Origin of the sequence: Actinosynnema sp. NPDC050801 (assembly GCF_040673975.1) — a bacterium.
Classification (GTDB): Bacteria; Actinomycetota; Actinomycetes; order Mycobacteriales; family Pseudonocardiaceae; genus Actinosynnema.
Window position 1 is genome coordinate 57672 of sequence record NZ_JBFAQZ010000005.1, and the last position, 57671, is coordinate 115342.

The 57671-nt window shown below is 72.3% G+C and carries 52 protein-coding genes (1 of these 52 only partly in view); 25 read left to right on the plus strand and 27 right to left on the minus strand.

Annotated elements, in window-relative coordinates:
* The 3 genes from AB0K14_RS13055 to AB0K14_RS13065 form a co-directional block, all read right to left on the minus strand.
* Nucleotides 1–1212, minus strand: partial view of a discoidin domain-containing protein gene (locus tag AB0K14_RS13055; RefSeq protein ID WP_360450038.1) — the 5' portion only. The gene continues 450 nt to the left of window position 1, outside the view; 1212 of the gene's 1662 nt are visible here — the first part of the coding sequence; it begins with the start codon at nt 1210–1212; the stop codon falls past the left edge of the window.
* A gap of 100 nt (nt 1213–1312) precedes the next feature.
* A complete protein-coding gene (locus AB0K14_RS13060; RefSeq protein ID WP_360450040.1) occupies nt 1313–2152 on the minus strand; it encodes an alpha/beta hydrolase in 840 nt (279 codons plus the stop codon).
* Nucleotides 2149–3033: a DMT family transporter gene (locus AB0K14_RS13065; RefSeq protein WP_360450043.1), complete on the minus strand. Its 885-nt coding sequence runs from the start codon at nt 3031–3033 to the stop codon at nt 2149–2151. Before AB0K14_RS13065 ends, AB0K14_RS13060 begins: the two co-directional genes overlap by 4 nt.
* A gap of 70 nt (nt 3034–3103) precedes the next feature.
* Between AB0K14_RS13065 and AB0K14_RS13070 the strand changes: the two genes are divergently transcribed.
* From AB0K14_RS13070 to AB0K14_RS13080, 3 genes are all read left to right on the plus strand, one after another.
* Nucleotides 3104–3967 (plus strand): LysR family transcriptional regulator, encoded by an 864-nt coding sequence (locus AB0K14_RS13070; RefSeq protein WP_360450044.1) that lies wholly within the window; start codon nt 3104–3106, stop codon nt 3965–3967.
* Nucleotides 3968–4049: 82 nt separating this feature from the next.
* A complete protein-coding gene (locus tag AB0K14_RS13075) occupies nt 4050–4472 on the plus strand; it encodes a DUF2243 domain-containing protein (RefSeq protein WP_360450047.1) in 423 nt (140 codons plus the stop codon).
* Nucleotides 4469–6067: a RecQ family ATP-dependent DNA helicase gene (locus tag AB0K14_RS13080; protein WP_360450050.1), complete on the plus strand. Its 1599-nt coding sequence runs from the start codon at nt 4469–4471 to the stop codon at nt 6065–6067. The genes AB0K14_RS13075 and AB0K14_RS13080 overlap by 4 nt, the downstream gene beginning before the upstream one ends.
* Before the next feature lie 112 nt (nt 6068–6179).
* On the opposite strand, the gene AB0K14_RS13085 is transcribed toward AB0K14_RS13080, so the two are convergent.
* The 4 genes from AB0K14_RS13085 to AB0K14_RS13100 all read right to left on the minus strand — a co-directional run bounded on the left by AB0K14_RS13085 (nt 6180) and on the right by AB0K14_RS13100 (nt 13131).
* Complete coding sequence (locus AB0K14_RS13085; protein WP_360450053.1) at nt 6180–7187, minus strand: TerC/Alx family metal homeostasis membrane protein; 1008 nt, start codon at nt 7185–7187, stop codon at nt 6180–6182.
* A gap of 56 nt (nt 7188–7243) precedes the next feature.
* Nucleotides 7244–8695 carry a glycoside hydrolase family 43 protein gene (locus tag AB0K14_RS13090; protein ID WP_360450056.1) on the minus strand — a complete coding sequence of 484 codons (1452 nt, stop codon included), beginning with the start codon at nt 8693–8695 and terminating at the stop codon, nt 7244–7246.
* Nucleotides 8696–8711: 16 nt separating this feature from the next.
* Nucleotides 8712–10109, minus strand: a complete 1398-nt coding sequence (locus tag AB0K14_RS13095) for a family 43 glycosylhydrolase (protein WP_360450058.1) — start codon at nt 10107–10109, stop codon at nt 8712–8714.
* Between the two features lie 205 nt (nt 10110–10314).
* Nucleotides 10315–13131, minus strand: coding sequence for a hypothetical protein (locus tag AB0K14_RS13100; protein ID WP_360450061.1), 2817 nt, complete (start codon nt 13129–13131; stop codon nt 10315–10317).
* A gap of 146 nt (nt 13132–13277) precedes the next feature.
* Here AB0K14_RS13100 and AB0K14_RS13105 point away from each other — a divergent pair, with 146 nt between their 5' ends.
* Complete coding sequence (locus tag AB0K14_RS13105) at nt 13278–14081, plus strand: methyltransferase domain-containing protein (protein WP_360450063.1); 804 nt, start codon at nt 13278–13280, stop codon at nt 14079–14081.
* A 164-nt stretch (nt 14082–14245) separates the two neighbouring features.
* On the opposite strand, the gene AB0K14_RS13110 is transcribed toward AB0K14_RS13105, so the two are convergent.
* The gene (locus tag AB0K14_RS13110) at nt 14246–14848 is read right to left on the minus strand and encodes a TetR/AcrR family transcriptional regulator (RefSeq protein WP_360450065.1); all 603 of its coding nucleotides are present in this window, start codon (nt 14846–14848) and stop codon (nt 14246–14248) included.
* 114 nt (nt 14849–14962) lie between these two features.
* On the opposite strand from AB0K14_RS13110, the gene AB0K14_RS13115 reads away from it, so the two are divergent.
* Entirely contained in the window at nt 14963–15793 is an 831-nt protein-coding gene (locus AB0K14_RS13115) for an SDR family NAD(P)-dependent oxidoreductase (RefSeq protein WP_360450067.1), read from the plus strand.
* A gap of 22 nt (nt 15794–15815) precedes the next feature.
* Here AB0K14_RS13115 and AB0K14_RS13120 read toward each other — a convergent pair whose 3' ends face one another.
* From AB0K14_RS13120 to AB0K14_RS13140, 5 genes are read right to left on the minus strand one after another with little or no spacing between them, the layout of a single operon-like run.
* Nucleotides 15816–16286 (minus strand): SAM-dependent methyltransferase, encoded by a 471-nt coding sequence (locus tag AB0K14_RS13120; protein WP_360450070.1) that lies wholly within the window; start codon nt 16284–16286, stop codon nt 15816–15818.
* Between the two features lie 28 nt (nt 16287–16314).
* Nucleotides 16315–16686, minus strand: coding sequence for a DoxX family protein (locus tag AB0K14_RS13125; protein WP_360450073.1), 372 nt, complete (start codon nt 16684–16686; stop codon nt 16315–16317).
* A 28-nt stretch (nt 16687–16714) separates the two neighbouring features.
* Nucleotides 16715–17512 carry a hypothetical protein gene (locus AB0K14_RS13130; RefSeq protein WP_360450076.1) on the minus strand — a complete coding sequence of 266 codons (798 nt, stop codon included), beginning with the start codon at nt 17510–17512 and terminating at the stop codon, nt 16715–16717.
* The gene (locus AB0K14_RS13135) at nt 17509–18279 is read right to left on the minus strand and encodes an ABC transporter permease (protein ID WP_360450078.1); all 771 of its coding nucleotides are present in this window, start codon (nt 18277–18279) and stop codon (nt 17509–17511) included. Before AB0K14_RS13135 ends, AB0K14_RS13130 begins: the two co-directional genes overlap by 4 nt.
* The gene (locus AB0K14_RS13140; RefSeq protein ID WP_360450081.1) at nt 18269–19186 is read right to left on the minus strand and encodes an ABC transporter ATP-binding protein; all 918 of its coding nucleotides are present in this window, start codon (nt 19184–19186) and stop codon (nt 18269–18271) included. Before AB0K14_RS13140 ends, AB0K14_RS13135 begins: the two co-directional genes overlap by 11 nt.
* Nucleotides 19187–19290: 104 nt before the next feature.
* Between AB0K14_RS13140 and AB0K14_RS13145 the strand changes: the two genes are divergently transcribed.
* The 4 genes from AB0K14_RS13145 to AB0K14_RS13160 all read left to right on the plus strand — a co-directional run bounded on the left by AB0K14_RS13145 (nt 19291) and on the right by AB0K14_RS13160 (nt 26308).
* Nucleotides 19291–19941, plus strand: coding sequence for a helix-turn-helix domain-containing protein (locus AB0K14_RS13145; RefSeq protein WP_360450084.1), 651 nt, complete (start codon nt 19291–19293; stop codon nt 19939–19941).
* Nucleotides 19942–20028: 87 nt separating this feature from the next.
* Nucleotides 20029–20436, plus strand: a complete 408-nt coding sequence (locus AB0K14_RS13150) for a CU044_2847 family protein (RefSeq protein ID WP_360450087.1) — start codon at nt 20029–20031, stop codon at nt 20434–20436.
* Nucleotides 20433–25046: a trypsin-like peptidase domain-containing protein gene (locus tag AB0K14_RS13155; protein ID WP_360450089.1), complete on the plus strand. Its 4614-nt coding sequence runs from the start codon at nt 20433–20435 to the stop codon at nt 25044–25046. Before AB0K14_RS13150 ends, AB0K14_RS13155 begins: the two co-directional genes overlap by 4 nt.
* Nucleotides 25047–25198: 152 nt before the next feature.
* Nucleotides 25199–26308 carry a glycosyl hydrolase 53 family protein gene (locus AB0K14_RS13160; RefSeq protein WP_360450092.1) on the plus strand — a complete coding sequence of 370 codons (1110 nt, stop codon included), beginning with the start codon at nt 25199–25201 and terminating at the stop codon, nt 26306–26308.
* 60 nt (nt 26309–26368) lie between these two features.
* On the opposite strand, the gene AB0K14_RS13165 is transcribed toward AB0K14_RS13160, so the two are convergent.
* Both AB0K14_RS13165 and AB0K14_RS13170 read right to left on the minus strand, forming a co-directional pair.
* Nucleotides 26369–27055 carry a DNA alkylation repair protein gene (locus AB0K14_RS13165; RefSeq protein ID WP_360450095.1) on the minus strand — a complete coding sequence of 229 codons (687 nt, stop codon included), beginning with the start codon at nt 27053–27055 and terminating at the stop codon, nt 26369–26371.
* Nucleotides 27056–27266: 211 nt separating this feature from the next.
* Entirely contained in the window at nt 27267–27917 is a 651-nt protein-coding gene (locus tag AB0K14_RS13170) for a TetR/AcrR family transcriptional regulator (protein WP_360450098.1), read from the minus strand.
* 25 nt (nt 27918–27942) lie between these two features.
* Between AB0K14_RS13170 and AB0K14_RS13175 the strand changes: the two genes are divergently transcribed.
* Entirely contained in the window at nt 27943–29457 is a 1515-nt protein-coding gene (locus AB0K14_RS13175) for an amidohydrolase family protein (protein WP_360450100.1), read from the plus strand.
* Nucleotides 29458–29476: 19 nt separating this feature from the next.
* Nucleotides 29477–29977 (plus strand): DUF1772 domain-containing protein, encoded by a 501-nt coding sequence (locus AB0K14_RS13180; protein ID WP_360450102.1) that lies wholly within the window; start codon nt 29477–29479, stop codon nt 29975–29977.
* 51 nt (nt 29978–30028) lie between these two features.
* On the opposite strand, the gene AB0K14_RS13185 is transcribed toward AB0K14_RS13180, so the two are convergent.
* Nucleotides 30029–30493: a LysR substrate-binding domain-containing protein gene (locus tag AB0K14_RS13185; protein WP_360450105.1), complete on the minus strand. Its 465-nt coding sequence runs from the start codon at nt 30491–30493 to the stop codon at nt 30029–30031.
* 50 nt (nt 30494–30543) lie between these two features.
* Between AB0K14_RS13185 and AB0K14_RS13190 the strand changes: the two genes are divergently transcribed.
* Nucleotides 30544–30723 carry a hypothetical protein gene (locus AB0K14_RS13190; RefSeq protein WP_360450107.1) on the plus strand — a complete coding sequence of 60 codons (180 nt, stop codon included), beginning with the start codon at nt 30544–30546 and terminating at the stop codon, nt 30721–30723.
* A 2-nt stretch (nt 30724–30725) separates the two neighbouring features.
* Nucleotides 30726–31658, plus strand: coding sequence for a fumarylacetoacetate hydrolase family protein (locus tag AB0K14_RS13195; protein ID WP_360450109.1), 933 nt, complete (start codon nt 30726–30728; stop codon nt 31656–31658).
* Nucleotides 31659–31751: 93 nt separating this feature from the next.
* Here the strand turns inward: AB0K14_RS13195 and AB0K14_RS13200 are convergent, their stop codons facing one another.
* From AB0K14_RS13200 to AB0K14_RS13220, 5 genes are all read right to left on the minus strand, one after another.
* A complete protein-coding gene (locus AB0K14_RS13200) occupies nt 31752–32381 on the minus strand; it encodes an MBL fold metallo-hydrolase (RefSeq protein WP_360450111.1) in 630 nt (209 codons plus the stop codon).
* Nucleotides 32381–33466 carry an S-(hydroxymethyl)mycothiol dehydrogenase gene (locus AB0K14_RS13205; RefSeq protein WP_360450114.1) on the minus strand — a complete coding sequence of 362 codons (1086 nt, stop codon included), beginning with the start codon at nt 33464–33466 and terminating at the stop codon, nt 32381–32383. The genes AB0K14_RS13200 and AB0K14_RS13205 overlap by 1 nt, the downstream gene beginning before the upstream one ends.
* Before the next feature lie 183 nt (nt 33467–33649).
* Nucleotides 33650–34285 carry a hypothetical protein gene (locus AB0K14_RS13210; protein ID WP_360450117.1) on the minus strand — a complete coding sequence of 212 codons (636 nt, stop codon included), beginning with the start codon at nt 34283–34285 and terminating at the stop codon, nt 33650–33652.
* Between the two features lie 82 nt (nt 34286–34367).
* Nucleotides 34368–35837, minus strand: coding sequence for a phytoene desaturase family protein (crtI, locus tag AB0K14_RS13215; RefSeq protein ID WP_360450119.1), 1470 nt, complete (start codon nt 35835–35837; stop codon nt 34368–34370).
* Nucleotides 35838–35848: 11 nt separating this feature from the next.
* On the minus strand, nt 35849–36949 hold the full coding sequence (locus AB0K14_RS13220) for a polyprenyl synthetase family protein (RefSeq protein WP_360450122.1): 1101 nt from the start codon (nt 36947–36949) through the stop codon (nt 35849–35851).
* A gap of 148 nt (nt 36950–37097) precedes the next feature.
* On the opposite strand from AB0K14_RS13220, the gene AB0K14_RS13225 reads away from it, so the two are divergent.
* The 6 genes from AB0K14_RS13225 (at nt 37098) to AB0K14_RS13250 (ending at nt 42069) form a co-directional block, all read left to right on the plus strand.
* On the plus strand, nt 37098–38024 hold the full coding sequence (locus AB0K14_RS13225) for a phytoene/squalene synthase family protein (RefSeq protein WP_360450125.1): 927 nt from the start codon (nt 37098–37100) through the stop codon (nt 38022–38024).
* Nucleotides 38025–38039: 15 nt separating this feature from the next.
* A complete protein-coding gene (locus AB0K14_RS13230; protein WP_360450127.1) occupies nt 38040–39002 on the plus strand; it encodes a DUF5914 domain-containing protein in 963 nt (320 codons plus the stop codon).
* Nucleotides 39003–39084: 82 nt separating this feature from the next.
* Complete coding sequence (locus AB0K14_RS13235) at nt 39085–39369, plus strand: WhiB family transcriptional regulator (protein WP_360450670.1); 285 nt, start codon at nt 39085–39087, stop codon at nt 39367–39369.
* An 11-nt stretch (nt 39370–39380) separates the two neighbouring features.
* Nucleotides 39381–40247 carry a MerR family transcriptional regulator gene (locus AB0K14_RS13240; protein WP_360450130.1) on the plus strand — a complete coding sequence of 289 codons (867 nt, stop codon included), beginning with the start codon at nt 39381–39383 and terminating at the stop codon, nt 40245–40247.
* A gap of 147 nt (nt 40248–40394) precedes the next feature.
* Nucleotides 40395–41339 carry an aminoglycoside phosphotransferase family protein gene (locus AB0K14_RS13245; protein ID WP_360450133.1) on the plus strand — a complete coding sequence of 315 codons (945 nt, stop codon included), beginning with the start codon at nt 40395–40397 and terminating at the stop codon, nt 41337–41339.
* A 169-nt stretch (nt 41340–41508) separates the two neighbouring features.
* Complete coding sequence (locus tag AB0K14_RS13250) at nt 41509–42069, plus strand: EF-hand domain-containing protein (RefSeq protein WP_360450135.1); 561 nt, start codon at nt 41509–41511, stop codon at nt 42067–42069.
* Nucleotides 42070–42096: 27 nt separating this feature from the next.
* Here the strand turns inward: AB0K14_RS13250 and AB0K14_RS13255 are convergent, their stop codons facing one another.
* The gene (locus tag AB0K14_RS13255; RefSeq protein WP_360450138.1) at nt 42097–43077 is read right to left on the minus strand and encodes a hypothetical protein; all 981 of its coding nucleotides are present in this window, start codon (nt 43075–43077) and stop codon (nt 42097–42099) included.
* 70 nt (nt 43078–43147) lie between these two features.
* Here AB0K14_RS13255 and AB0K14_RS13260 point away from each other — a divergent pair, with 70 nt between their 5' ends.
* From AB0K14_RS13260 to AB0K14_RS13270, 3 genes are all read left to right on the plus strand, one after another.
* Nucleotides 43148–43618: a MarR family winged helix-turn-helix transcriptional regulator gene (locus AB0K14_RS13260; RefSeq protein WP_360450141.1), complete on the plus strand. Its 471-nt coding sequence runs from the start codon at nt 43148–43150 to the stop codon at nt 43616–43618.
* A 153-nt stretch (nt 43619–43771) separates the two neighbouring features.
* The gene (locus AB0K14_RS13265; protein ID WP_360450143.1) at nt 43772–44074 is read left to right on the plus strand and encodes a DUF1905 domain-containing protein; all 303 of its coding nucleotides are present in this window, start codon (nt 43772–43774) and stop codon (nt 44072–44074) included.
* Between the two features lie 214 nt (nt 44075–44288).
* Nucleotides 44289–47756 carry a S8 family serine peptidase gene (locus AB0K14_RS13270; RefSeq protein ID WP_360450146.1) on the plus strand — a complete coding sequence of 1156 codons (3468 nt, stop codon included), beginning with the start codon at nt 44289–44291 and terminating at the stop codon, nt 47754–47756.
* Nucleotides 47757–47965: 209 nt separating this feature from the next.
* On the opposite strand, the gene AB0K14_RS13275 is transcribed toward AB0K14_RS13270, so the two are convergent.
* The 4 genes from AB0K14_RS13275 to AB0K14_RS13290 all read right to left on the minus strand — a co-directional run bounded on the left by AB0K14_RS13275 (nt 47966) and on the right by AB0K14_RS13290 (nt 52408).
* Nucleotides 47966–48676 carry a hypothetical protein gene (locus AB0K14_RS13275; protein WP_360450149.1) on the minus strand — a complete coding sequence of 237 codons (711 nt, stop codon included), beginning with the start codon at nt 48674–48676 and terminating at the stop codon, nt 47966–47968.
* Nucleotides 48677–48718: 42 nt separating this feature from the next.
* Nucleotides 48719–50743, minus strand: a complete 2025-nt coding sequence (locus tag AB0K14_RS13280) for a molybdopterin cofactor-binding domain-containing protein (RefSeq protein ID WP_360450152.1) — start codon at nt 50741–50743, stop codon at nt 48719–48721.
* Nucleotides 50740–51210 (minus strand): (2Fe-2S)-binding protein, encoded by a 471-nt coding sequence (locus AB0K14_RS13285; RefSeq protein WP_360450155.1) that lies wholly within the window; start codon nt 51208–51210, stop codon nt 50740–50742. Before AB0K14_RS13285 ends, AB0K14_RS13280 begins: the two co-directional genes overlap by 4 nt.
* Before the next feature lie 115 nt (nt 51211–51325).
* Nucleotides 51326–52408: a substrate-binding domain-containing protein gene (locus tag AB0K14_RS13290; RefSeq protein ID WP_360450158.1), complete on the minus strand. Its 1083-nt coding sequence runs from the start codon at nt 52406–52408 to the stop codon at nt 51326–51328.
* Nucleotides 52409–52618: 210 nt separating this feature from the next.
* Between AB0K14_RS13290 and AB0K14_RS13295 the strand changes: the two genes are divergently transcribed.
* The 3 genes from AB0K14_RS13295 (at nt 52619) to AB0K14_RS13305 (ending at nt 56768) form a co-directional block, all read left to right on the plus strand.
* Nucleotides 52619–54097 (plus strand): glycoside hydrolase, encoded by a 1479-nt coding sequence (locus AB0K14_RS13295; RefSeq protein WP_360450161.1) that lies wholly within the window; start codon nt 52619–52621, stop codon nt 54095–54097.
* Complete coding sequence (locus AB0K14_RS13300; RefSeq protein WP_360450164.1) at nt 54094–55485, plus strand: BNR repeat-containing protein; 1392 nt, start codon at nt 54094–54096, stop codon at nt 55483–55485. Before AB0K14_RS13295 ends, AB0K14_RS13300 begins: the two co-directional genes overlap by 4 nt.
* 86 nt (nt 55486–55571) lie before the next feature.
* Nucleotides 55572–56768, plus strand: coding sequence for an FAD-dependent oxidoreductase (locus AB0K14_RS13305; RefSeq protein ID WP_360450167.1), 1197 nt, complete (start codon nt 55572–55574; stop codon nt 56766–56768).
* Here AB0K14_RS13305 and AB0K14_RS13310 read toward each other — a convergent pair.
* Nucleotides 56737–57546, minus strand: coding sequence for a transglycosylase SLT domain-containing protein (locus AB0K14_RS13310; RefSeq protein ID WP_360450169.1), 810 nt, complete (start codon nt 57544–57546; stop codon nt 56737–56739). The two genes, AB0K14_RS13305 and AB0K14_RS13310, sit on opposite strands and share 32 nt — an antisense overlap.
* Nucleotides 57547–57671 lie beyond the last annotated feature (125 nt).

Sequence of the window (57671 nt, forward strand, 5' to 3'; positions counted from 1 at the left end):
GGTCGGGCGCACCGCCGTCAACGCGAGCGTGCCCTTCAACATCCGGCCGCCGTCGCCGGTGAGCCGCAGGTAGTAGTCCGAGGAGCAGCGCGTGCCGTCCTCGTCCAGCGCCAGGAAGCCGGAGCCGACCGGGATGCCCGCCTGCGTCTCGGGCGTCTTGGCGATCTGGTTGGCCTCGTTGTACTCGTCGAACATCGAGATGTAGATGCCCTGCGCGCCCAGGCGGACCACGTTATAGAACTGCCGCCACATGAAGTCGCCGTGCGCCCGGTGCCGCCGCGACAGGTCGCCGGGCAGCACGCACGGCTGGTAGTCGATGCCGAGTCGGGTGCACTCGGCCTGGTCGGGCGAGTTGACGTTCGCGTAGAAGTGGTCGGCGTCGGCCACGGTGCCGATCCGGCCGACCATCCACGGCGAGATCATGTGGAAGCTGCGGTAGACGCCGCCGAACCCCGGCCGCGAGTCCTCGACCTCGCGCCGCCAGTGCGTGGGCACACCGCCGATCAGGTACACGCCCTGGCCCTTGAACCAGTCGACGACGTCCTGGCACTGCTGCGGGGTGAACGGGCGGCCGGGGTCGTTGAAGCCGAAGCCCCAGATGCACACGACCGGCTTGCCGTTCTGGCGCGCGTACATGGGTGACGAGGTGTACGCGCGCATCTTGTCCGTCCAGTCGGCCTTGATCTCCGACTGGAAGTTCGTCCAGTTCGTCACGTCGTACATGAGGTAGAACTTCACGCCGTGCGCCTCGGCGGCCCGCCGGACGTGGCGGGTCACGGCGTCGCGGATCGGACCTTCGCCGCCGGTCGGGTTGAACCGCTGGAGGGCGGCGGTGTCGCAGCCGTACTCGCGCATCCACCGGAAGTGCACGTCCACGGTCTGGTAGTCGTGGTTGGAGAAGACGGTCGCCGGCCGGCCGTCGCCCAGGGCGCCGAACGCCGTCTCGTACTTGTTCGCGTAGTCGGTCGTGTCGGGCCACGACATGAGCGCATGGTTCGACGGTGACGGCGGACGGCCCCAGTCGTCGCTCCAGTGCCACCAGCCGTCGAGCGGCGAGTTGTCGCCCCGGGCCGCGAACCAGCCCTGGTAGCCGACGGTGATCTTGCCGACCACGTCGCCCGGCGGGCTGGCCGCGCCCGCCGGGGATGACGTGGTGGCTATCGCGGGGGCGGCCACGGCCGACCCGAGGAATGTCCTGCGTGACAGGGGCACCGCACGCTCCTTCGTTGGAGGGACGGCATCAGCATGCAAGAAGTGAGCAGTGTCACGCAAGAATCTGACAAACCGGGATTCGCGGGTCGGACCGGGACACCTACGCGAGGTCGGTCAGCACCGCGGCGGCCTGCTGCGGGCGGACCAGGAAACCCATGTGGCTGGTGTCGAGGGTGCGCACGTCGAACGCGTTGCCCGGGAGCAGCGCGTCGGCCTCGCGGATGAACCGGTCCTGCAACTCGACCGGGATGGACCGGTCGCCGGTCAGCCGGACGTAGGTGTGCGGCAGGCGGGCCCAGGCGTCCGCGTCCACCCGGTCGTCGCCCGCGTCCAGGCTCTCGTCGGGCTCCAGGGTGTTCAGGGCGGCCAGGAACTCCGCGTCCGTGCCGTCGGCGAGCATCGCGGTCTTGAGCGTGGCCAGCACGGCCGGGTCGGCGGTGCGCCAGTTCATCCGCAGCGCGCCCAGCTCGGCCGGGTTGCCGGCGAGCAGGCCCGCGCCGAGCTCGTTGAGCGTGCTCGACGCGTACTCCGGCTCCGCCATGTACCCGCCGGCGGTCAGGTCGACGCAGCACCACGCCGACACGTACACGACCCGGTGCAGCAACTCGGGCACGGCGTTCGCCACCCCGGTCACGGTCATCCCGCCCCGGCTGTGCCCGACCAGGATCACCGGCCCGTGCTCACCCGCCCGCCGCACGACGTCGATCACGTGCGCGACGTTGTCGGCGTGGCTCGCGCCTTTGAGGCCGGACGGCGCGGCGGCCAACGCGGCCGCGTCCTGCGGCGCTTGGTAGGACGCGGAGAACGTGGCGTCGAAGCCGTGCCCGGGCAGGTCGACGGCGAGCGCGCGGTGGCCGAGCAGGGTGAGTTCGCGGAGCAGGGGTGCGAAGTGGAACGAACTGGCGTTGGAGCCGTGGACGAAGACGAAGAGCGCGTTCATAGAGGAATCTTCACATTTGGTCGTGACCGGGCCAGCAGGACACCTCCGATCACGACCACGCCGCCGATCAGCGTGTGCCACCCCACGGGCTCCCCGAGCAGCACCGCGCCGACCGCCGTCGACCACAGCGGTGTGACGTAGGTGACGGTCGACGCGACCGCGGGCCCCGCCGCGCGGATCAGGTCCAGGTTCAGCACGTACGCCAGCCCCGTGCCCGCCGCGCCCAGCACCAGGAGCGCCACCGCCGCGGACGTCCCCGGCCACGACGGCGGCCCGCCCAGCGCGGGCGCGACCAGCGCCAGTTGCAGCGTCGCGCAGGTGACCTGCACTGCCGACAACGCGCTCGCCCGGTGGTCGCCGCCGGAGAAGAACCGGCGGGTGTAGGCGAAACCCGCGCCGTAGCAGGCGGTCGCGGCCAGGCACGCGAGGCTGCCCGCCAGCAGGTCACCCGCCAACCCGCGCCACGCGCCCAGCACCACCAGCACGCCCGTGAAGCCGACCACCAGCCCGGCGACGCGGGTCCGGGTCATCCGCTCGGTCGGCACGATCAGCAGCACGAACACCAGCGTGGTCAACGGCGTGGTCGCGTTGAAGACGCCCGCCAGCACCGAGCTGATCCGCGTCTCGCCGTGCGCGAGCAGCGTGAACGGCACCGCGTTGAGCAGCGCCGCCACCACCGCGGCGTGACCCCAGGTGCGCCGGTCCAGCGGCACGGCCGCACCCTGCGCCAGGCAGATCACCCACAGCGTGAGCGCACCGAACAGGCAGCGGGACAACGCCACCCACACCGGGGGCACGCCCGCGTCCACCGCCACCTTGATCAACGCGAAGCTGCTGCCCCAGATCGCGGACAGCAGCACGAACTTCCCGGACGTCTGCACCGGGCGAGGATCGCCCCGCCTGCGATGATGAGTCCAACAAGTGGCCGGCAACCAGTCATGAGAGGCGTTCATGGGCCTGAACCTCACGCAGCTCCGCGCCTTCCTCGCGGTCGTGGACGAGGGCGGGTTCGGCACGGCCGCGGACGCGCTGGGCATCACGCAGTCCGCCGTGTCGCACGCCGTCGCCGCGCTCGAACGCACCCTCGGCCACCCGGTGCTGGTCCGGCGCGGCAAAGCGCAACCCACGGCGTTCGGCGAGGAGGTCGTGGCGCACGCCCGGGCCGCGGTGGCCGCGTCGGTGGCGATCACGGACCTGGCCGCACGCCGGGGTGGCGCGGCGCGGGGCACGGTCAAGCTCGGCGCGCCGCCGACCGTGTGCCAAGGGCTGCTGCCGGACCTGATGGCGCGGTGGGAGCAGGAGTTCCCGCACGTGCGGGTGCGGGTGTTCGAGGGCGAGGACGACGAGGTCGCCGAGTGGCTGGCCAACGGCACGGTGGAGGTGGCCGTGGTGGTCGACCCGCGGCCCGGTCACGGGGTGCTGGTGGGTGAGGACGCGTTCCACGCCCTGCTGCGCACCGACCACCCGTTGGCCGGGGTGGGGGAGGTGCACGTGGCGGACCTGGCCGACGACCCGTTCCTGCTCTCGTGCGGCGGGTGCGAGCGGCACGTGCGGCAGGTGCACGCGGGCCTGCCGTTCGACCCGCTGCACCGGGTGCGCGAGCTGGGCACGTTGCTGGCGATGGTGCGGGCCGGGATCGGCATCTCGATCGTGCCCGGCCTGGTGGCGTCGATGCCGGTGCCGGGGCTGGTGCTGGTCCCGTTGCGGCCCAGGGTGGTGCGCAGGCTGGTGATGAGCGGCCCGCCGGACCGGGAGTGGCACCCGGCGGTCACCGCGCTGGTCGAGTCCGTGCGAGCCGGGTCCGATCCCACCTGAGTCCGGTGCCGCCGCGGTTCGACCCCACTTGAGTTCGACCGCACCCGAGTTTGATCTCTCCGGAGCGGGCAACTCCCGGGCCATGACGAGAGGCGTGCGAGCGGCGCTGGTGCTCGGCCTGGGGGTCGGTGGGTTCGTCGACGGCATCGTCGCCCACCAGCTCCTGGGCTGGCACCACATGCTGTCCGGTTGGTACCCCGACGACCTGCACCTCAACATGCGGGGTGACGGGCTGTTCCACCTGCTGTGCCTGCTGCTCGTGCTGACCGGAGTCGCCATGCTCAACCGGGCGGGCACGGTGCCGCGCCGGGTGCTGTGGGGCGGCGTGCTGGCGGGCTGGGGTGTGTTCAACCTCGTCGAAGGCGTGGTGGACCACCTGGTGCTGGGCATCCATCACGTGCGCGGCGGCCCGCACGAGCTCGCCTACGACCTCGGCTTCCTCGCCCTGGGCGCGGTGCTGGTCGTGGTCGGCTCGCTCCTCGCGCGGGAGCGGGTGGGCCGGTGAGCGGCGTGCGGAAGCGGCTGCGCGAGGCCGCCGAGGACGTGTTCGGGTGGGCGGAGCTGCGGGACGAGCAGATCGACGCCATGGAGCAGGTGCTGGCGGGGCGGGACGTGTTCGTGGTGCTGCCCACCGGCGCGGGCAAGTCGGCGGTCTACCAGGTGCCCGGCGTGCTGCTGGACGGGCTGGTCGTGGTGGTGTCGCCGTTGATCGCGTTGCAGCGCGACCAGGTCGCGGCGCTGCGCGGGAACGGCGCACCGCCCGCCGCGCTGGTCAACTCGGCGCAGTCCGATGTGGACAACGACGCCGCGTGGGAGGCCGTCGGGCGCGGCGAGGTGCGGTACCTGTTCGTCTCACCCGAGCAGCTGGCCAAGCCCGAGGTGTTGGACCGGTTGGGCAAGCCCGCGTTGTTCGTGGTGGACGAGGCGCACTGCGTGTCGGCGTGGGGGCACGACTTCCGGCCCGACTACCTGCGGCTGGGCTCGGCAGTGGAACGGGTCGGCCGTCCACCCGTGCTCGCGCTCACCGCCACGGCGGGCACGACCGTCCGCGAGGACGTGATCACCCACCTGGGGATGCATGACCCGATGGTGGTGGCCATGGGTTTCGACCGACCCAACCTGTCGCTGGACGTGCGCATGTTCGTCGAGGACGACGACAAGCGGCGCGCGATCCTCGACTGGGTGAAGGAGGCGCCGAAGCCCGGCCTGGTGTACGTGGCCGCCCGCAAGGACTCCCGGCGGTACGCGGAGGAGTTGGGCGCCGAGCCGTTCCACGCCGGGATGACGGCCGCCGAACGGGACCGCGTGCAGGACGCGTTCATGCGCGGCCGGGTCGACGTGGTGGTGGCGACCTCGGCGTTCGGCATGGGCATCGACAAGCCGGACGTGCGGTTCGTCGCGCACGCGTCCGCGCCCGGCTCGCTGGACGCCTACTACCAGGAGATCGGCCGCGCGGGCCGGGACGGCGAGCCCGCGCGGGCGGTGCTGTTCTACCGGCAGCAGGACCTCGGGCTCCAGCGGTTCCTGCAATCCCGGCACGTCGACCGGGACGCCCTGGTGGAGCTGGCGGCGTTCGTGCGCGAGCACCCCGGGCTGCGGGTCACCGAGCTGGCCCGCGAGATCGGGCAGTCCCGCCGCAAGGTCACCTCCGGGGTGAACCTGCTCGAACGGGTCGGCGCGGTGGAGGCGGCCAAGACCAGGTTCCGGCTGGTGGTCGAGCCGGCGCGGGCGGCCGACCTGGCGGTCGAGGAGGCCGAGCGCCTGCAACGGCTGGACCGCTCGCGGATCGAGGTGCTGCGGGCGTACGCGGAGACGAGGGCGTGCCGGCGGCAGCACCTGCTGGGGTACTTCGGCGAGGTGCTGGAGCGGGCGTGCGGCAACTGCGACACGTGCGCGCGCGGCGAGGCGGGCACCGGTGTGTCCGCCAACCCCGAGTACCCGGCGCAGTCACGGGTGCACCACGCCGAGTGGGGCTCGGGAACGGTCGTGCAGAGCGAGGCCGACCGGCTCACCGTGCTGTTCGAGGAGGTCGGGTACAAGACGCTGTCACTGGAGGCGGTGCACGCCGCCGACGTGCTCGGCCGCCACCCGGACGGCTGACGGGGACGGCCGAGCCGACGGGGCGGGCTGAGCCGACAGGGCAGGCCGAGCTGACGAGACGGCCGAGCTGACGGCACGGCCGACCGGACGCGGGTCGCCGTGCCGGCGGACGTCACCCCTTCGGCTCGCGGTCGGGGTCCGTGTGCGCCCGCAGCGAGCCCGCGTGCGCCTTGGCCGACGGGTCGCGGCCGGTCTTGACCAGGCTCGCCACGGTCACCACCAGCAGCACGACCACGATCACGCCGAGGCTGACCGGCGTCGGCACCTCGGGCACCCGCTCGTCCACGGAGACGTGGGCCCAGTGCAGGATCAGCTTCACGCCGATGAACGCCAGGATCAGCGCGAGCCCGGTCGAGAGGTAGACCAGCCGGTCGAGCAGGCCCTTGACCAGGAAGAACAACGCCCGCAGGCCGAGCAGGGCGAACGCGTTGGCGGTGAAGACGATGTAGGGCTCCTCGGTCACGCCGAACACCGCGGGGATGGAGTCCAGCGCGAACAGCAGGTCCACCCCGCCGATGGCCACCAGCACCACGAACAGCGGCGTGGCCACCCGCTTGCCGTCGACCCTGGTGAGGATCCGGCCGCCGACGTACTCGTCGGTCAGCGGCAGGATCCGGCGCGCGGTCCGCACCACGACGTTGTTCTCGATGTCCGGGTCCTCGTTGCGGTGCCGGAACAGCTGCACCGCCGTGTAGATCAGCAGCAGGCCGAACAACAGGAACATGAACGAGAACAGCGCCAGCAGGGTGGCCCCGACCGCGATGAACACCGCCCGCATGAGCAGCGCGAGCACGATGCCGAAGGTCAGCACCTTGTGCTGGTGCTCCTCGGGCACCGCGAAGGTGGTCATGATGAGCACGAACACGAACAGGTTGTCGACCGAGAGGCTCTTCTCGACGATGTAGCCCGCGAAGTACTCGGTCCCGAACGCGCTGCCGTGCGCGGACCAGAACCAGATGCCGAACCCGACGGCGACCAGGACGTAGAAGATCGACCAGAGGCTCGCCTCCCGGAAGCCGACCCGGTGCGGCCGCGCGGCGGCGAGCACCAGGTCGACTGCCAGCAGTGCCACGATCAGCCCGATGGTGACCGTCCACGTCAGACCGCTCAGCTGAAGCATACGTCCACAATAGAGCCTCGCCGCCGTCGCCGGCCGCGGCCGAGCCGGTCGGACCGTCAGCCGGTCAGCCGGAACGTCGCGTCGGAGCGGCCCGCGGCATCGGTGATCGGGTCGAGCCGCAGCTGGTAGGCGTAGTGCCGGATGTACCGGTCGGGGTAGTTGTAGGACTGGAAGGACGACCAGGACGACGACGCCAACCCGGCCACCTGCCGGAACGTGGCGTCGGCCTTGAACGTCGACGTGCCGTCGTCGGCCGCGAGCACGAAGTCGTACGCGTAGTGCCGCAGGTAGTAGCCCGGGTAGTTGACCGACTGGAACGACACGGTCCCCGATCCCGCCAGGCCCGGCACCACCCGGAACTGCGAGTCCTGCAACGGGCTGACGTTCGCGTCGATGCGCACGTCGAGGTTGCTGTGGCGCACGTACCGGTCCTGGAAGTTGTAGGACTGGATGCGGTTGACCGGCGTCGTGGCGCCCCACTTGGCCAGCACCCGGCTCTCCTCGGCGGCGGTGAGGTTGAGGATCGAGCCGTGCCGCTTGCGGGTGCCGCCCAGCGCGTAGTCGGTGCGGGTGGCGAAGTTGCGCGTGCTGCCCAGGTTGGTGGACGTGATCGGCATGTAGCCGCGACCGGTGGCGTACTGGTCCAGCCACAGCGCCCACTCGTTGCGCCCGTTGAACTGCATCCACATCGGACCCTCGACCACGTTGCCGCCGCCGGTGCCGTTGGAGATGCCCATGTGCGAGAGGTTGCCGATGGTGGTCCACGAGCCGAGGACCGAGTTGCTGCCCTCGACGGTGATGTGGCCGTCCGCCGACGCGCGGTAGTAGCGGTAGCCGCCGACGCTGGTCGGCGACTCGATGATCTGCGTGTCGATGATGCCCTGGCCCGCGCCCCGGTCGATGTAGAGCACCGGCGAGGTGATCGAGCGGAAGTCGGTGGTGCGCACGTAGTAGATGCGGTGCTTCTTGACGCCGTTGACGGTGGCGTTGGTGGCCCAGTAGACGACGTAGTCGCCCGTCGCCGGGTTGTAGATGGCCTCCGGCGCCCACGCGTTGCCCGCGCCGGAGATGCCGCCCGCGACGTTCAGCAACCGCGGTGCGGACCAGTTCACCAGATCGGTGGACTCCCACACGACCAGCGACTTGCTGCCGTTGTTCGCGGCGTCGCTCCACGAGGTGCCGTTCGCGATGCGCAGGTCGGTGGCGATGATCCAGTACCGGTCGCCGGCGGGTGAGCGGACCAGCGCGGGGTCGCGCACCCCGCGGGTGCCCACCGTCGACAGCAGCACCGGCGAGCCGTTGTTCAGGTCGGTCCAGCGCAGGCCGTCGCGGCTGTGCGCGAGGTAGATCTGCTCGCCGGTCGCGTGCTCGCCGGTGAAGTGCGCCATCAGGTAGCCGGTGAACGGCTCCAGCGCCTCGGCGCGCCGGTCGGTCGTCACCGACCAGGAGGTGAACAGCAGGGCCACGGCGGCGAGGAGCGCGCCAACCCTCGTCAGTGCTCGGGACACGGGTGATCTCCCTTGATCACAGGGTCGGCACGATCGGGGCGATGGTGCCGTCGGGGTTGAACGTCATGCGGTCGACGGTCACCTCGCGGTTCATGCCGTCGCCCGCGGGCACGGCGAACCGGTGGTAGGCGACGTGCCAGGTGTCGGTGCCCGGCGCCTTCACCACGGAGTGGTGCCCGGTGCCCTTGATGCCGAGGTCGAGGCGCTTCTGCAGGACCACGCCGCGCTTGGTCCACGGCCCGAGCGGTGACGGGCCGGTGGCGTAGGCGACCTGGTAGTTCTCGTCGCGGGTGTCGTTCTCCGACCACATGAAGTAGTAGGTGCCGTTGCGCTTGAGCACGAACGACGCCTCGCGGTAGCCGCTCGGGGTGATCGTGCGGACCGCCGCCGGGTCGAACGAGACCATGTCGGCGTTGAGCGGCACGACGTGCGCCGCGCCGTTGCCCCAGTACAGGTACGACCGGCCGTCGTCGTCGGTGAACACCATCGGGTCGATGGCCTGGCCCGGGTACGCGCCGGCCCGGACGAGGGGCCTGCCCAGGGCGTCGCGGAACGGGCCCGTCGGGGAGTCGGACACCGCGACGCCGAGGTGCTTGCTCGTGTCGCCGGACACCGCGCCGCCGCTGAAGTACATGTAGTAGCGGCCGTTCCCGGCGGCCACCGCGGGTGCCCAGGCCGAGTTGTCCGCCCACGACACGTCCGGCCCGTGGTCCAGGACCACGCCGTGGTCGGTCCAGTTCACCAGGTCGGTGGAGGAGAACGCCTTGTAGTACGGCGAAGCCCAGCTCGCGTACCCGTCCGTGGTCGGGTAGAGGTAGTAGCGGCCGTTGAAGTTGGCGATGTGCGGGTCCGCGTACAGGCCGGGGATGACCGGGCCCTTGGTGGTCTTCGGCACCCACGGCGCGGTGAGGCGGAACGAGCTGTCCGCGCGGAACTGGGCGGTGTCCTGGTTGGTGTCCAGCCACAGCTGGTTGTCGCGGTGCCGCACCCGCCGGTCGGGGTAGTTGGTCGGCACCAGCGACACCGAACCGGCCACCGACCCGGCGACCGCGCAGAACGTCGCGTCCGCCCGGAACTGCGCCGTGCCCGTGTTGGCCTCCAGCCGCACGCGGTAGTCCCGGTGCCGCAGGAACATCCCGTTGGTCGCCTGGAACGAGTAGCACGACGGCGAGGCCAGGCCCGAGATCACCGTGAAGGTGGCGTCCTTCTTGGCCTGGGCCGAGCTGCCGGACGTGATCGGGTCCACCCGGCCGAGGTAGTCGGCGTGGCGGATGTAGCGGCCGGGGAGGTTGACAGACTCCAGCGACCGCGCACCGGTCGGCAGCACGTCCGCGAGGGCCGGTGTGGCGGGTACGACCAATGCGGTGATGGTGACCAGCGACAGCACCGCGCAGGCACGTGCTCGTAGGTGCATCGTTCGCTCCGATCTTCGTCGGCCGGGGCGCCTGCCCGGAGGCAGCACCTATTCCTGTTAGCGCTAACAGGAATAGGTGCTGCTTTGTTCTCGCGGGCTGCGGGCGGAATGTTATCGCTAACATCAATGCCCCTTCAAGTCTTGCCTTCGGCGAAACTCCTGCGTTACGGTGCCCGCCCGCGAACGCGCCCCCGATCGGGGCTCGCTACGACCGCGGGCAGAGCGCCTCGGCCGCCGGGACGATGTACGAGCACGTCGGCGCCATCGCGAGGTCGGCGATGTTCGCCAGGGTGAGCAGCGAGACCGGTCGCGACTCACCCGTGCGGTCGGTGCTGAAGCCGATCTCGCCGGACGCGCCGTCGTAGCAGTTGCCGCGCGGGGCGTTGCGGTCGGTCGGGCACGAGATCTCCCGCAACTCCTGGCCGATGGCGGCCCGGCTGAGCGGTCCGATGGCGGCCTGGTCGAGCACCAGGTTGCCGCCGGCGTCGGTGCGCTGCCGGCGGAACCGGTTCTCCTTCACCGCGTGCACGAACAACCCCGCGCCGTCGTAGGCGACGCCGACCCGCTCGCCGACCCACGGCAGGGCGGTGGCGCTGTCCTTGAGCGTCTCGCCGAACGCGCGCCAGGCAGGTCGGGTGGTGGTCCCGGCCCGCAGGGCGAGCAGGCCGGCGCACAGGGCGGACGGCTCGACGCCCGGCTCCCGGTCGGGGGACAGGCACGTCCGGTTCTCCAGCACGGCGGCACCGGCCAGGGACACGTAGGACATGGCCCTCCCCGCGTACCTCTCCCGCCGTTTGGCGCCGTCGGCGACGAAGCGGGACGTCGTGTCGTTGCCGATGACCATGGGCGTGTCGTTCTTGCACAGCTGGAAGACGCGGTCGAGGAAGCCGTCGAAGTCGTACTCCCGCCCGGCGAAGTAGGCGATCCGGTCGACGTCGGCGGTGTTGCATTGCGGTTCTATGCCGTGCACCCCGGCACCCCACGTCACCAGCCACTCCCGGTCCTCGCCGAAGGCGGTCTCCAGCTCCGCCCGCAACGTCCTCAGGTAGCTGTCCTTGTCGACGTCCGCGGGCTGGTACGCCGTCACCTCGACCCGCTTGCGCCGCTTCTCCGACTCCCGCTGGGCGAACTCGCGCAGGAGCGCGACCTGCTTGCCGTTGCCGGGCACCAGCTGGAAGTACAGCGGGGACCGGTCGCCGAGGCCCTGCCCGGTCAGGGTCGTGGCCACCACCGGGATGCCGAGGTCCCCCAACGCGCCGATGGCGCTCTCCGTCGCCGGGACGGTCCGCCCCATGCCGACGACGCCCATGGCGGTGTCGTCGGCGGCGAACAGCGGCGCCAGGAGGCTGTCCACCACGGTCCGGGCGTGCCGCATCTCGTGCCCGCCGTTGGCCACGACCACCCGCAGCAGCGGCTGCTTCCGCTCGGTGTTGTCGCGGGCCTGGCGGATCATCAGGCCGGTCAGCTCCTCGGTGACCGCGCCCGCCGAGTCGTCAGGCACGGTGGGGCTGCTGAACTCGGCGAAGTACACGACGGTCACCAACGGCCGGTGCCCGGCCGTCGCGGCCATCCGCTCGGCCTCCCGGTTGAGCTCGAAGACGGCCAGCTGCGCCTTGCGCAGCCGCTCGTCCTTGCCGAACACCTGGGCGGCGTTGTCGCTGTAGCCGACGCACTCACCGCCGTCACCGTCCGCGATCCACGTGGTCGCCACGCCGGCGCGGGGCGAGGGCAGGCACTCCTCGCCGAACCTGGTGGCCAGCCACCGCCCACCGGTCAGCACCGCCGCGGTCATCACCAGCGCGATCACGGCGGCGGTGAACGACCTGCGCGCGGGCAACGGGACGGCACGCGGGCGCATGCCCTCGCGGAAGGTGGTCCAGGCCTCGCGGTCCTGCTCGTCGGCGGTCCTGGACGAGGGCAGGGTGACGGCGATCAGCGTGTCCTGCCTCAGCGCCCGCCGCCGTGCGGGCAGGTCCCTGTACCAGTCGACGACCTCGCCCCCGATGCCCGCCACCGCCCGGGGCCTGCCCCTGACCAGCCCTCGCGGCACCGCCTGTGCGGTCGCCACGACGAGCACCGGGTCGTGCTCGGTGGACTCGTTGCGGACCTCGTTGATCAGCTGGAGCAGCTCCCAGCCGCGGTTGGCCTCGGTGACGTTGTCCAGCAGCACCACCGTGTAGGCGGTCCGCCGCCGGTGGCGGGGCCGCCACGAGCCCGCGCCGTACAGTTCGCGTAAGTCTTGCAGGAAGGCGTGCACCAGCAGCTTCTTGATCTGCGCCCGGTCGTCCTCGTCCTGCCTGCCCGCGGTCAGGAGCTCGGCGAAACCGGTGAAGCTCGTGGAGTGCCCGGGGAGCATGAACGGCTGCCGCATCAACCACCGCGGCTCACCGCCGGGTAATCGGGTCCCGCGGGTCCACAGCCGGAACCGCACCGGGCGGTGCCACGCGAACAGCAGGGCCACCAGGAACCTCACCGGCGCCGGCAGCAGCACGAGTGCCTCGGTGACCGCGGCCTGGTACGCCGCCTCGGGTTGTTCCCGCCGGCCGTGCCAGAGGCGGAGCAACTCGGTGATGTCGGTCGGCTCGTGGCGGTTGTCGCCCTGGGTGAGGCGTCTGCCGGTGAGCCAGTCCACCAGCCGGTAGTGCCGGAACCGGCTCGGCCGCGACGTGCCGAACCGATCCGCGGACAACTGGTGCCGCAGTTCGTCCAGCACCGGCAGCAAGGGCTGCTCCTCGCGCCTGCTGCCCCGCCACCGGGCTTCGGCGTCGGCCGCCACCCTGTCCATGTCGACCCGGGCGAACGGGATCTTCGCGGGGCCCACGTCGGCCAGCAGCTTCGCCAGGTCGGTCAGGACACCGTCCGGCTCCTTGCCGATCAGGCACACCACCGGCAGCGGCCGGTCGCCACGCGGTCCGCCCCGCGCGCGCCACGACCACCGCGGCCGCTCGCTCAGGTCGTGGACGGCCGACAGCAGGGCGTGCAGCCCGCGGAACACCGACTTCGCCAAGGTTTCCCCCTTCACGACACCCCACGCAGCGATTATCGAATCCGGGCAGGGGTCCGTTGCGGCAGTGATCGGTTCGTGCCCTCCGGGTGCGCGAACCGCTGGGCGGGAACGATTGTCGTTACGTATGCTGCGGTGGGTCCGCGACGCGGTGAGGGGGACGGGTGGCCGAGAAAGCGGTGATCAAGGCATTCGAGGACGGCAGCGCGGAGTTCGCCGAGTGGGCGCCGCTGCTGTGGGACCCGGTCGGTGCCGCCGTGGTCGACCTCGTCGGACCCGTGCCGGGGGAGCGGGTGCTCGACGTCTGCTGCGGCGCGGGTTCGTCCGCGATCCCGGCGGCGCGGGCCGTCGGTCCGAACGGCCTGGTCGACGCCGTGGACCTCGCCGCGGCGCTGCTCGACCAGGGTGCGCGACGCGCGCGGGAGCTGCCGCAGCTGCGCTTCCACCGGGACGACGTGACCGGCTGGTCGGCCCCGGACGGCCTGCCCTACAACCACGTCCAGTGCGTGTTCGGGATCTTCTTCCTGCCGGACGTCGACGCCGCCGGCGTGCACCTGACCCACCTGCTGCGTCCCGGCGGCACCCTGGCCGTGACCACGTGGCGGCAGGGCAGCGTGGACGACGTCGTCGGCCCGCTGTTCCGGGCGCTCGCCGAGCACACCGGCGTGGCGCCGACCCGACCGGCGGCCGCCGACCGGGCCGCGCGGCTGGACACCGACGACAAGCTCGCCGAGTGGATGCGGAGCCTGGGGCTCGACGCGGTCCGGGTGCACCCGGTCGAACTGGACGTCCCGATCACCCCCGAGTCGGCCTGGGCGTTCGTCACCGGCTCCGCGGGCAGGGCCCTCCTGGCCGGCCTCGACGACCGCGCCGTGGCCGCCGTCCGCGACCGCTACCGCGAGCTGGTCCGGCCGACGGCGGTGCTGCGGGTCCGGGCACTCGTCGGCATCGGCGCCCGTCCGAGCTGACCGCCCCCTGAGGCTCTGCTCGCCCGCGCCGCCAGGTCGGGTCCGGACGCCGACGCGGCGCGGTCGTCACGATGTCGTGCGTCGCGGGCACCACCCGCAGCTCGGCCGCGGAGACCTCGGCCGACTCGGCGTCGCACACGCCCGCGGACAGCGGCTGGTCGGGCTCAGCCGGGCCGGAACGCGCGCAGGGCGGTGTCGACGAGCGCGTCGGCGAAGTCGTCGTCCAGCGGGCCGGAGCGCAGCAGCCACCGCTGGGCCAGCGGCGCGTACAGCACGTCGATGAGGAGGTCCAGGTCGGCGTCGGCGGCGATCTGGCCCGCTTGCTGGGCGCTGATCAACCGCCGGCGCTTCGCCGCGCGCATCGGTCGTTCCATCTTCTCCCGGTAGGCCGCGGCGAGTTCGGGATCGTTGATGATCTCGGTGTTCAACGCCCGGATCGGCGCCTCGAACGCGGGATCGGCGAACTCGGCCGCGGTGGCGCGCAGGACCGCTTTGAGGTCGGCCTCGACGTCCCCGGTGTCCGGCAGTTCGATGCCGCCGCCGTCGGGCTGCTCGCTCAGCACCAGCAGGGAGTCGAAGACCACCGCGCCCTTGGACGGCCACCAGCGGTAGATCGTCTGCTTGCCCACGCCCGCGCGGGCGGCGATGGCCTCGATCGTCAACTTGGCGTACCCGACCTCGCTGATCAGCTCGCGGGTCGCGGTCAGGATTGCGACCCGCGACCGCTCGCTGCGACGGGTGCCGTCGGGTGTGGTGCCTGGAGCCATGCCGACACCCTAGTGGGAAACGAGACGGTTCGTCTTGACATCCGGGGGAGCGGCTGGCAGTGTCTACCGCATCGAGACGGAACGTATCGTCTCACTCCACCATGGGGGACACCGATGACGCTGGAACACACCGAACCCCGCACCTGGTTCATCACCGGCGCCTCGCGCGGACTGGGGCGTGCGTTCACCGAGGCCGCGCTCGCGGCGGGCGACCGGGTCGTCGGCGTGGCCCGCGACATCACGCCGCTGGAGGACCTGGTCGTCGCATCGGCGGGCCGGCTGGTCACCTTCCCGCTGGACATCGCCGACCGGACGGCGGTGCAGGCCGGGGTGCGGCGGGCCTTCGCCGCGTTCGGGCGGCTCGACGTCGTGGTCAACAACGCGGGCGGCGTGGTGCTCGGCATGCTCGAAGAGATCACCGAGGAGCAGGCCCGCGCCCACCTGGACACCAACTTCTTCGGCGCCCTGTGGGTGAACCAGGCGGTGGTCCCGCTCCTGCGGGAACAAGGCTCGGGTCACATCCTCCAGGTCTCCTCGATGGGATCGGCCGGCGGTTTCGCGTCGACCGGCCTGTACGGCGCCGGCAAGGCGGCACTCGACTCCATGAGCGAGGCGCTGGCGATGGAGGTCGAGCGCTTCGGGATCAAGGTGACCATCCTGCAGCCCGGCGGCTACCGGACCGACCTGTTCACGCTCGGCCTGACCACGACTGCGGAGAACCCCGCCTACGCCCCGCTGCGCGCCTGGTTGAGCGAGCTGTGGGGCGAGTCGGAGGACTACGACCCCCGCCTGGCCGCCGCGGTCGTGCTGCGGGTGGTGGACTTGCCCGAGCCGCCCAAGCGGTTGGTCCTGGGCGGCGCGGCGTACGACATGGTGCGGGAATTGGTGGGGGCGCGGATGACCGCCCTCGCCGAGTGGGAGCACCTCAGCCGCCAGGCCGACTGACCCGTGTGGTCGCGCAGGTCCGTCAGTAGTAGCGGCTCATCAGGGTGGTGGCCCAGGCCGGCTGGACGACCGGCTGCCGCGGCGCGAACTCGACCAGGTACGGCTTGACGTCGAGCACCGGCGAGCCGGCGAGCGCGTCCAGGTCGGCGACGTGCAGGTCCGATCCGTCCACGCCCAGCAGTCGACAGCGGGACACGCCGAGGCGGTTGGGCCGGTACGGCCCGCGGTGGGCGAAGACCCCCACGGGCGCCGCGTCCGGGTCACCCCTGGGCGGACGGGGTTCGCCGGACGCGGCGGCCGGGTCGATCCGGTCGAACAGGAAGACGACCTCCAGGTGGGAGAAGTCCTCCAGGCCGAGCACCGCCGACGCGGTGAAGGACCGGTCGTCCAGCCGGATCACGGCCCGGACGTCGTGCCAGTCGTCCTCGACCACCTCGTTGCGGCCGCCCACGACTCGTCCGACGGGGTGCAGGGTCACGGTGTTGTCCATCATGGTGCTCCGAATCGGGTGGCGGTCGGGTTCAGAGGGCGTGGGCACCGAGTCGGCCCCAGGCGACGACTGCGGCCAGGGCCAGCAGCACCACGTTGACGGCGATCGCGGGCGACTCCTTGCGCCGGGCGTGGACGACGGCGGCGCCGACCATGGTGACGGCCAGGCCGATGGCGGCCAGCGGGGTGAGGACCGGGGCGACGCCGGTCACGGCCGGGAGGACCAGGCCGAGGGCGCCGAGAACCTCGACCACGCCGATCAGCCGGATCCGGGTGGGCGTGAAGTCGTCCACCCACGGCATCGTGGTGCGGAGCTTCTCCTTGGGCTTGAGCGCTTTCGTGAGACCGGCCAGGCCGAAGGCGGTGGCGAGGACGGCTTGGAGGATCCACAGGAACACGTTCACGTCGACTGCTTCCTTCGTACGTCGGGGGTCAGTAGCGGCCGAGGGTGCCGCGGCGCTTGGCCAGGTGTTCGAGCCTGTTGAACAGGACGACCCCGGCCGCCGTGATGAGCAGTGGCTGGGCCAGCAACCACCCGAGGCCCCAACCGGTGGGGAGGGCGACCAGGGAGTGCCCGCCGAGCAGGATGTCCCGCATGGCCTCGATGCCGGGCGCGATGGGGACCAGCAACCGGCTGGCGAACGCGATCGGGTCGGGCACCGCAGCCAGCGGGACCAGGGTGCCGCCCGCGATGGCGTAGGCCGCGACCGACACCTGCGTGATGATCTCGAGCCGCTTGAACACCAGCGTCAGCCCGCACAGGACGAGCGCCAGCCCGCAGGTGCCCAGCACGATGGCGGCCAGCGGCACGAGCACCTGCGCGTCGAACGGCACCCGGCCGCCCTGGACGGCGATCGCGACCGCACCGGTGGCCAGCACGGCCAGCGCGGTGGGCAGGGCCGCGACCACCGCGGCGACCTGGCGGCCCAGGATCAGCGCGGCCGACGGCAGCGGGGTGAGGTAGGTCTGTTCCAGCACGCCGGACTGGATGTCACCGAGGTAGCTCCAGAACACCCGGTTGACCTGCTCGTGGATGAACGTCAGCGCCACCATGCCGAGCAGCACCGGCAGGAGCAGTTCGGCGAGCAGCTGACCGCGTCCCATGAACAACACGACGAGCAGGTAGAACAGCGGGAACGTGATCATCTGCAAGAGGCTCTCGCGCCACCCGGCGGCGAAACCGCGCAAGCCCTTGCCGACCTCGGCGGCGAAGCCGCGGGCGAAGGTCATGACGACTCCCGCAGAACCCGGCGGTGGTTGCGGGAGAACAGCAGGCCGCCCGCCACGATGAGGGCGAGGGTGTGGGCGACCAGCCACGGCAGCGAGCCGTCGTGCCAGACCTGGGCCAACGTCCCGCCCTCGAACAGCGTCCGCGTGATGACCTCGATGCCCAGCGTCGTGGGCAGGACCCTGGCCAACGCGGCCAACCAGTCCGGGTAGAAAGCCAGCGGCAGGAACGAGCCGTTGAGCAGCAGCACCAGAGAGGTGAACAGCGACTGCAAGGCGCCGATCATCGGGGAGACCAGCGCCAACGCGGCCAACAGGAACGTGAAGGCCAGCACGTTCGCCCCGAGCAGCAAGGCGGGCAGGAGCGCCGCCCAGCGCAGCGGGATCGCGATGCCGGCCACCAGCACCGGCACGAGGGCGGCCGCGGCGGCCACACCCAGGCCGAAGATCGAGGCGGTGATCAACCGGCCGAGCATCGGCAGCCACGCCGGCGCGGGCGACATCCGGGTCTGCGCGAAGGTGCCGGCGCGCTTCTCCTCGATGAGGTCGGCCACCAGCACCAGGCCGGCGTACTGCAGGAACCAGTACCCGCCGATCGCGACGAGGGTCTGCGGCAGCAGGTCCTGCCGCAGCTCGCCCTGTCCGAGGACGAACTGGAGGCCGAGGTACATCATGGTGCTGATCAGCAGCGTGATGACGTGGCCGACCGGGTGGGCGAGCTGGACCCGCAGGCCCTTGCCGATCTCGGCGGCCAGCACGTCAGCAAGCATGTGACGGCTCGTTCACCAGCGCGAGGAACACGTCCTCCAGGTCCGGCTGCACCTGGGTCAGCGACTCCAGCACGGCGCCCTGCGCGCGCAAGCGCTCGACCACGTCGTACACCTCGCGCGGATCGCCCACCCGCACGCTGATCGTGCTGACGCCGTCGTGGGTGACGGCGTCGAACCCCGGTGGCGCCGCGCCTTCGACGCGGATCTCGTACCGGTCCCGTTCCCGGAAGCTCGCCAACAGCTCACGGGTGGGCAGGTCGGCCACCAGCCGGCCGCGGCGCATGACGGCCACCCGGTCGCAGAGCTCCTGGGCCACGTCGAGCTGGTGGGTGGTGAGCAGGACGGTGGTGCCGGACTCGCGGGCCAGCGCGGTGATCCAGGTCTTGACCGTGCGGGTGGTCTCCACGTCCAGGCCGAGCGTGGGCTCGTCCAGCAGCACGATCGGCGGGTCGGCGATCAGGGCGGCGGCGATGGCGACCTTCTGCTGCATGCCGCGCGAGAAGCCGCCGACCTCGTCGTCGCGCCGGTCCCACAGCTCCAGGCCGGTCAGCAGGTGCTGGGCGCGAACCTTGGCCTGTGCCTTGCGCAGGCCCTTGAGCCGGCCGAAGTACAGCAGGTTCTGCCAGGCCGACAGGCTCCAGTAGACGTTGCGCGAGCCCTCCAGCACGGCGCCGAACTGCGCCATCGCGGCCGAGCGCTGCGTGGCCACGTCGAAGCCGCCCAGCCGGACCCGTCCCGAGGTGGGCGTCAGCAGGCCCGCCAGCATCTTGATGGTCGTGGTCTTGCCCGCGCCGTTGGGCCCGAGGAAGCCGAAGACCGTGCCGGCGGGGACGTCGAGGGACACCTCGTCGACCGCCCGGGTCTCGGCCGAGCCGTACACCTTGGTCAGCGCTTCGACCCTGATCACGTCGTTACCCCGACCCGGGGGCGGGTGGCGGTGTGGAACACCATCGTTGGATCCGTTCTCTAGAGTTGACTTCTAGCTTCGTTATCTAGAGATAGACTCCAGCCATGAGTGATGTCAAGCGCGGGAGCAAGCGGGCGCAGAAGGCGCAGGAGACGCGTCGGCGCATCCTGGAGGCGGCGCTCGCGCTGTTCGTGCGGGACGGGTACGGCGCGACGAACCTCCAGGAGATCGCCGACCGGGCCGGTGTCGCGGTGCAGACGATCTACTTCGTCTTCGGCAACAAGCGCACCCTGCTCAAGGAACTGGTCGACGTCACGATCGCGGGCGACGACCAGCCCGTGGCCACGATGGACCGTCCTTGGTACATCGAGGCGCTGGCCGCCGACACGGCCCAGGACGTGCTGCGCGCCTACGTCGCCGGCACCACCTCGGTGCTGGCACGGGTGGCGCCGATCGGCAAGGTGCTGGAGGCGGCGGCGGCGAGCGACCCGGAGGTCGCTGCGCTGTGGTCGCACGACGTCGACCCGCGGCTCGTCGTCCAGCGGAACGTGGCCGAGGTCCTGGTCGGCAAGCCGGGCGCGAAGGACGGCGTCTCCGCGGACGAGGCCGCGGACGTGCTCTACGGCCTGCTCAGCCCCGAGCTGTACCTGCTGTTCGCCCAGCGCGGCTGGCCGCGTGAACGTTGGGAGAGCTGGGTCGGCGAGACGTTGCGCGCCCAACTGTGCGCCGACCGACCCCGCCGTCGCACGCGGTAACGACGGTGTGTGGGGTCGCGATCAAAGGAGAACCGACGTCGCTGGTAGCCACCGGCACCTGACGATCCCCTTCTCCCGAGGAGTGCCATGGGCGGCCGCTCGAACGTGCGCATCATCGAGATCCAGGTCACCGACGGCGACGGGAACGACGGCACGATCCTCGCGGAGGTCGCGATGGACTCCGGGCCGGCGGACGTCTCCGTGCGTCGTTTCCTAAGGCTCGACGACGCCCGTGCGACGATCACCGAAACCGCACGCTGGGTCATCGGGGCCGTCAGGAGCGGTCTGCCCGAGAAGCCGGACAAGATCGGCGTCGACTTCGGCGTCAAGCTCGCCGTCAAGAGCGGGAAGCTCACCAGCGTGCTGGCCGAGGCGAACGGCGAGGCAGCCATCACCGTGCGGCTGGAGTGGACCCCGGACAAGTCGGCCCCGGAGGAGCCGGCCCCGGAGGAGCTGGCCCCGGAGGAGCCAGTCCCGGGGAGGGCGGACCGGTGAACGACGACCTGGTCGAGTTACTGAGGGCGGCCACCGTCGCGGTGGTGAACCAGTACGGTGTCCTGCGCGGGAGCGGGTTCTTCATCGCACCAGGAACGGTTCTGACCGCCGCGCACGTGATCGACCGGCTCGACGGCGAAGAGGCCCACGTCCGTTGGGGTGACACCGGCGCACACCCGGCGAGCGTCCGCTGGAGCGACCCCGAGCGACCGACGGCCTACGTCGACATCTACCCGCTCCCGGACCTTGCCGTGCTGCACGTCCCTGCGGCGATCACCACCACCCACGCCTGCGTGATGCTGTCGACGAAACGGCCGTCGGAAGGCGCGGAGCTGCTCGCGCAGGGCTACACCGGTGGGCTCACCACCACCGAGGCAACGCCCAACCCGGTGGGGTTGCGCTACGACGGACCCGTCACCGAACCGGGCGGAGAGCTGCTGAAGTGCCGCGGCAACGTCGTGGAGGACGGCATGAGTGGTGGTCCGCTCCTGGACCTCGCCACGGGGCATGTGGTGGGCGTGGTCAAGTCGCAGCGATCCCCGGACCTGCCCAACGGGTTGTACGCGGTGGCGGCGCGCAGCCTGCACGAGCGGCGGCCGGACATCTGGACCACCAACCAGCTCTTCCACCAGAGCGATCGACGCTGGCGCCTCGCCATCCAGCCGGACTCGACGGTGCGCGACCCCGCCACGGCCGCCCGGGACCTGCTCACGGTGACCAGCACGACGGTGCGCTCGCGGGCGTTGAGCCTGCCCCGCTCAGTGGACCCGGCGGCCGTGCACCAGACCATCTGGGTGCGGCAGGTGTCGATCATCGCCAAGGACGCGGGCGGCCGCTCGGTGGGCGAGCGCTTCCGGTGGAACCCGCTGCACCAGGTCGGCACGACCACGGTGGTGCGGGGATTTCCCGGCTACGGCAAGACGTGGTTGCTGACCCACTACGCGGCGACCATCGCGGAGGACTCGCGCGTCGCGCTCGAATCGGGGACCGATCCCGATCAGATCCGGATCCCGGTGCTGGTGGACTGCGCGGCGCTCGGCGCCCGGCTCGCGAACGACCCGGACCGCACCGCCGTGCTCGGCGCGATCACGGGTCTCCTGCGGCTCGACCGGCTCCCCGTCGAGGCCGCGGCGGACTGCACGGCCATGGTGCGCGAGGCCTACGACACCGGACGGCTGGCGATCTGCCTGGACGGCCTGGACGAGGTGCCTGGCGAGTTCCGGACCAACCTGAAGAACGCGCTGTCGACGATCGCGGCGAGTTCCAACACGATGCTGATCACGACCCGTCCGTCGACCCTGTCGCTGCTCGACGACGTCGCTCTGGACGGCCGGGTCGACGTGGAGATGCTCGGGTTCGGCCGACGGGAACGGTCGCGGTTCGTCGCGGCCTGGCTCAAGAGCCGCAGCGAGCCGCTCGAAACGGCACTCCAGAACAACGAGTCGTTGCAGGACATGGCCACCGTGCCACTGCTGCTCTCGTTCCTGTGCAGGCTCGCGGACACGCCCAGCCGGGCCGAGGGGTTCCCGACGTCCAGAACCGCGCTCTACCAACAGGTGGTGCGCCGCCTGCTGTCGGGTTCGTGGCGGGAGCCGTCGCGTGCGGCGGTGGACGACATCAGCCCGCCCGACCCGAATCGCCGGATGCAGGTGCTGGCCGGGGCGCTGGGCGAGTTGCAGGACAGCTGGCGCACGTCCGGGGTGACCATCGACCGCGGCGACCTCCTCGCCGCGCTCTCGCGACAGGACGGCTACGAGTACGTCAGGACGGCGTCGATCGCGCGTTGGGAGGCCTGGCAGCGTGGCAGCAACGCCGAGCCGGCGCCGCCGAGGGCGGACGTGGTCCTGTGGGAGTACCGGTTCGACGGGATACTCGTGGACGAGGACGCCGACGGGTTGCAGCCGGAGGTGCGCGTCCTGCACCCGTCACTGCGCGACTTCCTGCTCGCGTCCTACGTCTCCCGGTTGCGGCACGACGAGCTCGACGCGGCACTGGCCCGGCACCGCTGGTTCGACCCCGAGTGGCAGGAGATCTTCGCGATCGCGACCCCGCTGCTGGCCCACCCGGACGCCATGATCACCCGGATCCTCGACGTCCAGGACGACCCGTGGTTCACCCAGGCGCTGTTCGCCGCCCAGTGCGTCGCGGAGAGCGGCAACCGCATCTCGCCCGGGATCGTCGACACCGTCATCGACGCCCTCCTGGCCGCGGACGACTCCGGGCACCCCTCCGATTCCACGTCGGCCGCCTCGGCGCTGGGCCGCATGGTGCGGGCGGCCGTGCGGCCGGCGGAGACAAGCGCGTTGGCCATCTGCACGGGCGACACGGCCACCTCCGTCGAGATGCGGGTCGAGGCGGCCTGTGCGCTGGCGGAGCGCCGGGACCGGCAGGGCATCCACCACGCGATCGCGCTGCTGTCCGACCGCGAGAACACACCGAGGAGGTACCGGCGTCGGCTGACCGCGGCCCTCGCGACGACCGAGGATCCGGCGGCGATGGACGCGATCCTCGGCGAGCTGAGCAGCCGGGCGAAGCTCAAGGACCTCGACGTCGTGATCACCGCGCTGACGCCGCAGTCGGCACGGGTCTTCGACCTCGCGGTCAAGGTGCTGAACTGGCAGGCCATGACCGACACCGCCCGGGCGCACGTGGCGACGGCGCTCATCGAGTGCGGCGACGACGCGATCGACACCGTGCTCGCGGGTGCGCGGAACCCGAGCTTCGAGCGAAGCCTGCGTTGTCAGCTGTACCACCAGTTGATCAACGCGGGGCGCAGGGGCTTGGGCGACGAGGCGATGGCGTTGCTGCGCACGCCGAACCTGACCGCCGACGACAAGTCGCACGTGGTGGAGGCGATGGTCAGGCAGGGCGACACCGCCTGGCTGACCATGGCCGTGCAGCTCGTGGTCGACCCCGCGCTCACGTGGCACCGGCGCATGGCGCTGGCCAGGGCTGTCAGGGACATCGGCGGTATCGGGGCGGACCTGCTGATGCGCCAGGTCCTCAACGGTCGGTCGCTCGCCACCATGTTGGCGCCGCTCACCGCGCTGGTCGAGGTGCGGCACCGGACCGCACAGGCGCTGGCGGCGGACATCATGCGGGACGAAGGTGTGCCGGCCGTCCAGCGCGCCATGATGCTGCTGGCCTTGCTCGACAGCGAGGAGTCGCTCGTCACCGCCGAGCCGGCGCTGAGCCTGTGCGTGGACACCCGGCTCACCGTCGCCGACCGGATGCGCGTCGCGGTGGCACTGGCCCGCAGCGGTGTCGCGGATGTCCGCGACGCGGTGCGGACGATCATCGCGGACCACGCCGACCTGATCGAGTGGCCGCTGAACAGCAGGCTGTTCGCCGCCGCCGGCCACATCGGCCGAGCCGTCCTGATCGACACGGCTCGCGACGAGGAGTGCCCCTGGGACATCCGGATCGGCAGCCTCGTCGCGCTGGGCGGCATCCAGGACCCCGAGGTGGAGCGGACGATCTTGACGATCGACCTGGACGGCGTGCCCGAGATCTGGCACAACCGGCTGATCCTCGGTCTCACCGCGTCGGGCAGCAGGCGGTACGTCGAGCGGTTGGTGGACTCCCTGGCGGGCTTCGAGGGAGGCTACGAGGCGCTGCGCCAGTTCATGTACGGGCCGGGCGCGACGATCGACGACTTCTTCGCCATGCGGGCGGCGGTGGTCGCCGCGACGCAGCGGCAGCAGAAGTCGTCGTCGATGGTCGCCATCGACGACGACCTGCTCACGTCCCTCGAACTCACGTGGTCCTCCGACACCGAGCGGAGGCTGCTGGGGCAGTGGGTGTACGAAACGCTGGAGTTCAGGGTCGGCATGCGGCTCCGGTCGCTCATGCTGCCCGGTCAGACCGCGGAGTTCGAGGAGTTCGTCGACGACGAGGAGGAGCAGGAAGCACTGCGGTGGCTCATGGAGACACTCCCCGAGCACGGCGTCTTCGTCCGGCACGAGCTTGAACTGATCAAGGCGGAGATCCGGGGTGGTCTGCTGCGGCCGCCCGCACCGGATCCCGTCGACGACCGGGTGCTGGCCAACATGGCCACGGCGTTGCACATGCTGCGCGAGTGGATGCGGTTCAGCGCCGCGGGCCAGTGGTCGAAGTTCTTCGACTTCGCCGAGGCGAACAAGAAGGTGCTGCTCACCACCTACGCCGAAGGCGTCGCCGAACTGGCGGCCAGGCTCTCGCGGAGCTGGCCCGAGTACGAGGCACACCTCTACGTGCTCGACGAGGCCGAGTCGATGACCTTCGGGTGGGTCGAGCGCACGTCGTTGCAGCCCGAACTCCTGCGCGAGCGCCTCGTGCGGTTGCTCGACCACGGGCAGTTCCGCATGCTCTACCTCGGCGGTTCGTGGGCCGAGTACCGCTACCGGAGGTCGGCCCACTTCGTCTTCTACGCGGCGCTCGGCGCGGCGGGCTGGAAGCAGGTGTCCATCGCGAAGTCGCTCATGGAGCTGTCCGGCAGGTACGCGGAAGGTGACCAGGTGGCGCAGGGGATCCGGACGATCGAGGAGACGGGTGTCCGGTTCGAGTGGCCGGACGAGACAGTGACCGAGCTCCAGGAGGCCCTGCGGCAAGGTCGCCGGAACGGCGAGTGATCACCGGTTCCCGTGTGATCGTGCACAGTCGTTTGGCTGAGTTTGGGCACATGCCAAGGACGAATCCTGCGGTTGACAGAGAGCTGTGGTCGCTCATTACTGTGCACGTGCACAGTCGCGCCGCCGCCGCATCGTCGATCAAAGGAGATCGGATGTCCGGACCTCACCGGGCGGCCAAGGTCGCCCTCGCCCTGACCGCCGCCGTGCTCCCGCTGACCACGCTCACCCCGGCCGTGTCCGCGGCGGGCACGCTGACCATGCGCGGAGCCGACGTCTCGACCGTGCAACGCGCGCTGGACCTCGGCGCGAAGTTCCACGACGCGTCCGGCGTCGCGCGGGACCCGCTCGACATCCTCAAGGGCGCGGGCGTCAACTACGTCCGCCTGCGCGTCTGGAACAACCCGCGCAGCGGCTACAACAACAAGGCGAAGGTCCTGGCCTACGCCAAGACCGTGCAGGCCAAGGGTCTCAAGCTGCTGGTCGACTTCCACTACTCCGACACGTGGGCCGACCCCGGCAAGCAGTACAAGCCCGCCGCCTGGGCGAACCACACCATCGGTCAGCTGCAGACGGACGTCTACAACTACACCTACGACGTCTGCACCAGCCTCAAGGCCCAGGGCACCACGCCCGACAGCGTGCAGATCGGCAACGAGATCAACGTCGGCATGCTCTGGGACGACGGCAAGGTGGTCGACAACAACTTCACCAACCTCAGCCTCCTGCTCAAGGCCGGCTACAACGCCACCAAGGCGTGCAACGGCGGCACCAAGGTCATGATCCACACGGCGAACGCCGACAACCTCGACCACGCCCGCTGGTTCTACGACGGCATCAGGTCCAAGGGCGTGGCCTGGGACATCACCGCGCTGTCCTACTACTGCTCGTGGCACGGCACGCTCGCCAACCTCTACAACGTCATCTCCGACGTCCGCTCCCGCTACGGCAAGGACGTGGTCCTCGCGGAGACGGCGTACCCCTTCACCACCGCGAACGCCGACGGCACCGGCAACTCGATCAACGCCGGCTGCGCGGGCTACCCGCTGACGTGGGCCGGCCAGGCCACGAACTTCGCCCACGTGCAGAACACCGCGCGCAACGCGGGCGCCATCGGCGTCTTCTACTGGGAACCGACCTGGTACGCCGTTCCCGGCAACGGCTGGGACCCCGCCGACATCACCAACAGCGGCAACGGCTGGGACAACATGGCGATCTTCAACTGGACCGGCCGGATCAACCCCGACGTCCGCTGGACGCCGTGACCGGCCGGTGTCGCGTGGATCGGTGACGGGCGCGCGGTCGGCTCCCGGCCGCGCGTCGCGCTATCGCCGCACCGACGAGGCGTCGTGCTGTCGGCGCACCACTTCGGTGATCCAGGTGGGCGCGAACGGCGACGTGCAGTTCGGGGGAGTCGGGTAGTCCTTGAGCACTTCGAGGCGTTCACCGATGTCGATGGCGCGGGCACGGTGCTCGGCGTGCTCGATCCCGATCTGGGCCAGGCAGTGGTTCATCGCCCACTGCAGGCGATCCGGGGCCTCGCGCATCCCCGCCTCGATGACGTCGAGCAGGGCCGGGAGGTCGAGCCCTTCTGGCTTCTTGGCCACGCGGTCGGTGGTCAGCGCCCACCCGGCGCTCGCGACCACCGGGTCGGGATCGGCGAACCAGGCCAGGCGCAGTGGTTCGGCGTGAAGCCCCTTCTTGACCACGTAGTTCACCAGCCAGTCGTGCACCTTGGGCGTGCGGGCCTCGCGCAGCATGGTGTCCAGCTCGTCGCGCTGGAACGCCTTCGGGCGGCAGATCAGCAGCGCCAGCAGCCGCGCCGCCGTGTCGGCCGTCTCCCAGAGGTCGCGGGTGAGGTCCTGCCGCGTCTTGAGCCGCTTCGCGATCGCCCGCAGCTTGCCGAGGTTCACCCCGTGGTCGTCGCCGTGCTTCTCGTTCACCTCGCGTGCCCTGGGGTCCTCCAGCGCGGCCAACTCGGCCATCACCTCGGCCACCGTCGTCCCGGTCACCCCAGCCTCCCGTCGGTCGCCCGTGGATGCAGATTACGAGGAGGCCACCGTGCACCGGGAGGCCGGTCTTGTCGGTCAGGAGATGAGCACGCGTGCCACTGGTGCGGTGGTAGCCCCCCGGTCGGCGCCCGTACCTGGCCGCCGCTACGTGTTCGACGCCATGTCGAGGCATGGGAGTCCGTGATCGCTCACCTCCCGTCATGCCGACTGCTCATCGTGTATCCGAGGCCTGCGATCGTTCGCGTCGGTTCACCGTGTCGGTGAGCGTGGCGGGGGTGACTCCGCAGACGCGCAGGACGCTCCGGGCGAGCGCTTCGGTGGCCTCCGGCAGTGGCATCCGCCCCGCTTTCACCGCCTCGCCGGCGGCGTGGCCGAGGCTGACCACGGCGGTCGCGAGCCAGGACGTGGGCACGTCGTCAGTGAACTCGCCGGAGTCCTTGCCCCGGGTGAGCAACCGGTCGAGGTGGTCGACCACGGGTCGGTGCCGGGCGCGGTCGGCGTTGGCGTCGGGCGCGGTGGCGGTGGCGGTCAGCAGGAGTGGGGAGCGCTGGAAGGTTCGCCAACTGGCGTCGAGGAGGCGGAGCAGGGCGGCGGCGGCGGGGCCTTCGTCCAGGTGCGCGGCATCCATCTCGGCGACCGCCTCGTCGGTGATCACGTCGATCACCGCGCCGATGAGCGCCTCGCGGGTCTTGAAGTGGGCGTAGACGGTCTGGCGACTCACCCCGGCCGCGGCGGCGATGTCCTCGACGCTCGCGGTGGGTTGGGCGGCCAGGACCTCCTGCGCGGCGGACAGGATCGCGCCGGCGCTGCGGTCGGCGTCGGAGCGGCGGCGTCGACGCCGAGGCGGGGTTATCTCGGACACGTTGTCAAGATTAGCAAAGGTCATTATGTTTGACGGCATGTCAAAGATAACTGTGGTCGGTCGCCGCGATGTGCTGCGAGCGGGCGTCGCCGTGGTAGCGGCGGGTGCGGCGGCCGTGCCTACCGGCGGAACCGCTGCGGCGGCGGGAGACCACGTCCTCGCGCTGACCGGGGTCACGGTGATCGACGTCGGCGGACGCCGACCCGAGCGCGATGCGACGGTGCTCGTCCGCGAGGACCGCATCGTCGCGGTCGGACGCCGCGGCGATGTCCGGGTGCCGGCCGGTGCGAGGGTCCTGGACCTACCCGGGAAGTTCGTGATCCCTGGTCTGTGGGACGCGCACGTGCACAGCATCCCCGCCGAGCGGATCTCTCCGCCCCTGTACCTGGCCAACGGCATCACGTCGGTCCGGGAGATGTCCGGTTCGGCGCTGTTGCACGAGTGGCGTGACCGGGTGGATCGCGGCGACCTGCTCGGGCCGCGATCGGTCATCGCGAGCCGGATCATCGACGGCGCGCCCACCATCGGTGACCCGACGGCCTTCGTCGAGGTCGCCACCGAGGCACAGGCCCGGGACGCGGTCCGCGAGGCCAAACGGGACGGCGCGGACTTCGTGAAGGTGTACTCGCGGCTGCCCCGCCACCTGCACCGCGCGATCGCCGAAGAGGCCCGCCTGCAGCGGATCCCCTTCGCCGGGCACTGCCCGGACGCGGTCCCGCTCGGCACGGCTGGCGCGATGGGCCAGTGCAGCGTCGAACACCTGTACTCGACCTGGTACGACACCTCGACCCGAGAGGCGGAACTGCGCGCCCGGATCGCCGGGCTGACGATCGACCGGAGCGACTACGTCACCTGGATGCACGAGATCCACCGGCTGGAATGGGACGCCGCTCGCAGCTACAGCGCGAGGAAAGCGGCGGCTGTGTTCGCCGTGCTGGCCCGCAACCGCACCCGGATCGTCCCCACCCTGTCGGTGTACCGGGTACTGGACCGGCCGGGGGAGGTCGTGCTCGACGACGAGCGGCTGAAGTACGTGCCGGTGGCGGTGGTCGAGGGCTGGCGCTGGGCGCTGGAGAACGTCATCAAGGCCGGGTGGACGCCGGACGAGGCCGCCCAGCGCCACGCCCTGCTCGACCACCGGCTGGCGTTCGTGGGGGAGTTGACCCGCGCGGGTGTGCCGGTCGTCGCCGGCACCGACGGCGGCGACGTGCCGTTCGTCATCCCAGGGTTCGGCCTGCACGACGAACTCGCCACGCTGGTGCGCGCCGGGCTCGCACCGTTGGACGCACTGCGGGCCGCGACCATCGAGCCGGCCCGCATGCTCGGCCTGGACGACGCGCTCGGCACGGTGACGCCCGGCAAGCTTGCCGACCTCGTCGTGCTCGACGCCGATCCTCTGACCGACATCCGCAACACCACCCGCATCCACACCGTGCTCACCCGAGGACGCGTCATCTCACCGGGCCAACGCACCCACATGCTCGCCGACATCGCCGCCGCGGCGGCCGAACCCACCGCTTCGCCAACACCCACCGCTTGACCGAACCCGAGGAGTCCCCATGCCCATCCGACTGGTCACCGGCCTCGCCCTGCTGTCCACCGGCCTGCTCGCGGGCGCTTTCGCTTACGGCGCGGTCAACGTGGCGACCACGTTCGACGTGGTGCCACTCGACGTGCGCCTGACCTTCCACTCGGCGCTCATGCAGATGAACGGCATCGTCATGCAGACCATGATGGCGCTGGCCGCGCTGAGTTCGCTGGCCTTGGCCGTGCCGGCCCGCGGCACCCAGCGGTACCTGGCGGGCGCGGCCGGAGCACTGGTCGTGGCCTCGTTCCTGATCACGCGCTTCGGCAACGTGCCGATCAACGGCCGGATCAAGGTGTGGGCCGTTTCCGGGCCACCGGCCGACTACGCGACGCAGCTCCAGCGATGGGAGACCTTCAACGTCGTGCGCACCGTCACCGCATTCGTCGCGTTCGCGCTCGTCGTCGCGATCGCCATCGGGGTGGCCCGAGTCCGCCAGGCCGACCGCGGGCCCGCGATCGACGCAACGGCGTGACAACGCGCGCCGACAGTCCACTTCAGACTCGGTGTGCGCCGGCAGGACGCGTCACGCACCCCTGATACGTCGGCCCACCCGCTCGGCCACCTCGCGCAGCCAGATGTGCCCGGCGTCCTGGGCGTGCACGGGGTGCCACCACATCGCCTCCTGCAACGGCACGGCGGGGAACGGGCAGGGCAGCACGCGGACGCCGAGAGCGGGGGAGAGGTCGACCAGGCGCTGCTGGGCCAGGGCCACCCGCCGGGTGCCGGCGACCAACGCGGGCAGCAGGTGGAACGACGGCACGGAGACGTCGACGCGCGGGCTGATGCCGAGCATGCTCAGCTGTCGGGCGACCGGCGCGTCGTAGGTCCGCTGGTAGACCGCCCACGGCAGCCGCGCCAGGTCGTCCAGGGCGAGTTCGTCGCCGACCTCGGTGTTGTCGTCCGCGACCAGGCACACCCACCGGTCGGCGAACAGCTCGACGGCGGGGAAGCCGTCGATCACGCCGTGCGGCAGCAGCAGCCCGTCCACCGTGCTCAGCAGCGTGCTCAGGTTGTCCAGCTGACCCCCACGGCAACACCGTGGAGTACACCACCGAGCTGGAGCTGCTCGACGAGGACACCTGGCACCCGCACGTCTACGACTTCTCCCGGCCCGAGGTCACCGACCAGTGGGGCACCGCCAACCCGATGAACGAGCTGGTGGCCGAGGAGTCGTTCAACGACCCCGACCGCGGCTGCTTCGTCGCCCCGCCGGTGTGACGATGCGGTTCGCCACCTACCACCACGAGGGCCGCCGGCAGGTCGGCGTCCTGGACGACGGCGACCTGCTGCACCCGGTCGACGCGGGCTCGCTGCTCGACGTCCTGGCCGACCTGCCCGCGGCCGGCGCCGACGCCCTGGCCCGCCCACCGGGACCGCACGTCTCGGCCGTGCGGTTGCTCGCGCCGCTCCGACCGCCCACCGTGCGCGACTTCGTCACGTTCGAAGAGCACGTCGAGGGCATGCGCGCCGGCGCCGGTGTGCCCGGGCAGTGGCACGCCGCGCCCACGTTCTACTTCGGCAACCCCTACGCGGTCATCGGCCCGCACGACGACGTGCCCGTGCCGCCCGGCTCGGCGGTGCTGGACTTCGAACTGGAGGTCGCCGCCGTCATCGGCCGCGAGGGCCGCGACCTCACCCCGGAACGGGCGCGCGACCACATCGCCGGCTACACGATCTTCAACGACTGGTCCGCCCGCGACCTCCAGACCGCGGAGATGGCCGTGGGGCTGGGTCCGTGCAAGGGCAAGGACACCGCGACCACCCTCGGGCCCTGGCTGGTGACCCCCGACGAGCTGGAACCCCGCCGTGACGACGAAGGCCTGCTGCGCCTGGCGCTGACCGCCGAGGTCGGCGGCGAGGTCGTGGGCTCCGACCTGCTGTCCAACATGAGCTGGACGTTCGAGGAGATGGTCGCCTACGCCTCGCGCGGCACGTGGGTGCGACCCGGTGACGTGCTCGGCTCCGGCACCTGCGGCAACGGCGGCTGCCTGGCCGAGCTGTGGGGCCGCGGCGTGGACCGCCCGCCACTGGCGCCCGGCGACACCGTGACCCTCACCGTCGAGGGCATCGGCCGCCTCCGCACCACCGTGGTCGCCGGGGTCGAGGTCCGGCCGGTGCCGCCGGCCCGCCGCCGCCCGAGGGCCAGGCCGTGACCGCCGCCCGTCCGCCGGACGATCACCCCGTGCACGGGCCGGACCCGTAGCTCCTGCGCACGGGCCCGGCCTCGCGGCGGCGTGGGACCGGCGTCAGCGGGCCGAGCTGATCCAGTCGGCGAGGTGCGGCGACTCCGCGCCGATCGTCGTGTCGTCACCGTGCCCGGTGTGCACGACGGTGCCGGCGGGCAGGGTGAGCAGCCGCGTGCGGATCGACTCGATGATGGTGTCGAAGTCCGAGAACGACCGGCCCGTCGCGCCCGGCCCGCCCCGGAACAGGGTGTCGCCGGTGAACACGACCCCCAGGGCGGGGGCGTGGAAGCAGCACGCGCCGGGTGCGTGGCCCGGGGTGTGCACCACGTGCAGCGCGATGCCCGCGACCTCGATCACCTGCCCGTCGGCCAGGTCGCCGTCCGGCCCGGCGTCGGGGTGGGTCAGATCCCACACCACCCGGTCGGCCGGGTGCAGCAGCACCGGGGCGCCGGTGGCCTCGGCCAGCGCACGGGCCACCCGGACGTGGTCGTCGTGCGCGTGGGTGGCCAGGATCGCCTTCACGGTGCGCCCGGCGACCACCTTCAGGATCGCGGCCACGTCGTGCGGTGCGTCGATGACGACGCACTCGGTGTCGTCGCCGAGGACCCAGACGTTGTTGTCCACGTCGAAGGTCTCGCCGTCGAGGTGGAACGTGCCCCGGGTCGTCGTGCGGTCGATGCGGGCGGTCATCAGAACACCACCACCGAGCGCAGCACGTCACCGCGGTGCATCTTGGCGAACGCGTCCTCGACCTGGTCCAGGGCGATGGTCTCGGTGACGAACGCGTCGAGGTCGAGGCGGCCTTGCAGGTGCAGGTCGATCAGGTAGGGGAAGTCGCGGCTGGGCAGGCAGTCGCCGTACCAGGAGGACTTCAGCGCGCCGCCCCGGGCGAACAGGTCGATCAACGGCATGTCGATGCGCATGTCCGGGGTCGGAACGCCGACCAGCACGACCGTGCCGGCCAGGTCGCGGGCGTAGAACGCCTGCTCCCAGGTCTCCGGGCGCCCGACGGCGTCGATGACGACATCGGCGCCGAACCCGCCGGTCAGCTCGCGGACGCGCGCGACGACGTCCTCCTCGGCGGCGTTCACGGTGTGGGTGGCGCCCAGCCCGGTGGCCCACTCCAGCTTCCGCCGGTCCAGGTCGATGCCGATGATCGTGGTCGCCCCGGCCAGGTCCGCGCCCGCCACCGCCGCCGCGCCCACGCCGCCGCAGCCGATGACGGCCACGCTGTCGCCCCGCCCGACGTTGCCGGTGTTGAGCGCCGCGCCGAGCCCGGCCATCACCCCGCACCCGAGCAGCCCGGCCACCGCGGCGGACGCCCGCGGGTCGACCTTGGTGCACTGCCCGGCGTGCACCAGGGTCTTCTCGGCGAACGCGCCGATGCCCAACGCGGGGGAGAGCTCCGTGCCGTCGGTCAGGGTCATGGGCTGGGAGGCGTTGTGGGTGTCGAAGCAGTACCAGGGCTTGCCCTTCAGGCATGCCCGGCACACACCGCACACGGCTCGCCAGTTGAGCACCACGAAGTCACCGGGCGCCACGTCGGTGACACCCTCGCCGACGGTCTCCACCACGCCCGCGGCCTCGTGACCGAGCAGGAACGGGAACCCGTCGTTGATGCCGCCCTCCCGGTAGTGCAGGTCGGTGTGGCACACGCCGCACGCCTGCACCCGCACCACGGCCTCACCCGGGCCGGGGTCGGGCACCACCACCTCGACCACCTCGACCCTCGCGCCCTTGCCCCGTGCGACCACACCGCGAACCGTCTGAGTCACCGCGAAAACCCCTCGTCGTCCATCGTCATGCCGGGTGAACACGCGCAACAAGAGAGTCCCACGCGCGCAGCGGCAGCGCGCTCGGCTCCGGTGGCGAACGTGCGCTGCCACATCGGCACGCACGTCAGCGTCGAGCCGACCGAGTGCCGCCGCACCTTCCGTGCGACGGCATGACCACCCGACTCAGGCGGGGTCGGGTCGATCGAAGCGTGCGAGCAGGTCGAGCGCGGCACGCCGCTGTCCTTCGTAGGCGCCGGGTTCCCCCTGCGCGAGCCCGGAGAAGAGGTCGATGGCTTCCCGCAGGTCCGCCCTGGCCTGCGGCAGGCGGGTGCCGGCGGCGAGCCGGATGGCGGCGAACGACCACAGCGACTTGGCCAGACCGGCCTCGACGTCGACGCGACCCGTGCGGGCGAGCCTGCGCAGGATGCGGGTCGCCTCCTCCGCGGTCCGCAGGGACTCGTCGCGCTGTCCGGTGTTCCACGCCGCGGCACCCAGGTTCGCCAGCGCTTCGGCGAGGTCGCGCTCGAACTCCGCGGGGCGACGTGCCGCCAGCTCCCGGTAGAGCTCGACGGCCTCGCGGCCCGTGGCGGCGGCTCGGTCCAGCCGTCGGAGGTCGTTGTGCCGGTGGGTGAGGTTGACCAGGCCGTAGTCCACCACGACCAGCAGACCGCGTGCGTCGGCCGGGTCGGGCTGGTCCGTCGCGGGCGGCGCGATCGTGTTGGAGTGCCTGGCGTGCAGGACCGACCAGCCCTCGGCGGCGCACAGCTCGGCGAACCTCATGGCGAGCCGCGTCTTGCCCTGGCCGCCCGCGCCGTGCACGGGCGCCGTCCTGCCGGCGGCCGTGCTGCGCTGAGCGGCGCGGGTCCGCCGGAACGCGGACGACCGCTGCCACGCTGGTCGCTCAGCGGCGCCAAAGCCGTTCGGCGGCGAGCCTGCCGGAGATGAGCACCGGCGGGATGCCGACGCCGGGTGTGGTGCCGCTGCCGGCGAGCACGACGTTGCCGTCGCGGAACGGGAGGTTGCGCGGCCGGAACGGGCCGGTCTGGGTGAAGGTGTGGGCCGCCGAGAACGGGGTGCCGGCGGCTTGGCCGGACCGCGCCCAGTCCTCGGGCGTCACCACGGACAGGATCTCGACGTCGGGGTCCACCAGCTTGCGGGCGACGAGCTCGCCGACGACCTCCGCGGCGTAGCGGTGCCCGACGGCGTCCCACCGGATCGGCGCGGCGTCCAGGTTCGGGCACGGTGCCAGCAGGTACTGCAGGTGCCGTCCTCGCGGTGCCAGTCCCGGGTCGCTGAGGGTCGGTGTGGTGAGCAGCAGGGACGGATCGCTCATGAGCCGGCCCCGGCTGATGATCTCGTCGAACGTGCCTTCCCACGCCGTGCCGAACGAGATGGTGTGGTGGGCCAGCCCTTCGACGACCCGCCCGGCGGCGAGGTGCACCACCACCGCGGACGGCGACCACCGCAGCGGCCGCGGGCGCCGGGGTCTGCCGTGCAGCAGCCGCGCGCTCTGCGCCGGACCGGTGGCGAGCACGACGGCGTCGCACGGGAACCGGTCGGTCGCGGTGCGGACCGCGGTCACCCGCGGCCCGGCGCGGTCCAGCGAGACCACCTCGGCGTCGTAGTGGAACCGGACGCCGGCGGCGGACGCGGCGTCGGCGAGGGCCTGGGGCACCGCGCGCATGCCGCCGCGCGGGAACCAGACGCCGGCGATCGTGTCCATGTAGGCGATCACGGCGTAGGCGGCGAGCGCGTCGGTGGGCGACACCCCGGCGTACAGGGCCTGGAACGTGAAGACGCGGCGGAGCCGGTCGTCGCGGAGGAACCGGCCGACCGCCCCGGCCAGGGAGCGGAAGCCGCCCAGCCGGGCGAGGGCGACGAGGTCGGGGCCGAGCAGGTCGAGCGGCGAGTCGAAGCTCGCGCCGATGAACCGGTCGCGCTCGACCTGGTACAGCCGGGTCAACCAGGCGCGCAGCCTGCGGTAGCCCTCGGCTTCGCGGTCGCCGGCGAACTCGGCGACCGCCGCCTCCATCGCGGCGGCGTCGGTGTGCACGTCGAGCCCGCTGCCGTCGGCGAACTCGGCGCGGTAGGCCGGGTGCAGCGGCAGCAGCTCCAGGTGGTCGGCGAGTCGGGCACCCACCGCCGAGAACGCGTCGTCGAGCAGTTCCGGCATGGTCAGCACGGTCGGTCCCGTGTCGATGCGGTGCCCGGCCAGGTCCAGCCTGCCCGCCAGGCCACCGGGGTGGCCGTGCCGCTCCAGCACCGTCACCTCGTGCCCGGCCCCGCGCAGGTGCAGCGCGGCGGACAGGCCGGACAGCCCCGCGCCGATCACCACGACCGAGTCGGTGCGGCCCTTCACCAGGTGTGCCACGGCGTCCCCCGTCAGTCGCGGCGGCGGACGGCCTTGGCCGCCAGCTGCTTCAGGTGGGTGCGGGCGACGTCGTCGACGGCCGCCCGGTCGAGTGCGGCCAGACCGGTCTCGGTCAGCGTCTCGATGTGCTCCTCCACGGCCTCCACCGCGCCGTGGTCGATCAGCAGCGCCCGCGCGGTGGCCACGGTCCGGTCCGTCATGGGCACGCCGCTGAGGCAGCGGAGCAGCACCCGCGCGCCGGCGCGGTCGCCCGACGCGGTGGCCCGGGCGATCGCGACCGCCATCAACGGGGTGCGCTTGCCCTCGCGCAGGTCCTCGCCGACGGGTTTGCCGGTCACGGCGGGGTCGCCGAACATGCCGATCAGGTCGTCGCGCAGCTGGAACGCCACGCCGATGTCGCGGCCGAACACGCGCAGGCACTCGATCACGTCGGCCGGTGCGCCGGCGAGCGCCGCGCCGAGGTGCAGCGGGCGTTCGACGGTGTAGGCGGCGGTCTTCAGCGCCGCCACGCGCAGCGCGCTCTCCAACGACCCGTCCCGACTCGCGGTCGCGCGCAGGTCGAGGTGCTGACCGGCCATCATCTCCGTCCGCATCCGCTGCCACGGCTGCCACGCGCGGTGCAGCGCGTCGGCGGGCAACCCGGCCGTGACCAGCGCGTCGTCGGCCCACGCCAGCGCGAGGTCGCCGACCAGGATCGCGGTGGAGTCGCCGTAGCGGCGGGCACTGCCCGACCACCGCGACCGCCGGTGCCGCGCGGCGAACGCCTCGTGCACGGCCGGCCTGCCGCGACGGGTCGCCGAACGGTCCATCACGTCGTCGTGCACCAGCGCACAGCACTGCAACAGCTCCAACGCCACCAGCGCGCGCACGACGGCCTCGGCCGTGTCGCCGCGCACCTCACCGCCCGAGGCGCGCCAGCCCCACCACGCGAACGCGGGCCGGATCCGCTTGCCGCCGGCCAGGACCAGCGCGCGCACCTCCTCGACGAGGTCCCGTGCGGCGTCGACCTCCGGGCGGGCGCGGAAGAAGTCGTCCAGCGCCGAGGCGTACCGCGCCGGGAACGAGTCGTGCGTCGCGGGCGCACGGGTGTCCATGCCGGCCGTCAGCGACATCGTCGCCCCCCTTGAGCAGCGGTTCGGATCTGAACGGTTCGAGCTAAGCAGCGCCGAACCGGCTCTGCACAACGAGCGCGCTGGTCGTGCAGGGCGTCACCGGCCGACTTAGCGTGAGGGGGTGCCATCGCGGGAAGGACGCTCACGCATGTCCGCAGACCGGGAACTGGATGCCGCGGGTATCACCGACCCTCGGCTCCGTGACGCCTATCAGCGGTGTCGCGCGCTCAACGCCCGACACGGCCGCACGTACTACCTGGCGACGAGGATGCTCGGCCAGGAGCAACGGCCGGCCGTCCACGCGCTGTACGGGTTCGCCCGTCGGGTGGACGACATCGTCGACGACGTCCACAGCGGACCGTCGCGCAAGGCCGAGGGCCTCGCGGCGGTCGACGCGCTCCTCGCCACCGCCCTGGAACGCGGCACGAGCGACGACCCGGTCGTCGCGGCGTTGCTGGACACCGTGCGCCGGTACGACATCCCCACCGTGCACTTCCACGACTTCATGGCCTCCATGCGGATGGACCTGACCGTCACCGACTACGCGACGCGCGCCGAGCTGACCCGGTACGTGCACGGCTCGGCGGCGGTCATCGGCCTCCAGGTGCTGCCGGTGCTCGGGACGGTCGTGCCGAGGGAGGAGGCGGAACCCGCCGCCGCCGCGCTCGGGATCGCCTTCCAGCTCACCAACTTCATCCGCGACGTCGGGGAGGACCTCGACCGCGACCGGGTGTACCTGCCCGCGGACGAGCTCGCCGCGTTCGGCGTCGACCGGGACCGGCTGCGGTGGGCGCGTGGCGCGGGCCGGGTGGACGACCGGATCCGGGCGGCGCTGCGCGACCAGGTCCACCGCACCCGCGAGGTCTACGCGCGGGCGTGGCCCGGTATCGCGATGCTCGCGCCGCGTTCGAGGCCCTGCGTGAGCACCGCCTACCGGCTCTACGGCCGGATCCTCGACCTGGTCGAGGCGTCGGACTACGACGTGCTGTCCCGCCGCGTCGCGGTGTCCAACGGCCGACGGCTCGCCGTCGCGCTGCCCGCGTTCGCCAGGGCCGTGCTCGCCCGCACGGCCTGATCCCGGAGGAGTGAGATGCCCGACCGCTTGCCGCTGCGCAGGTTCAGCAGCCCCGCCTGGTCGCAGCAGGAACCGACGTGGCGGGAGGCGAAACCCGCGCTCATCGAGGCCGCGCTGAAACGCGCCACCGCCCGCCCCTCCGGCAACTGGTTCGTCGTCGGTGCGAGCCGTGATGTGGTGCGCGGCAAGCCCTTCGGCCGCACGGTCGCCGGTCGCGAGGTGGTGCTCTGGCGCGGGCCGGGTGACGTGCTGGTGGCCGGTCCCGGCTCGTGCCCGCACCTGGGCGCGCCGCTGTGCGACGGGGCGGTCACCGACGGCAGGCTGGTCTGCCGCTGGCACGGCCTCGCGCTGGGCGGCGAGCGGTTCGGCGCGTGGAGCCCGTTCCCCGCGCACGACGACGGCGTGCTCGCGTGGGTGCGCTTGGACGACGTGGGCGGCGAGGAACCGCTGCCCGAGCCGGTGCTGCCCGAACGCCCGGCCGGGGTGGCGCTGGACGCGGTCGCGACCCTGATCGGCCGCTGCGACCCCGAGGACGTGATCGCGAACCGGCTCGACCCGTGGCACGGCGCGTGGTTCCACCCCTACTCGTTCGCCAACCTCCGCGTGCTGGAGACGCCCACAGAGGAGCGGGACCGGTTCCTGGTGGAGGTGACGTTCCGGCTCGTCGGCAGGCTCGGCGTGCCGGTGACCGCCGAGTTCACCTGCCCCGAACCGCGCACGGTGGTGATGCGCATCGTCTCCGGCGAGGGGGAGGGCAGCGTGGTCGAGACCCACGCCACGCCGCTGGCCGACGGGCGGACGGCCGTGGTCGAGGCGACCATCGCGCAGTCGGACCGGCGCGGGTTCGCGCTGGCCAGGTGGGCTGCGCCGGCGTTCCGGCCCGCCATGCGCCGGGCCGCCGCGCGACTGTGGCGCGACGACCTCGCCTACGCCGAACGCCGGTACGCCCTGCGGTCCAAGGGGGCTTATCCGGACTGAGACGAAGCTCAACTTGAAACGGTTCTGAGTCGATTTTAGGATGGAGCTCGTCATCGTTGTCGACTCGCAGAGGACGCGCGCCATGCCTGAGCTCTCCCGCCTGCCCCGCCCCGTCGCCGAGTCCTGGGACTGGCAGCTCTCCGGTCTGTGCCGCGGCATGGACAGCACCTACTTCTTCCACACGCCCAACGAGCGCGGCTCCGCCCGTGAGCAGCGCGAAGCCATGGCCAAAGCCATCTGCCGGCGGTGCCCGGTGATGCGGCAGTGCCGCGAGCACGCGCTCGAAGTGCACGAGACGTTCGGCATCTGGGGAGGCCTGGGCGAGAGTGAACTGCGGGCTATGCTTTCCCAACGCGCCAGGAAGTGAGCCCGTAGTCGATGAGCTGGACACCCCGCGCGGTCGCGGCGATGCTCGGCATCTCGCCGACCACGCTGCGCACGTGGGACATGCGCTACGGGCTGGGACCGTCCGACCGCACCGCCGGCGGTCACCGCCGCTACCGCGACGACGAGGTCGACCAGCTGCGGCGGATGGTCGCGCTGACCGCGCAGGGCGTCGCACCCGCCGACGCAGCCCGGCAGTCGCGGCAACCCGTCCCGGTCACGTCGCCGCCGGCCAGGCCCGAACTCACCGACGCCGCGGCCCGGTCCGCGCGGCGCGGTTTCCTGACCGCGGCCGACCGGCTCGACGAGCCGCGGGTGCGTCGACTGGCGGCGGACCTGATCACCGCGCACGGTGTGGTGGCCGCCTGGCAGGCGGTGCTCGCGCCGTTCCTCGTCGAGCTGGGCGACCGCGTGCGCCAGCGCGGCGCCGGGGTCGAGGTCGAGCACCTGGCGAGCGCCGGCCTGCTGCACGCGTTGCGCGCCGTGCCCTACCCGGACCGCGACGGCGTGCTGGCAGCGTTGCTGTCGTGCGCACCGGAAGAGCAGCACACGCTGGCGCTGGAAGCGCTCGGCGCCGCACTGTCCGAGGAGGACTGCCTGTGGCGCAACCTCGGCGCCCGCGTGCCGTCGACGGCGTTGCGCGACGCGCTGGACCGCCTGCGCCCACCTGTGGTCGTGATCTGGGCGCACCACGCCGACCTCGCCGCCGCCGTGCCGATCGAGGAACTGCGCCGGAGCACCGACGCGGTGCTGGTGGCTGCGGGCCCCGGCTGGGAGGGGCTCGCGCTGCCCGCTTCCGTGCGGCGGCCGGCCACGCTGCTCGACGCCGTGCGCCTGGTCCTGGACCCGATCCGCGGCTAGGCGGTGTCCGGCGGTACTCCGGTCGTGGTGCGCGATCCCTGGTGCCGGACGGGGCGTCGTCCCGTGGTGGCTGCTCGTGGCGTCCGCGCCACGGCCGGCGGCGAAATCCAGGTGCGGACGCGGGACCGGGCGGGTGTACTGCCCGCCATGGTCGACTACCGCCAGCGCCACGCCGACGAGTGGCTCGCACACTTCGCCCGTCGGGGTCACCGAGCCCCGCGCCCCCTCGGCGCCGGCGTCGAGGGGGCCGTCTACCGACTCGAAGAGGGCCTCGTCGCCAAGGTGTGGAGCGGCAGGCCGCCGGCCGATCTCGACCTCTCCCGCCGGGTCTACGCGGACATCGCCCGCCACGCGCTGCCCTTCGCCACGCCGGAGATCCTCGACACCGAGGTCCACGACGGCGTGCTCGTGACCTACGAGCGCGAGCTGACCGGATCGCCCTTCCGGTCGGAACCGGTAACGACCTCCGCCGAACGCGACCTGCCCGCCACCGAGACCACCGCGCTGCTGACGGTCCTGCGCGCCCTCGCCACCGTCCCGGGCACCGGGGCCATGCGCGACCTCACCGTCCAGGGCGACGACCGCCCCCTCTGGCGGGACCACACGCGCTTCCCCGACGCCCTCGCCGCCCTCGTCCGGCGCGCCGCCCGCCGTCACGGCGACGTGCTCGCCGCCCACGTCCCGGGTCTGCCCGCTGCGGTGGAACGGGTCGTCACCTCCCTCACGGCCCTGCCCGACGCACCGGTCACCGCCATCCACGGCGACCTCGTGCCGCCCAACATCCACGTGGACGACACCGGCCGTCCCACCGCGGTCCTCGACTTCGGCTTCTTCACCACCGCCGGCGACCCCGCGTTCGAGGCCGCCGTCACCGCCGCCGTCTGGGACATGTACGGACCGCACGCCGAACACCACGCCGCCACCCTGACCGACCTGTTCGCCGGGGAACTCGGCCACCCGGCCGAGACCCTCGCCCTCTACCAGGCCGTCTACGCGCTCACCACCTACGACCTGTTCTCCCCGGACGGCAGCGACGGCCACTTCCACTGGTGTGCCGCCCTGCTGCGCCGGAATCCGGTGGCGCTCGCGTAGCCGACCTGCCTACATGTCGCCGTCCCGGGAGCGCGCGCCTCCGGTGGCCGTGACTGCCCGCCACCACCCGATCGAGTCGGCTGGGAACCCGTTCGGATGTTGTTCCGCTGCTCCCGACCGCCGCATCCTGTGAGCCGTCCGCGTCAACCACCTCGCGTGCGGAGGATTCGTGCCGGTCAACGAGATGCTGAAAGCCAAGATCCGCCACGGCTTCGCCCACCTGGACGTCGACGGGGACGGGTTGCTCACCGAGCAGGACCACGTCCTGATGGGCAGGCGCTCCGCGGAGGCGCTCGGGCACGCCCCCGGCTCGCCGCAGGAACAGCGCATCATCGACGCCTACCTGCGGATCTGGCACGACCTGCACCTGCCGCACATCCCCGACGGCGGCGAGGTGATCTCCGGTGAGCAGTTCCTCGCCTCCACCTGCTCGCTCGTCGACGACCCGCGAGCCGCGCAGGCCACCGTCGGCGCGATCGCCCAGGCGTTCCTCGCCATCGCGGACACCGACGTGGACGGCCGCGTGAGCCCCGCCGAGTTCCTGGCGTTCCAACGAGGGCACTTCCCCGGCCTGACCGACGTCGAGCTCGCCGAGGCGTTCGAGCACCTCGACGCCGACGGTGACGGCTACCTCAGCGCCGAGGAGTTCACCCGCGCCGGCGTGGAGTTCTGGTCCAGCCCGGACCCGGACGCCCCCGGCAACTGGTGGATGGGCCGACCGGTGGCCTGACCCACCCGCGGGCGACCGGTGCCCGGATCACCGGCGGGTCGCCCGGACCAGCCGCAGCGGCGCCCAGACCAGCAGGGCGAGCACGGCCACCAGCAGGTACTCGATGGCCGGGATGCGCACGACCTCGTCGACCCGGTCGTACCCGCGCCACGCGTAGACGGCGAGGGCGGCCACGCCGATCACGGCGGCCGTCCACCACCGCGCGGTCCTGCTCAGCCCGACGCCGTGCAGCTGGGTGATCACGAAGACGCCGACGAACCCGAACAGGAACATGGGCCAGATCCCGTCCGGGCCCGAGTTCATCACCGCGACCAGCGTGCCGTGCAGCGCCACCATCAGCTCCAGTCCGAGCGTCCACCACCGGTTCGTGTGCGCGGTGGTGAACATCAGGCTGCTCTGGAACAGCAGCAGGAACATGTAGAAGAACCCGATGAGGTGACCGCTGGTGGACTCCATCGGGTGGTACCAGAACGTGTAGATCGCGGCCCAGCTGAACAGGTAACCGTGGTACCGGCGCACGAACGCCACCACGTCGGCCGCGATCGGCGCCGGCCTGCCGAGGAACAGCCCGCGCCGCTTGTTCTCCATCAGCAGCACGGCCACCAGCAGCAGCACGACGGAACCCTGCGAACTGAAGATCGACACGTCCTGGGCGGTGCCGTCGTAGAACACCCGGGTCTGCACGGCGTGCAGCGCGATGAACCCGCCGTTGGCCGCGAGGGCGACGACGTTCACCCGGTGCAGGCCGGTGGTGTAGCGGCGGACCCTCGTCTGCGCGTAGTGGATGAGCGTCCAGGACACGACCTGGTGCGCCACGTACCCGGCCCACGCCGACGCGCGCGTCCAGAAGGTCGGCTCGGGCAGTTTCCAGTAGTACCGGGAGGCGCCCTGGTCGGGCAGCAGGACCGTCCCGTGCAGCCCTTGCCCGACCAACCACACCAGGCCGGTGAGCACGAGGCTGCCCGCCACGCCCCACAGCAGCAGCCGACCACGCGCAACGTTCAGCATGCTGAACATTATGGCAAACGCTCAGCATGCTGAACGATTGCACCTCCGGCCGCTCTGCGAAGATGGTCCGGTGGGCCGAGGGGACGAGCAGGAGGTGTCGCATCGACCGGACCAGGTGCGCGCCGACGTCGACTCCTGGCCGACCGGCCGGCTGCTGTCGGTCGCCGCGCGGGTCGTGGAGAGCCGGTTCGACGAGGTGCTGAACGGGCTGGGCCTGACGCACGCGGGCCTGATCGCGCTGCACCACCTCGCTGACGGACCGCTCGCCCAGCGCGAGCTGGCGACTTTGTGCAGGGTGACCGACCAGACGATGAGCCGCACCATCGAGCGGCTGAACCGCTCCGGCCACGTCACCCGCGGCTCCGACGCCCACGACCGCCGCCGGACGCTGGCCGAGATCACCCCGACCGGCCGCGACGTCCTGGCCGCCGCCCGCCGTGAGGAGAAGGAGTCCGAGTCGCTGCTCGGCGCGGTGGACGACTACGACCACTTCCGCCGCCAGTTGATCACCCTGATAGCCGCCGCCACCCGCCCCCGCTGACGCCACGCGCCCCCGCGCTGACCGCACCCGACCCTGCTGACCGCACCACCGACCAGTGGAGGGGGACGCACCGCGACGGCACGGCCGGCTCGACACCGGGTGCGGCGGTGCGCACCGGGCGATCAGGTCGTGCCGTGTGCGATGCTCCGGCCCGTGGTGGTCGACTTCGAGGCGGAGCTGTGGCTCTGGGACGCGCGGCAGAACGAGAGCTGGACGTTCGTGAGCCTGCCGGTGGAGGCGTCCGACGACATCCGCGACCTGGCGGCGGGGCCGAAGCGCGGGTTCGGGGCGGTGCGGGTCCGGGTCGTGCTCGGCGCGAGCGCGTGGTCCACGTCGATCTTCCCGGATTCCGGGCGGGGCTGCTACGTGTTGCCGGTGAAGCGTTCGGTCCGCGAGGCCGAGGACGTCGCGGTGGGCGACGTGGTGAAGGTCAGCGTCGAGGTCGTCCTGTCGTGAACGTGTGACCCCAGTGGCAACCTCCGGCGCCCTTCGAGCGTCGTGAGTGTTGTGCGAGCCGGACGTTCGGGGAGCCGGCGACAACTGGGAGGGCACGACTTTGCGTCGACACACAGGCACGGCGGCGGTCGCCGTGCTACTGGCGGCCGTGATCGCGGTTCCCGCGGTCGCGGAACCGTCGTCGGAGGATCCGGGGGCGGCGGGGGCAGCGGGGGTGACGCGGTTCGTCACGCTCGTCACGGGGGACAAGGTGGTTGTCCAGGACGACCGGGTCGCGGGCGTGAAGATGGCCGAGGGGCGTGAGCACGTCCGGACCTGGCAGTACCGCAGCAAGGGCCGCGACCACGTGGTGCCGCTGGACGCCCTGCCGCTGCTGCGCGACGACCGGCTGGACGCCCGGCTCTTCGACGTGACCGGGCTGCTGGAGCAGCACTACGACGACGCGCACGAGCCCGTCGTCCCGACCCTGGTCGGCGGCACGGGCCAGGTCCAGGCCCAGGCCGACCCGCTGGGACGTCTGGGGCTCGTCAAGCGCGACATCCCCAAGTCCGAGGCGGCCCGCGAGTGGCACGCCCTCTCGGGCGCGCGGACCGCGCAGGCGGGCAAGGTGTGGCTGAACGGCCGCGTCCGGCCCACGCTGGACCGCAGCGTCACCCAGGTCGGCGCGCCGAAGGCGTGGCAGGCGGGGCTGCGCGGCGACGGTGTGAAGGTCGCCGTGCTGGACACCGGGTACGACGGCGGCCACCCGGAGCTGAGGTCGCAGGTGGACGCCGCGGCGGACTTCACCGGCGAGGGCGACGCGGCCGTCGACGTGGACGGCCACGGCACGCACGTCGCGAGCACGATCGCGGGCGTCGGCGACCGGTACACCGGCGTCGCACCCGGCGCGCGGCTGCTGGTCGGCAAGGTGCTCGGTCGCAACGGCGGTCGTGAGGACTGGGTGCTCTCGGGCATGCAGTGGGCGGTCGACCAGGGCGCGAAGGTCGTCAACATGAGCCTCGGTGGCGGCGTCAGCGACGGCAACGACCTGATGTCGCACACGGTGAACCGGCTGTCCGAGAGCACCGGCGCGCTGTTCGTCGTCTCCGCGGGCAACGCGGGCGCGGCGAGCACCATCGGCAGCCCCGGCTCGGCCGACCGCGCGCTCACCGTCGGCAGCGTCACCAAGGACGACCGGCTCAGCGCGTTCTCCAGCCGCGGCCCGCGCGTGGGCGACTTCGGCCTCAAGCCGGAGATCGCCGCGCCGGGCAGCGACATCGTGGCCGCCAGGGCCGCGGGCACCCGGCCGTCGGCCGCCGTGGACGAGCGCCACGCCCGCCTGTCCGGCACGTCGATGGCCGCGCCGCACGTCGCCGGCGCCGCCGCGATCCTGGCCGGGCAGCACCCCGGCTGGACGGGCGACCAGATCAAGAACGCGCTGGTCGGCAGCGCGCTGCGGCTGCCGGACGTGGACACCCACGCGCAAGGCGCGGGCCGGTTGGACGTGGCACGGGCCACGAGCCAGTCGGTGCGGGTCGAGGGCCTGGCCGGCTTCGGCCAGGTCTGGGGCGACGAGCGGGTCGAGCGCAAGGTCTCCTACGTCAACGACGGCGACCGCGAGGTGCGGCTGACGATCGAGCCGGAGGTGAACCGGCCGGACCTGGTCGAGGTGGAGCGCACGCTGACCGTGCCCGCGAAGTCCGCGGCGTCGGTCACGGTGGCCCTGCGGGCTTCCGCCGCGCCCGGCGGCGAGGTGACCGGCGCGCTGGTGGCGCGCGGCGGCGACGTCGTGCTGACCACGCCGTTGACCGGGAACCTGATGGGGGAGGCGCACGCGCTGAGCGTGCGTGCGACGGCCCGTGAGGGTGACGTCGTGCGCTCGCTGTACGTGGTGACCAACGAGCGGACCGGGTGGTCTGCCGACGTGGTGGTCTGGGACGGCGTCGAGGCGTACTTCACCGTGCCCGCGGGCGACTACCGGGTCACCGGCATCACGCAGGACACCAGCGGCGCGATGGCGTTGTTCGCCGACCGCGCCACGGTGGCCGGCACCACCGAGCTGGTGGTGGACGCCAAGCGCGCCGAGCGGATCGTCGCGTCGATCGACGACCCGGACGCCCGTGCGGGCTACGGCGGCGCCACCGCGATCGTGTCCGATGTGGACCAGGAGGGCCCGCTGCCCGCGGACCTGGTGTCGATCGGCGGCACGCCGGACGACGACGCGTCGGTGTACTCGATCGGCGGCCCGACCATGCCGGGCCTGGAACTGCTGCAGTTCAGCTACTTCACCCCGCCGCACGTCAGCGTCGGGGTGACCGGTGACGGCGGCTTCGAGCTCGACTCGGCGACGGCGACCCTGCCGTTGGGCTTCGAGGGACGGCTCACCGCGCGGCTGGTCGACATCGGTCTCGGCGACCCCGACCCGACCGTCGACCTGACCGGGGCGATCGTCCTGGTGGCGCCACCGAACTGGGACGACGCGCCGTGGGACGGGCAGCAGGTGCTGCGCGCGATCGAGGCGGCGAAGGCCAGGGGCGCGAAGGCGGCGCTGAGCTACATCGGTCCGCCCTCCGCGCCCGCCCTCCCCACGGTGGCGGTCTTCGACACCAGGGAGATCGACGCCGTGCGGGAGCTGCTGCGCCAACGTCCGGTCGAGGTGTCGTTGCTGTCCCGCGCGGGCAGCCCGACGGCGTACTTCGTGGCCGACCGGGTGACCGGCGCGGTGCCCGCGGGCCGCGAGTTCCGGTACCGGCGCGACGGGCTGGGCAGCGTCGAGCGGCAGCTGGTGGACACCAGGAAGCCGGGGAGCTACCGGTTCCACTACGGCATCTGGACCATGGGCGGCCTGACGGCGATGGCCGAGGTGGAGACGGTCTGGCCGCAGCGCCGGACCGACCACGCGAGCCCCGGCGCGGCGCTGAGCATGGCGGCGGCGGTCGGCTTCGACGGCGCGGTGGACTTCGGGTTCGAGACCACCGTCCCGGTGGTGCTGGGCGCGGGGGAGCGACGGACGTCCCGCGTGTTCGGCGCCCCGTTCGGACCGGAGCTGACCACGCCGCCGACGAGCAGGCAGGACGGCCGGCCGCTGCCGTGGGCGTACCGGGAGGGCGACCAGGTGGTGCTCTCGATCCCGATGTTCGCCGACAGCGACCCCGGCAACGCCGCGCAGTTCGACTCCACCAACCAGGGCACGACCACGTTGGTGCGCGGCGGTAGGCAGGTCGGCCGGAGCGACGTGCCCGGTATCGGCACTTTCGACGTGGCGTCGGGCACCTACAAGCTGTCGGTGGACGCCCGGCGACCCGCCGCGGACGCCGCGCTCGACCCCGCGCTGTCCACCCGGACGAGTGCGGAGTGGACGTTCCACACCACCAAGGGCAGCGGCAGGAAGGCGTTGCCGCTGCTGGACGTCCGCTTCGGCCTGCCGCTGGACGACCGCAACCGCGCGGCGGCCGGCGAGCCGCTGACCGGCGCGGTGACGGTCGCCCACCAGCCCGGCGCGCCCGCGTTGCGGGCGAGGGTGCAGAAGGTCGAGGTGTCGTTCGACGAGGGCAAGACCTGGCGGCGGGCCGACCTGTCCCACGACAAGGTGACCATCCCGCCGGGTCCCTCGGGTGGCTACGCGTCGCTGCGCGCGAGCGCGGTCGACCTGGCGGGCAACGCGGTGACCGAGACGGTCATCCGCGCCTACGCCCTGCGCTGAGACGCCGACCGGGCGCCAAGACGCCGACTTGGCGCTGAGACGCCGACTTGGCGCTGAGACGCCGACTTGGCGCTGAGACGTCGACCTGGTGCCAAGACGCCGACCGGGGGCGGGTTCCGAGCGGACCCCGCCCCCGGTTCGCGTTCCGGGACGAACTCGCGGGCACCGGCACGCGGGTCGACGCGGGCGGAGGTCGGTGCCCGGCCCGGTCACCAGGACATGTCGCCGGACTCGACCCGCGCGGTGAACGTGGCCGCGTCCGGCGCGAGGAGCACGGCCGCCGACCAGTCGGCGCCGTCGGTCAGCACCACGGGCGCCGGGTCGTGACGCAGGTCGAACGCGAGGCGTCGGCGCGAGCCGTCGTCGCCGATGATCGCGATGCCGAGGCGCGCGGCCGCGGCGTCGCCCCACGCGCCGTCGGCCGACACCGTCTCCGACGGCCGGTGGAGGGTGAGGAAGGTGTCGCCCAGCCACCCGCTGCGGAACCACGACTCGCCCTGCAGGTAGCGCCGCCACGCCGGTGGCAGCGGACGGCCCGACGCGGCCTCCGCCCGGTCGAACTCCGCGTCGGGCACCGGACCGCGGTACTCGGCCTCGCGCACGATCGGGCCGACGATGTTGGCGTTGAACGAGTCCAGGTCCTCGGCGGGCACCCAGTGCTCCAGCACGTCACGCCCGCCGGCCTGCTGCACGGGGTAGCGGGCGAGGAAGTCGCGCCGCACGCTGAACCGGGTCACGAAACCGACGCCCTCGGCGGGCACGTTCCACTCCCGCGCGATCCTGGTGGCGTACCAGCGGTTCGCCACCGGGTAGAAGATCGGCTGGTCGGGCAGGCGCGGCGGCCAGGCCCGCCACTGCGACGCCGCCACCAGGTCCAGCTCCGCGCGTCCGGTCGGTCGCCACAGGTCCACCAGGTCCATGCGCAGAGGATAGGTCGACGCGATCGGGGCGCCCGCTGATTTTCAGCCCACCTCGACCCCCACCGGCATACCCGTGACGGGCCGTCCGGTGACGAACGCGACGGCCGCCGCCGCGGGCGGGAAGGCCAGCTCGCCCAGCCCGCCGATCGGGGCGTCCGACCGCACGAGCACCACGTCGATGTCCGGCGCCTGGTCGATGCGCGCCCACGCGTAGTCGCGGAACGACGACTGCACGACCCGCCCGTCCCGCACGGTGATCTGCGCGCCGGAGACCGTCGACACCGCGTCCATCACGCCGCCCTCGACCTGGGCGCGCACCCCGGACGGGTGCAGCACCGGGCCGACGTCGACCGCCGCGGTCACCCGGCGCAACCGGCCGTCGGAGCCGTCGGCGATCACCGCGATCACCGACCCGTAGTCGTCGTGGCACGCCACACCGCGGGTGGCACCGGGCCGCACGCCACCCGCCCGTTCCACCGCCGCGTCCAGCACCCGGCGCAGGCGTGAGTCGGCGGGCAGCAGCCGCCGACGCAGGTCGACCTGGTCGAGCCCGGCCCGGTGGCCGAGCTCGCCGAGGAAGCTCTCCTCGGCGTACTGGAACTGCCCGGCGTAGACCGCGCGCCAGAAGCCGGTGCGCAGCGGGGCGTCCCGCAGCGTCACGTCGACCCGGCCCGGCACCGAGTACGGGAAGTGGTCCCCGGCGGCCTTGATGATGGCGGGGTTGTTGAAGAACGGCATGATGGTCAACGGCCAGGTGGCGATCCCGTGCGCCCGCCACGTCGGCACGCCCGAGGCGTCGACCACGGCGGACAGCCGGTGCACCGACATCGGCCGGTACGAGTCGTGCCGCATGTCGTCGTCACGGGTCCAGAGCACGCTCACCGGCGCGCCCGCCGCCCGTGAGCAGGCGACGGCCTCCAGCACCGGGTCCGGCTCGATCCGCCTGCCGAACGCGCCGCCCGTCAACGTCGGCTCGACCCGCACGTCCGCCTGGTCGAGCCCGAACTGCCCGGCGAGCATCGCCCGCAGCGTTCCCGGGTCCTGCGTGGGCGTCCACACGGTGATGCCGGTCGCGGTCACGTGGGCGGTGGAGTTCATGGGTTCCATCGGCGCGTGCGCCAGCAGGGGCAGCTTGTAGGTGGCCTCGAACGCCACCGGCCCCGGCGCCGCGGGCACGGCGGGCAGCGCGGTCTCCAGCTCCGCGAGCCACTGCCGGCTGTCCGCGGTCGGCGTGCCGCCGCGCCAGGTCACGCGCAACGCCTCGCGCCCGCGCAGCGCCTCGGGCATCGACCGGGCGATCACCGCCACGCCGCCCTGCCCGGACGTGGCCGGGTCGAGCGCCGTCACCGCGACCACGCCGGGCACCGCGCGTGCGGCGCTGTCGTCCACCGCGTCGACCGTCGCGCCGATCCACGGCGGCCGGGCCACGACGGCGACCAGCGCACCCGGCGGGCGGGTGTCGATGCCGTAGCGGGCCTTGCCGGTGACGATCGCCTTCGCGTCCACTCGGCCGGCGCGCGTGCGGCCCAGCAGGCGCCACCGCTCGGGCGGGGTCAACGTCACCGGCACGGTCGTCGGGTCCAACGCCGCCGCGTCCCGCACCAGGCTCCCGTACCGCAGCACGCGGCGACCGTGGCGGACCGCGCCGTCGCGGGCCGTGCACTCCTCGACCGGCACGCCCCACCGCCGCGCCGCGGCCGCGACCAGCAGGCAGCGGGCGGTCGCGGCGGCCCGGCGCACCGGTTCGCTGAGCTGCCGTGCGGAGAACGAGTTGCCCACGCCCTGCGAGCCGAACCGGGCCGTGTCGCCGTGGGCCTGCTCCGGCCGGACGTCGTCCGGGCCGACCATCAGCTCCTCGGCGACCAGCAGCGCGACCATCGTGCGCACGCCCTGCCCCGAGTCCGGCTTGGGCACGGTCGCGGTGATCCGGCCGCGGTCGTCCAACCGGACGAAGACGTTGGGCGCGAACTCGTCCGCCGCCGACGCCACACCGGCGACGTCCGTCAACGTCATCGGCACGGATACGACCAGCGCACCACCGAGGAACGTCCGCCGACTGACCCTCATCGCCGGCCCCGCGTCAACTGCGCGGCCCGGCGCACGGCGGCGCGCACCCGCGTGTAGGTGCCGCACCGGCACACGTTGTCGCGCAGGGCCTCGTCGATCTCGGCGTCGTCCGGGTCCGGGTTGGTCGCCAGCAGCGCGACCGTCGACATGATCTGGCCCGGCTGGCAGTAGCCGCACTGGGCGACGTCCAGCTCCAGCCAGGCCTGCTGCACCGGGTGGTCACCGTCCTCCGACAAGCCCTCGATGGTCGTGATGCGCCTGCCCTGCGCCTCGGCCACGGTGGTGACGCACGGCCGCGCCGCCTCACCGTCCACAAGGGACGTGCAAGCGCCGCACGCGCCCACCCCGCACCCGTACTTCGGGCCCAGCAGGCCCAGTTGTTCCCGCAACGCCCACAGCAGCGGCGTCCGCGCGTCCACGTCCACCTCGCGCCGTTCGCCGTTGACGTGCAACCGGTATCGCGCCACCGCGGCCTCCTCCACGTTCGGCCTGCCCTCATCGTGGTGGGGTCTCGATCGGTCGGCAATCAATCGTTCAGCCCCTGGACGATGGCACCGGTACGGCCGACAGGCGGTTGTGCGCCTACTCCGGCCGGCCACGCGGTGTCCCGCACGACTCGCGCACGGTCAGGCTCGGCCACAGGGCGACCCGGTGCACGGGCCGGTCGAGGGGGTCGGCGGCGCGGGCCAGGGCCAGTTGCGCGGCCAGCGCGCCGAGCCGGTGCTTCTGCGGCCGCACGGCGGTCAACGGCGGGTCGGAAGCAGCGGCCACCTCGTCGTCGTACGACACGACAGCGAGGTCGCGCGGGACGTCCAGGCCCCGGTCACGGGCACGTTCGAGCAGGTCGATGGCCTCGCGGTCGGCGTGCACCAGCAACGCCCGCACCCCGGCCCGCACGCACCGGTCCAGCACGTCGTCGCACGCCCGCGCCCACCCCGGCGACCCGTACGACGGCACGTCCACCGCCGGCACCCCGTCCACCGGCATGTCCAGCGACGACACGGCCGCCGCCCACCCGGCCCGGATCGCCGCCTGGTGCGGGCTCAGCCGCGACAGCACCAGGCCCACGGTGCGGTGCCCCAAAGACGCCAGGTGCCGCACGGCCAGGCCCGCACCGAGCGCGTGGTCGGTGACGGCGGCGTCCAGCCCGATCGTCGGCAGTTCCGGCGGCGGCATCCGTTCGATCAGCACCACCGGCACGGTCAACCCGCCCAGCCAGCGCATCAGGTCGAGCCCGGCGGGCCCGGTGGTGCTCGGCGCGACCAGCAACGCCTGCACGCCGCGTTCGAGCAGCCGCACCACCTGCCGCCGGTCCTCGGCCGCGTCGTAGCACGACGTGCGCAACGCCAACCGCCCGCCCGCGGTGGTGACGGCGGCCTGCGCGCCCTGGATCACGGCGGGCCAGTAGTAGTCCTCGGACGGCGTGACCATGCCCACCAGGAGGTTCACCGTGCGGGCCGTCGGTGGTGGCGGGTCGCCGTGGTGGGGCATGGTGATGCCGCCGTGCACCCGGGACACCAGCCCGCGGTCGGCCAGGGCGGTCACGTCGCGGCGGACCGTCACCGCCGTGACGCCCAGCCGGTCCACCAGGTCCGCGAGCCGGACCACCCCGTGCTCCCTCACCGCCGCGAGGATCAGTTCACGCCGCTGCACCGCGAGTCGCATGTCGGTCCCGATCGACTTTGATCGTTCCTGTTCGGTTCGTTGACCTTGGACTATGCCACGGACTGAAATGGCTCTACATCACTCCAGCAGGGGGATCGCCACACCGTCTCGGTTGGGCCACGTGTACGCCGCCACCGTGCGCCTGACGCCCTCTGGACACCGCCGGGAGCACCCGGCACACCGAGTTCACCTTCTGACGAGGAGATTGGCGTGGACCCATCGGGAAGGCTCACCCGACGAACACTGCTCGCGGCGGCCGGCGTCACGGTCGCGGGCGGCGCGCTCGGTGCCGGCGTGGCCGCAGCCGACGCCACCATCGGCGTCGACCCAGCCGCCAACCAGGGCACCTGGGAGGGTTGGGGCACGTCGTTGGCGTGGTGGGCGAACGTGTTCGGTGACCGGGACGACTTCGCCGACCTGTTCTTCACCACCGGGACCGTGACCTACAACGGCGTCGCGCTGCCGGGCCTCGGCATGAACATCGCCCGCTACAACCTGGGGGCGTCGAGCTGGAACGCGGTGAACGGCGAGCGGATGGTCGCCTCGCCCAACATCCCGCGGTTCAAGCAGATCGAGGGCTTCTGGCAGGACTGGAACAACGAGGACCCGGCCTCGGCGGCGTGGAACTGGAACGCCGACGCCAAGCAGCGCGCGGCCCTGGTCAAGGCGACCCAGCGGGGCGCGATGAGCGAGCTGTTCGCGAACTCGCCGATGTGGTGGATGTGCAACAACCATAACCCTTCCGGCGCGGCGAACGCGGCCGACACCAACCTCCAGTCCTGGAACCACCGCCAGCACGCCCACCACCTCGCGGTCACCGCACGCCGGGCCCGCGACCAGTGGGGCGTCACCTTCCGCACCGTCGACCCGTTCAACGAGCCGTCCTCGAACTACTGGCACGCCAACGGCACCCAGGAGGGCTGCAAGATCGACGCCACCACCCAGCGCAGCGTGCTGGCGCACCTGCGCACCGAGCTGGACCGGCAAGGCCTGACCGGCACGTGGGTCTCGGCGTCCGACGAGACCAGCTACGACCTCGCCCGCACGACGTGGAACAGCTTCGACGCCGCCACCAAGGGACGCGTGCGCCAGGTCAACGTGCACGGCTACCAGGGCCTGAGCGGCCGCCGCGACCTGCTGGGCAACGACGTGCGCGCCGCGGGCAAGGTGCTGTGGAACACCGAGCACGGCGACAGCGACGGCTCGGGCATGCAGACGGCCCGGTGCCTGCTGATGGACTTCCGCTGGCTCAAGCCGACCGCCTGGTGCTACTGGCAGGTCATGGACCCCACGGCCGGTTGGGGCGCCATCCGGTACGACGGCAACGCGGGCCAGGCGGGCGCGGTGGAGACCAAGCTGTACGTGCTGGCCCAGTTCACCCGCCACATCCGACCCGGCATGAGGATCCTCGGCACCGGCGTCGACTACGCCGTGGCGGCGTACGACGCGGCCGCGCGCCGGCTGGTGGTCGTGGCGGCCAACGTGGGCGCCGCGCAGACGTTGACGTTCGACCTGTCCCGGTTCGGCCAGGCGCCCGACGGCGTGGTCACCCGGTGGTCGACGCTCACCTCCGGCTCGGGCGACCGGTACACCCGGCGGCAGGACGTGCGGGTGGCCGGGAAGGTCGTGCGGGTGCCGTTCGCGGCGGGCTCGGTGCAGACGTTGCAGGTCGACGGGGTGGTCCTGTGAAGGCGCCGCTGGTGGCGGCGGTCGTGCTCGCCGCGTCCTTGGTGCAGCCGGGTGTGGCGAACGCCGCGCCGGGCGTCACCCTGCTGTCCGACACCCTGCTCGACCAGTCGGCGCTGTACTTCGTCTCCTACGACGGCCTGGTCAACAACAACGCGTTCCAGGACGCCCTGATCACCTACAACGGCCACCAGTACGCGGCCTGGTACACCTCCGCGCGCAACGCGGTCATCGCGCGGAGACCGCTGGGCGGCGAGTGGGAGAAGGCGGTGCTGCCGCACCGGCTGAGCACCGACGACTCGCACAACGTGATCTCGCTGGGCATCTCGCCCCAGGACGGCACCCTGCACGTCGCGATGGACACCCACAACACGCGCTTGCACTACTCGAAGTCGGTGGCGGGCCTGGCGTCGCAGCCCGGGTCGCACCGCTGGTCCCCGTCGGTCTTCGGGACCGTGCAGCGGACCTTGGGCGGCGTCGAGCTGGGCAACATGACCTACCCCCAGTTCGTCGTCACACCCGAGGGAGCGTTGCAGTTCAGCTACCGCACCGGCGGCTCGGGCAACGGCGTGAACGAGTTGGCCGAGTACACCGGCGGCACGTGGCGGCGGTTGGGCGCGTGGTCGTCCGCGACCGGCAACTACACCGGGCCGAACGGCGTCGTGTCCACCACCCGCAACATGTACCTGCACGGCCTCACCTACGACCGGCGCGGTCGGCTGCACGCGGCGTTCACCTGGCGCGAGGGCAACGCGGGCGTGCTGTGCAACCGGGGCGGCCTGACCAACCACGACACCGGGTACGTCTACAGCGACGACCGGGGCCGGACGTGGCGCAACGCGGCGGGCGCGGTCATCGGCAACACGGGCGGCACGCGGGTGTCGGTCGGCTCGCCGGGCCTGGTCGCCGACCCGCTCGACCCGAACCACGGTCTGATGAACCAGGAGGGGCAGGGCGCGGACTCCACCGGCACGCCGCACGTGGTGATCAGCTACGTGCCGGGCCGGTTCACGCAGTGCGTGTCGAACTACGCGCAGCAGCGCACGCAGTACGGCCGGACGTTCCACGTGGTGCGCAACTCGAACGGGACGTGGACCAAGCGCGAGGTCCCCGTGCCGCCCGGCAGCACCCAGCGCACGAAGCTCGTCTTCGACCGGTCCGACAACGCCTACCTGGTGATGCCGCGGGGCCGGATCGTGTCGGCGAGCCGTGCCAGTGGCTGGACCGACTGGACGCTCGTCTTCGACCGGCCGTCGATGAACGCGTTCGGCGAGGTCAACGTCGACACGTCCAGGCTGGCGGTCGACGGGGTGCTGTCCTTGCAGTACCAGCAGCGCTCCAGCGGCACCACGCCGTCGCCGATCCGGGTGGCCGACTTCCGGCTCGGCTGAGCGCGGGGTGATCCGCCTCACGCCTGTCACAACGACCGGTGCCGCGGTGTCTCAAGGCCGGAAGTTCCGGAACCAGAGGAGGCACCGTGGCTACGAGCACCGATGTCGTCGTGATCGGCGGCGGGTACGCCGGTGTCATGGCGGCCAACCGCCTGACGCGAGGCGACGGCGTGACCGTGACCCTGATCAACCCGCGTCCCGAGTTCGTCGAGCGGATCCGCCTGCACCAGTTCGTGGGCGGGTCCGACGACGCGGTGGTCGACTACCGGGAGGTGCTGGCCGAGGGCGTCCGGCTGGTGGTCGACACCGTGACCCGGATCGACGCGCCCGCGCGCACCCTCACGTTGGCGGCCGGCGACGTGGTCGGCTACGACTACCTGATCTACGCGGTGGGCAGTGGCTGCGCCGACCGGCAGGTGCCGGGCGCGGCCGAGTTCGCCTACCCGATCGCGACCCTGGAGGACGCGCGGCGGCTGCGACCGGCCCTCGACGCCGTGCCCGCGACGGCCGCGGTGACCGTGGTCGGAGCCGGTCCGGCCGGTATCGAGACCGCCGCCGAACTGGCCGAGGCGGGCCGTGCGGTGACCCTGGTCTGCGGCGGGGTGCTCGGCCCGTACCTGCACCACCGCGGTCGACGCGCGGTCGCCAAGCGGCTGGCCGCGCTCGGCGTGACCGTGCTCGACGGTGACGGCACGACCGTGACGGCGGTGACGCGCGAGGCCGTGCGGCTCGACGGCGGCCGGGAACTGCCGAGCGAGGTGACCGTCTGGACCGCCGGGTTCGGCGTGCCCGACCTGGCCGCGCGCAGCGGGTTGAGCACCGACGCCCTGGGCCGCCTGCGCACCGACGAGACGTTGACCAGCGTGGACGACCCGCACATCGTCGCGGCCGGCGACTCGGCGGCGCCGTCGGACCTGCCGCTGCGGATGAGCTGCCAGGCCGCGATGCCACTGGGCGCGCGGGCCGCGGACACGGTGCTCAGCCGGATCGCCGGCGAGCGGCCCGAGACCCTCAACCAGGTGTTCGCCGGCCAGTGCATCAGCCTGGGCCGAGGCGGCGGCATCTTCCAGTTCGCCCACCGGCACGACGTCGCGCTGTGGTTCCACGTCGACGGTCGCCTCGGCGCGCGGGTCAAGGAGTTCGTGTGCCGCGGCATCGTCAAGCACCTGGCAGGCGAGGCGCGCCAGCCCGGTTCGTACCGCTTGCACCGCGTACCGGGAGGTTCGAAGCGCGCCGAACTGCTGCGCGGGGTCAGTACCCGACGTACCCGGTACCCGCGTTGATCCCGACCAGGCCGGGGTGCCTGGCGAAGCCGCCGTAGCGCGCGTAGGTGTAGCGGACGCCCGCGATGATGTTGTCGACCGGGGCGTAGATGTCGTTGTAGCCGGGCAGCTTGTACGACTGGAACGTCGGGTCGATGCACTGCATCAGGCCCTTGGAGGGCGTGCCGCGGGCGGCGTTGGAGTCCCAGGTGTTGACGGCGTTGGGGTTGCCGTTGGACTCCTTGACGATGATCGTGTAGATCTCGTCGACGCTGTTCTCGTCGATCGGGGTGCCGTTGGCGGCCAGGACCTTGATGGCCTCGCGGATCCAGCCCTCGACCTGGCGCTGCTTCGGTGGCTTGCGCGCCTCCGCCGCCGCCCGGGCCTCCTCCGCCGCCTTCTCCTCGGCCGCCTTGCGCGCCGCGTACCCGTCCTGCGCCACGCCGCTGGCCTGGTTGAACGTCTGGAGCGCGTTCAGCTGCTCCTGGCGGATGATCCGGGCGGTCTCCGAGCCGAGGTCGACCGCGTGGACGGTGTCGACCTTGCCGGTGCGGACGGTGTCGTCCGGCACGCCGCCGAAGTCGGCGCCGCCGGCCATCGGGCTGAACGGGCCGCTCATCGCGTGGGCCGCGGCCCCGGCGCCGGACACGATGCCGACGGCCACCGCGACGCCGGCGATGCGTCGGGGGAGCACCCGCTCCGCCTCGGCCCGGTGCGCGCCCTTGTAGCCGGGCGGCGGGGTGGGTACCTGGAACGTGGTCTGGCCGTGTTTGTTCTTGTGACGGACGTGCCGAGCCAAGGGTGCAGCCTCCTGCGGTCGGGGAACTCCGTCACCGGACCTGGCGGGGGATCCAGGCGGACTTGGGCCGTATCGGGGGATGTCGGGCCCGTGTCCCTTCGGTGATGGAACCGTGATCTGCGGCC

Coding starts and splice junctions, on each gene's coding strand:
- AB0K14_RS13060 (WP_360450040.1), bottom strand. CDS start 2,152: ATGAACGCGCTCTTCGTCTTCGTCCACGGCTCCAACGCCAGTTCGTTC.
- AB0K14_RS13070 (WP_360450044.1), top strand. CDS start 3,104: ATGGGCCTGAACCTCACGCAGCTCCGCGCCTTCCTCGCGGTCGTGGAC.
- AB0K14_RS13075 (WP_360450047.1), top strand. CDS start 4,050: ATGACGAGAGGCGTGCGAGCGGCGCTGGTGCTCGGCCTGGGGGTCGGT.
- AB0K14_RS13085 (WP_360450053.1), bottom strand. CDS start 7,187: ATGCTTCAGCTGAGCGGTCTGACGTGGACGGTCACCATCGGGCTGATC.
- AB0K14_RS13095 (WP_360450058.1), bottom strand. CDS start 10,109: ATGCACCTACGAGCACGTGCCTGCGCGGTGCTGTCGCTGGTCACCATC.
- AB0K14_RS13110 (WP_360450065.1), bottom strand. CDS start 14,848: ATGGCTCCAGGCACCACACCCGACGGCACCCGTCGCAGCGAGCGGTCG.
- AB0K14_RS13115 (WP_360450067.1), top strand. CDS start 14,963: ATGACGCTGGAACACACCGAACCCCGCACCTGGTTCATCACCGGCGCC.
- AB0K14_RS13120 (WP_360450070.1), bottom strand. CDS start 16,286: ATGATGGACAACACCGTGACCCTGCACCCCGTCGGACGAGTCGTGGGC.
- AB0K14_RS13130 (WP_360450076.1), bottom strand. CDS start 17,512: ATGACCTTCGCCCGCGGCTTCGCCGCCGAGGTCGGCAAGGGCTTGCGC.
- AB0K14_RS13135 (WP_360450078.1), bottom strand. CDS start 18,279: ATGCTTGCTGACGTGCTGGCCGCCGAGATCGGCAAGGGCCTGCGGGTC.
- AB0K14_RS13145 (WP_360450084.1), top strand. CDS start 19,291: ATGAGTGATGTCAAGCGCGGGAGCAAGCGGGCGCAGAAGGCGCAGGAG.
- AB0K14_RS13150 (WP_360450087.1), top strand. CDS start 20,029: ATGGGCGGCCGCTCGAACGTGCGCATCATCGAGATCCAGGTCACCGAC.
- AB0K14_RS13160 (WP_360450092.1), top strand. CDS start 25,199: ATGTCCGGACCTCACCGGGCGGCCAAGGTCGCCCTCGCCCTGACCGCC.
- AB0K14_RS13175 (WP_360450100.1), top strand. CDS start 27,943: ATGTTTGACGGCATGTCAAAGATAACTGTGGTCGGTCGCCGCGATGTG.
- AB0K14_RS13180 (WP_360450102.1), top strand. CDS start 29,477: ATGCCCATCCGACTGGTCACCGGCCTCGCCCTGCTGTCCACCGGCCTG.
- AB0K14_RS13195 (WP_360450109.1), top strand. CDS start 30,726: ATGCGGTTCGCCACCTACCACCACGAGGGCCGCCGGCAGGTCGGCGTC.
- AB0K14_RS13200 (WP_360450111.1), bottom strand. CDS start 32,381: ATGACCGCCCGCATCGACCGCACGACGACCCGGGGCACGTTCCACCTC.
- AB0K14_RS13220 (WP_360450122.1), bottom strand. CDS start 36,949: ATGTCGCTGACGGCCGGCATGGACACCCGTGCGCCCGCGACGCACGAC.
- AB0K14_RS13225 (WP_360450125.1), top strand. CDS start 37,098: ATGTCCGCAGACCGGGAACTGGATGCCGCGGGTATCACCGACCCTCGG.
- AB0K14_RS13230 (WP_360450127.1), top strand. CDS start 38,040: ATGCCCGACCGCTTGCCGCTGCGCAGGTTCAGCAGCCCCGCCTGGTCG.
- AB0K14_RS13235 (WP_360450670.1), top strand. CDS start 39,085: ATGCCTGAGCTCTCCCGCCTGCCCCGCCCCGTCGCCGAGTCCTGGGAC.
- AB0K14_RS13240 (WP_360450130.1), top strand. CDS start 39,381: ATGAGCTGGACACCCCGCGCGGTCGCGGCGATGCTCGGCATCTCGCCG.
- AB0K14_RS13245 (WP_360450133.1), top strand. CDS start 40,395: ATGGTCGACTACCGCCAGCGCCACGCCGACGAGTGGCTCGCACACTTC.
- AB0K14_RS13255 (WP_360450138.1), bottom strand. CDS start 43,077: ATGCTGAACGTTGCGCGTGGTCGGCTGCTGCTGTGGGGCGTGGCGGGC.
- AB0K14_RS13275 (WP_360450149.1), bottom strand. CDS start 48,676: ATGGACCTGGTGGACCTGTGGCGACCGACCGGACGCGCGGAGCTGGAC.
- AB0K14_RS13280 (WP_360450152.1), bottom strand. CDS start 50,743: ATGAGGGTCAGTCGGCGGACGTTCCTCGGTGGTGCGCTGGTCGTATCC.
- AB0K14_RS13290 (WP_360450158.1), bottom strand. CDS start 52,408: ATGCGACTCGCGGTGCAGCGGCGTGAACTGATCCTCGCGGCGGTGAGG.